At 55.6% G+C, this 54,769-nt stretch carries 65 protein-coding genes and 2 pseudogenes (1 of these 67 cut by a window edge); 11 read left to right on the top strand and 56 right to left on the bottom strand.

Features of this window, described 5'->3' with window-relative positions:
* From traC to MKleb_RS29270, 19 genes are all read right to left on the bottom strand, one after another.
* A protein-coding gene (gene traC, locus MKleb_RS29360; RefSeq protein WP_217077114.1) for a type IV secretion system protein TraC crosses the window boundary here: on the bottom strand, positions 1-1,923 show its 5' portion. It extends 678 nt beyond the left edge of the window; 1,923 of the gene's 2,601 nt are visible here — the first part of the coding sequence; the start codon lies at positions 1,921-1,923; its stop codon lies off the left edge, out of view.
* Positions 1,923-2,411, bottom strand: coding sequence for a type IV conjugative transfer system lipoprotein TraV (gene traV / locus MKleb_RS29355; RefSeq protein ID WP_217077113.1), 489 nt, complete (start codon positions 2,409-2,411; stop codon positions 1,923-1,925). Before traV ends, traC begins: the two co-directional genes overlap by 1 nt.
* 9 nt (positions 2,412-2,420) lie before the next feature.
* Positions 2,421-3,848 carry a TrbI/VirB10 family protein gene (locus tag MKleb_RS29350; protein WP_228740830.1) on the bottom strand — a complete coding sequence of 476 codons (1,428 nt, stop codon included), beginning with the start codon at positions 3,846-3,848 and terminating at the stop codon, positions 2,421-2,423.
* Entirely contained in the window at positions 3,845-4,570 is a 726-nt protein-coding gene (locus MKleb_RS29345; RefSeq protein ID WP_217077112.1) for a TraK domain-containing protein, read from the bottom strand. The genes MKleb_RS29350 and MKleb_RS29345 overlap by 4 nt, the downstream gene beginning before the upstream one ends.
* Positions 4,554-5,129, bottom strand: coding sequence for a type IV conjugative transfer system protein TraE (gene traE / locus MKleb_RS29340; protein ID WP_217077111.1), 576 nt, complete (start codon positions 5,127-5,129; stop codon positions 4,554-4,556). Before traE ends, MKleb_RS29345 begins: the two co-directional genes overlap by 17 nt.
* The gene (traL, locus tag MKleb_RS29335) at positions 5,126-5,428 is read right to left on the bottom strand and encodes a type IV conjugative transfer system protein TraL (RefSeq protein WP_217077109.1); all 303 of its coding nucleotides are present in this window, start codon (positions 5,426-5,428) and stop codon (positions 5,126-5,128) included. The genes traE and traL overlap by 4 nt, the downstream gene beginning before the upstream one ends.
* Before the next feature lie 9 nt (positions 5,429-5,437).
* Positions 5,438-5,782 (bottom strand): type IV conjugative transfer system pilin TraA, encoded by a 345-nt coding sequence (locus MKleb_RS29330; RefSeq protein ID WP_217077108.1) that lies wholly within the window; start codon positions 5,780-5,782, stop codon positions 5,438-5,440.
* Between the two features lie 104 nt (positions 5,783-5,886).
* Entirely contained in the window at positions 5,887-6,330 is a 444-nt protein-coding gene (locus MKleb_RS29325; protein WP_217077106.1) for a hypothetical protein, read from the bottom strand.
* A gap of 14 nt (positions 6,331-6,344) precedes the next feature.
* Positions 6,345-6,803, bottom strand: coding sequence for a transcription termination/antitermination NusG family protein (locus MKleb_RS29320; protein ID WP_217077104.1), 459 nt, complete (start codon positions 6,801-6,803; stop codon positions 6,345-6,347).
* Positions 6,804-7,536: 733 nt separating this feature from the next.
* Positions 7,537-7,917, bottom strand: coding sequence for a relaxosome protein TraM (locus MKleb_RS29315; protein WP_217077103.1), 381 nt, complete (start codon positions 7,915-7,917; stop codon positions 7,537-7,539).
* Positions 7,918-8,520: 603 nt separating this feature from the next.
* A complete protein-coding gene (locus MKleb_RS29310) occupies positions 8,521-8,745 on the bottom strand; it encodes a hypothetical protein (RefSeq protein ID WP_217077102.1) in 225 nt (74 codons plus the stop codon).
* A gap of 352 nt (positions 8,746-9,097) precedes the next feature.
* Entirely contained in the window at positions 9,098-9,325 is a 228-nt protein-coding gene (locus MKleb_RS29305; protein ID WP_217077101.1) for a hypothetical protein, read from the bottom strand.
* Between the two features lie 70 nt (positions 9,326-9,395).
* Entirely contained in the window at positions 9,396-9,935 is a 540-nt protein-coding gene (locus MKleb_RS29300) for a hypothetical protein (protein WP_217077100.1), read from the bottom strand.
* 50 nt (positions 9,936-9,985) lie between these two features.
* Entirely contained in the window at positions 9,986-10,216 is a 231-nt protein-coding gene (locus MKleb_RS29295) for a CCDC81 family HU domain 1-containing protein (RefSeq protein ID WP_217076854.1), read from the bottom strand.
* Between the two features lie 91 nt (positions 10,217-10,307).
* Positions 10,308-10,727 carry a DUF905 family protein gene (locus MKleb_RS30085; RefSeq protein ID WP_228740829.1) on the bottom strand — a complete coding sequence of 140 codons (420 nt, stop codon included), beginning with the start codon at positions 10,725-10,727 and terminating at the stop codon, positions 10,308-10,310.
* A gap of 730 nt (positions 10,728-11,457) precedes the next feature.
* Positions 11,458-12,399 (bottom strand): Rpn family recombination-promoting nuclease/putative transposase, encoded by a 942-nt coding sequence (locus MKleb_RS29285; protein WP_217077099.1) that lies wholly within the window; start codon positions 12,397-12,399, stop codon positions 11,458-11,460.
* A gap of 70 nt (positions 12,400-12,469) precedes the next feature.
* Complete coding sequence (locus MKleb_RS29280) at positions 12,470-13,345, bottom strand: DUF4942 domain-containing protein (RefSeq protein WP_217077098.1); 876 nt, start codon at positions 13,343-13,345, stop codon at positions 12,470-12,472.
* A gap of 51 nt (positions 13,346-13,396) precedes the next feature.
* Positions 13,397-13,627 carry a DUF4496 domain-containing protein gene (locus tag MKleb_RS29275; protein WP_217077096.1) on the bottom strand — a complete coding sequence of 77 codons (231 nt, stop codon included), beginning with the start codon at positions 13,625-13,627 and terminating at the stop codon, positions 13,397-13,399.
* An 89-nt stretch (positions 13,628-13,716) separates the two neighbouring features.
* Complete coding sequence (locus tag MKleb_RS29270) at positions 13,717-13,944, bottom strand: hypothetical protein (RefSeq protein ID WP_217076859.1); 228 nt, start codon at positions 13,942-13,944, stop codon at positions 13,717-13,719.
* 383 nt (positions 13,945-14,327) lie between these two features.
* Here MKleb_RS29270 and MKleb_RS29265 point away from each other — a divergent pair, with 383 nt between their 5' ends.
* Positions 14,328-14,480 (top strand): hypothetical protein, encoded by a 153-nt coding sequence (locus MKleb_RS29265; RefSeq protein ID WP_217077094.1) that lies wholly within the window; start codon positions 14,328-14,330, stop codon positions 14,478-14,480.
* Positions 14,481-14,764: 284 nt separating this feature from the next.
* Here the strand turns inward: MKleb_RS29265 and MKleb_RS29260 are convergent, their stop codons facing one another.
* The 13 genes from MKleb_RS29260 to MKleb_RS29200 form a co-directional block, all read right to left on the bottom strand.
* Positions 14,765-14,944, bottom strand: a complete 180-nt coding sequence (locus MKleb_RS29260; protein WP_217077091.1) for a hypothetical protein — start codon at positions 14,942-14,944, stop codon at positions 14,765-14,767.
* A gap of 42 nt (positions 14,945-14,986) precedes the next feature.
* On the bottom strand, positions 14,987-15,499 hold the full coding sequence (locus MKleb_RS29255; protein ID WP_217077088.1) for an antirestriction protein ArdA: 513 nt from the start codon (positions 15,497-15,499) through the stop codon (positions 14,987-14,989).
* A 380-nt stretch (positions 15,500-15,879) separates the two neighbouring features.
* A complete protein-coding gene (locus MKleb_RS29250; RefSeq protein ID WP_217077179.1) occupies positions 15,880-16,140 on the bottom strand; it encodes a DNA polymerase III subunit theta in 261 nt (86 codons plus the stop codon).
* Complete coding sequence (locus MKleb_RS29245) at positions 16,141-16,368, bottom strand: hypothetical protein (protein ID WP_217077177.1); 228 nt, start codon at positions 16,366-16,368, stop codon at positions 16,141-16,143.
* Between the two features lie 38 nt (positions 16,369-16,406).
* Positions 16,407-16,925: a plasmid SOS inhibition protein A gene (locus MKleb_RS29240; RefSeq protein WP_217077175.1), complete on the bottom strand. Its 519-nt coding sequence runs from the start codon at positions 16,923-16,925 to the stop codon at positions 16,407-16,409.
* On the bottom strand, positions 16,919-17,353 hold the full coding sequence (gene psiB / locus MKleb_RS29235) for a conjugation system SOS inhibitor PsiB (protein WP_217077174.1): 435 nt from the start codon (positions 17,351-17,353) through the stop codon (positions 16,919-16,921). Before psiB ends, MKleb_RS29240 begins: the two co-directional genes overlap by 7 nt.
* A 59-nt stretch (positions 17,354-17,412) precedes the next feature.
* Complete coding sequence (locus tag MKleb_RS29230; protein ID WP_217077173.1) at positions 17,413-19,470, bottom strand: ParB/RepB/Spo0J family partition protein; 2,058 nt, start codon at positions 19,468-19,470, stop codon at positions 17,413-17,415.
* 866 nt (positions 19,471-20,336) lie between these two features.
* Positions 20,337-20,735 (bottom strand): DUF1380 family protein, encoded by a 399-nt coding sequence (locus MKleb_RS29225; RefSeq protein WP_217077172.1) that lies wholly within the window; start codon positions 20,733-20,735, stop codon positions 20,337-20,339.
* Between the two features lie 55 nt (positions 20,736-20,790).
* Positions 20,791-21,222 (bottom strand): antirestriction protein, encoded by a 432-nt coding sequence (locus MKleb_RS29220; RefSeq protein ID WP_217077171.1) that lies wholly within the window; start codon positions 21,220-21,222, stop codon positions 20,791-20,793.
* A 417-nt stretch (positions 21,223-21,639) separates the two neighbouring features.
* Positions 21,640-22,404, bottom strand: coding sequence for a hypothetical protein (locus MKleb_RS29215; protein ID WP_217077170.1), 765 nt, complete (start codon positions 22,402-22,404; stop codon positions 21,640-21,642).
* A gap of 48 nt (positions 22,405-22,452) precedes the next feature.
* Positions 22,453-22,863 carry a DUF1380 family protein gene (locus MKleb_RS29210; protein ID WP_217077169.1) on the bottom strand — a complete coding sequence of 137 codons (411 nt, stop codon included), beginning with the start codon at positions 22,861-22,863 and terminating at the stop codon, positions 22,453-22,455.
* A 45-nt stretch (positions 22,864-22,908) separates the two neighbouring features.
* Positions 22,909-23,130, bottom strand: coding sequence for a hypothetical protein (locus MKleb_RS29205; protein WP_217076874.1), 222 nt, complete (start codon positions 23,128-23,130; stop codon positions 22,909-22,911).
* A complete protein-coding gene (locus MKleb_RS29200) occupies positions 23,130-23,831 on the bottom strand; it encodes a DNA methylase (RefSeq protein WP_217076875.1) in 702 nt (233 codons plus the stop codon). Before MKleb_RS29200 ends, MKleb_RS29205 begins: the two co-directional genes overlap by 1 nt.
* A gap of 488 nt (positions 23,832-24,319) precedes the next feature.
* Between MKleb_RS29200 and MKleb_RS29195 the strand changes: the two genes are divergently transcribed.
* The 5 genes from MKleb_RS29195 to MKleb_RS29175 all read left to right on the top strand — a co-directional run bounded on the left by MKleb_RS29195 (position 24,320) and on the right by MKleb_RS29175 (position 27,897).
* Positions 24,320-24,562: a DinI-like family protein gene (locus MKleb_RS29195; RefSeq protein ID WP_217077168.1), complete on the top strand. Its 243-nt coding sequence runs from the start codon at positions 24,320-24,322 to the stop codon at positions 24,560-24,562.
* 59 nt (positions 24,563-24,621) lie between these two features.
* Positions 24,622-25,005, top strand: a complete 384-nt coding sequence (gene umuD / locus MKleb_RS29190; protein WP_217076967.1) for a translesion error-prone DNA polymerase V autoproteolytic subunit — start codon at positions 24,622-24,624, stop codon at positions 25,003-25,005.
* A 12-nt stretch (positions 25,006-25,017) separates the two neighbouring features.
* The gene (locus MKleb_RS29185; protein WP_217077167.1) at positions 25,018-26,289 is read left to right on the top strand and encodes a Y-family DNA polymerase; all 1,272 of its coding nucleotides are present in this window, start codon (positions 25,018-25,020) and stop codon (positions 26,287-26,289) included.
* A 256-nt stretch (positions 26,290-26,545) separates the two neighbouring features.
* Positions 26,546-27,505 carry a plasmid segregation protein ParM domain-containing protein gene (gene parM / locus MKleb_RS29180; RefSeq protein ID WP_217077165.1) on the top strand — a complete coding sequence of 320 codons (960 nt, stop codon included), beginning with the start codon at positions 26,546-26,548 and terminating at the stop codon, positions 27,503-27,505.
* A 2-nt stretch (positions 27,506-27,507) separates the two neighbouring features.
* Entirely contained in the window at positions 27,508-27,897 is a 390-nt protein-coding gene (locus tag MKleb_RS29175) for a plasmid partitioning/stability family protein (protein WP_217077164.1), read from the top strand.
* Between the two features lie 27 nt (positions 27,898-27,924).
* Here the strand turns inward: MKleb_RS29175 and MKleb_RS29170 are convergent, their stop codons facing one another.
* From MKleb_RS29170 to MKleb_RS29160, 3 genes are all read right to left on the bottom strand, one after another.
* Positions 27,925-28,446 (bottom strand): hypothetical protein, encoded by a 522-nt coding sequence (locus MKleb_RS29170; RefSeq protein ID WP_217077163.1) that lies wholly within the window; start codon positions 28,444-28,446, stop codon positions 27,925-27,927.
* 180 nt (positions 28,447-28,626) lie between these two features.
* Positions 28,627-29,220 carry a DUF2913 family protein gene (locus MKleb_RS29165; protein WP_217077162.1) on the bottom strand — a complete coding sequence of 198 codons (594 nt, stop codon included), beginning with the start codon at positions 29,218-29,220 and terminating at the stop codon, positions 28,627-28,629.
* Entirely contained in the window at positions 29,204-29,479 is a 276-nt protein-coding gene (locus MKleb_RS29160) for a ProQ/FINO family protein (protein ID WP_267460485.1), read from the bottom strand. Before MKleb_RS29160 ends, MKleb_RS29165 begins: the two co-directional genes overlap by 17 nt.
* A 397-nt stretch (positions 29,480-29,876) precedes the next feature.
* Between MKleb_RS29160 and MKleb_RS29155 the strand changes: the two genes are divergently transcribed.
* The 5 genes from MKleb_RS29155 (at position 29,877) to MKleb_RS29135 (ending at position 35,291) form a co-directional block, all read left to right on the top strand.
* Positions 29,877-30,371: a MarR family winged helix-turn-helix transcriptional regulator gene (locus MKleb_RS29155; RefSeq protein WP_217077161.1), complete on the top strand. Its 495-nt coding sequence runs from the start codon at positions 29,877-29,879 to the stop codon at positions 30,369-30,371.
* Entirely contained in the window at positions 30,368-31,138 is a 771-nt protein-coding gene (locus MKleb_RS29150) for a DNA alkylation repair protein (RefSeq protein WP_217077159.1), read from the top strand. The genes MKleb_RS29155 and MKleb_RS29150 overlap by 4 nt, the downstream gene beginning before the upstream one ends.
* Before the next feature lie 12 nt (positions 31,139-31,150).
* Positions 31,151-31,489 (top strand): DUF6616 family protein, encoded by a 339-nt coding sequence (locus MKleb_RS29145; RefSeq protein WP_217077158.1) that lies wholly within the window; start codon positions 31,151-31,153, stop codon positions 31,487-31,489.
* A 158-nt stretch (positions 31,490-31,647) separates the two neighbouring features.
* A complete protein-coding gene (locus MKleb_RS29140; protein ID WP_118284045.1) occupies positions 31,648-32,271 on the top strand; it encodes a recombinase family protein in 624 nt (207 codons plus the stop codon).
* A 29-nt stretch (positions 32,272-32,300) separates the two neighbouring features.
* Complete coding sequence (locus MKleb_RS29135; RefSeq protein ID WP_217077157.1) at positions 32,301-35,291, top strand: Tn3 family transposase; 2,991 nt, start codon at positions 32,301-32,303, stop codon at positions 35,289-35,291.
* A 68-nt stretch (positions 35,292-35,359) separates the two neighbouring features.
* Here the strand turns inward: MKleb_RS29135 and MKleb_RS29130 are convergent, their stop codons facing one another.
* From MKleb_RS29130 to MKleb_RS29025, 21 genes and pseudogenes are all read right to left on the bottom strand, one after another.
* On the bottom strand, positions 35,360-35,536 hold the full coding sequence (locus tag MKleb_RS29130) for a hypothetical protein (RefSeq protein ID WP_217077156.1): 177 nt from the start codon (positions 35,534-35,536) through the stop codon (positions 35,360-35,362).
* Between the two features lie 937 nt (positions 35,537-36,473).
* The gene (gene repA, locus MKleb_RS29125; RefSeq protein ID WP_217077155.1) at positions 36,474-37,331 is read right to left on the bottom strand and encodes an incFII family plasmid replication initiator RepA; all 858 of its coding nucleotides are present in this window, start codon (positions 37,329-37,331) and stop codon (positions 36,474-36,476) included.
* 296 nt (positions 37,332-37,627) lie between these two features.
* The gene (repA, locus tag MKleb_RS29120) at positions 37,628-37,882 is read right to left on the bottom strand and encodes a replication regulatory protein RepA (protein ID WP_217077154.1); all 255 of its coding nucleotides are present in this window, start codon (positions 37,880-37,882) and stop codon (positions 37,628-37,630) included.
* A 232-nt stretch (positions 37,883-38,114) separates the two neighbouring features.
* Entirely contained in the window at positions 38,115-38,744 is a 630-nt protein-coding gene (locus tag MKleb_RS29115) for a PIN domain-containing protein (RefSeq protein WP_217077153.1), read from the bottom strand.
* Complete coding sequence (locus MKleb_RS29110) at positions 38,741-39,130, bottom strand: hypothetical protein (RefSeq protein WP_217077152.1); 390 nt, start codon at positions 39,128-39,130, stop codon at positions 38,741-38,743. Before MKleb_RS29110 ends, MKleb_RS29115 begins: the two co-directional genes overlap by 4 nt.
* A gap of 315 nt (positions 39,131-39,445) precedes the next feature.
* Positions 39,446-39,749, bottom strand: a pseudogene (locus MKleb_RS29105) (hypothetical protein).
* Entirely contained in the window at positions 39,746-40,438 is a 693-nt protein-coding gene (locus MKleb_RS29100) for a hypothetical protein (RefSeq protein WP_217077151.1), read from the bottom strand. The pseudogene MKleb_RS29105 and the gene MKleb_RS29100 overlap by 4 nt, the downstream one beginning before the upstream one ends.
* Positions 40,439-40,579: 141 nt before the next feature.
* Complete coding sequence (locus MKleb_RS29095; RefSeq protein ID WP_217077150.1) at positions 40,580-41,164, bottom strand: DUF2726 domain-containing protein; 585 nt, start codon at positions 41,162-41,164, stop codon at positions 40,580-40,582.
* 344 nt (positions 41,165-41,508) lie between these two features.
* On the bottom strand, positions 41,509-46,677 hold the full coding sequence (gene traI, locus MKleb_RS29090; protein ID WP_217077149.1) for a conjugative transfer relaxase/helicase TraI: 5,169 nt from the start codon (positions 46,675-46,677) through the stop codon (positions 41,509-41,511).
* Between the two features lie 3 nt (positions 46,678-46,680).
* The gene (traD, locus tag MKleb_RS29085; RefSeq protein WP_217077130.1) at positions 46,681-48,936 is read right to left on the bottom strand and encodes a type IV conjugative transfer system coupling protein TraD; all 2,256 of its coding nucleotides are present in this window, start codon (positions 48,934-48,936) and stop codon (positions 46,681-46,683) included.
* Positions 48,933-49,388: a lytic transglycosylase domain-containing protein gene (locus MKleb_RS29080; RefSeq protein WP_217077129.1), complete on the bottom strand. Its 456-nt coding sequence runs from the start codon at positions 49,386-49,388 to the stop codon at positions 48,933-48,935. Before MKleb_RS29080 ends, traD begins: the two co-directional genes overlap by 4 nt.
* A gap of 214 nt (positions 49,389-49,602) precedes the next feature.
* Entirely contained in the window at positions 49,603-49,875 is a 273-nt protein-coding gene (locus MKleb_RS29075; protein WP_217077148.1) for a hypothetical protein, read from the bottom strand.
* Between the two features lie 60 nt (positions 49,876-49,935).
* Complete coding sequence (locus MKleb_RS29070) at positions 49,936-50,244, bottom strand: hypothetical protein (RefSeq protein ID WP_217077147.1); 309 nt, start codon at positions 50,242-50,244, stop codon at positions 49,936-49,938.
* A gap of 28 nt (positions 50,245-50,272) precedes the next feature.
* Positions 50,273-50,785 carry a hypothetical protein gene (locus MKleb_RS29065; protein ID WP_217077145.1) on the bottom strand — a complete coding sequence of 171 codons (513 nt, stop codon included), beginning with the start codon at positions 50,783-50,785 and terminating at the stop codon, positions 50,273-50,275.
* The gene (locus tag MKleb_RS29060; RefSeq protein WP_217077144.1) at positions 50,743-51,042 is read right to left on the bottom strand and encodes a hypothetical protein; all 300 of its coding nucleotides are present in this window, start codon (positions 51,040-51,042) and stop codon (positions 50,743-50,745) included. Before MKleb_RS29060 ends, MKleb_RS29065 begins: the two co-directional genes overlap by 43 nt.
* 278 nt (positions 51,043-51,320) lie before the next feature.
* Positions 51,321-52,768: pseudogene (locus MKleb_RS29050) on the bottom strand (conjugal transfer protein TraG N-terminal domain-containing protein).
* 41 nt (positions 52,769-52,809) lie between these two features.
* A complete protein-coding gene (locus tag MKleb_RS29045) occupies positions 52,810-53,643 on the bottom strand; it encodes a conjugal transfer protein TraH (RefSeq protein WP_217077141.1) in 834 nt (277 codons plus the stop codon).
* Positions 53,597-53,998, bottom strand: a complete 402-nt coding sequence (locus tag MKleb_RS30180) for a conjugal transfer protein TraH (RefSeq protein ID WP_217077140.1) — start codon at positions 53,996-53,998, stop codon at positions 53,597-53,599. The genes MKleb_RS29045 and MKleb_RS30180 overlap by 47 nt, the downstream gene beginning before the upstream one ends.
* The gene (locus MKleb_RS29035; protein WP_217077139.1) at positions 53,944-54,189 is read right to left on the bottom strand and encodes a hypothetical protein; all 246 of its coding nucleotides are present in this window, start codon (positions 54,187-54,189) and stop codon (positions 53,944-53,946) included. The genes MKleb_RS30180 and MKleb_RS29035 overlap by 55 nt, the downstream gene beginning before the upstream one ends.
* Positions 54,186-54,428 (bottom strand): hypothetical protein, encoded by a 243-nt coding sequence (locus MKleb_RS29030; protein WP_217077137.1) that lies wholly within the window; start codon positions 54,426-54,428, stop codon positions 54,186-54,188. The genes MKleb_RS29035 and MKleb_RS29030 overlap by 4 nt, the downstream gene beginning before the upstream one ends.
* On the bottom strand, positions 54,422-54,769 hold the full coding sequence (locus MKleb_RS29025; protein WP_217077135.1) for a hypothetical protein: 348 nt from the start codon (positions 54,767-54,769) through the stop codon (positions 54,422-54,424). The genes MKleb_RS29030 and MKleb_RS29025 overlap by 7 nt, the downstream gene beginning before the upstream one ends.

Raw genomic sequence — 54,769 nt, 5'->3', positions numbered from 1 at the left:
CGTCAGCGACGGTTTTTTGCTGTTGAAGTATTCGCCGTACAGGCCCCAGCTGCAGTATTTCCCCAGCAGGACAATCATCTCGTCCAGCCGGGACGCCAGCGTCATGGCCCCCTCCTGGCGGTAGCGCTCAACGTCCTTCTGCAGTTCGGCCACCACGTCATCAATCAGCGCGTTATTGCCCTTGTTGTGCCAGGCCGTTTCCACCGCCGCCAGCAGCAGCGCATCATGCACTTCGTCGAGGTTGCCGTCCGGGGAGGCGAGCACCCCCATCAGGTCACGGATACGCTCGCCGCTCTCCACAATATTGGTGACATTGGCGAACGGGTTAAACGACACCTGCGAGGCATCGATGTAGGTGCCGCCCATGTTGTCGCAGAACGATTTGTACCCGTCCCCCATGTCGAACACCCACACCAGACCGCCGCTGTCCAGCACGCTTCGGAGCACCGGCTGCACCAGCCCGGTTTTCCCGGCCCCCGAGGTGCCGCTGACCGCCATGTTGGAGTTGGTGTTCCCCATGCCGTCCCCGTACAGGTCGATAAACGCCGCCTGGTTGCGGTAGCTCGGGGCCAGCAGCCCCTTCTGGCACAGGCGGTTATCCGCCACCACCGGCATCAGGTTCACCGCCTGAATGCTCTCGGCCCGCCGGCAGGCCCCGTCAAGACGCAGGTCCTGCCACAGCCCCTCGCCCGCCATAAACGGCAGCGTGGCCATCCAGTTGCGCAGCATCTTGTACTCAGGCTTGACCAGCTCGATGCCGTTTTTCTTGTAGGTATTAATGAGGCGCTGCTCTGCCGCCAGCACCTTACTCTCATCATCTTCCGTGAACAGGGTGACGCTGTAGTGAAAGCGGACCAGCGCACTCTCCCCGCTGAGCAGCCGCCCGCGAATATCGTTCCACTCGTCGCGCTCCCGGGTGACCATCGGCAGGATTTTGGCCATCGTTGAGTTGGCCACCTTGTCCTTGTTCAGGAACTTGCGGGTCGCTTCCCCCTGCGTCGCCGCCTGGTCTTCAGTTTCGATGATGAACGTCACCACAAACGGGTCGGGGATCGTGTTCATCGGCGACAGCAGGTTGCTGATGTTGTCCCCGGCCTGCCAGAGCATGAACTCCTCCGGGTTCTTGTCGAGCATAAAGTTGGTCAGCCGACAGTGCTGGCGTCCCCCAGCCGGGTCCGGCAGGCTGTATTTGATTTCATCCGGATAAATGCCGAAGTCTATCCCCGCCTCCACGCACTGGAAGTTGATGTCCTCCAGCGGGTTGACGGTGAGCGCCTCGCGGAACAGCTCGCCCGGGCGCAGGTTAATCAGTGAATGCACCATGTTCAGCAGGCCGTTGCCGTCCACCGGCTCCACGTTCAGCTCCGCCCCGCGCAGGGAGGCCGACAGCAGCTCCTGAATGTGTTTAAACTTCACTTTGGTTGTGTCCGGGTCGCCTTTTTTCGGCTCCGTGTAGCTGATGTACAGCTCATAGTTACGCAGCGTCAGCGGCTGATTTGATGGCGACTTAAACCCTTTCACCGCCGCGTTCTGAAAATACGCCCGCGTGATGCGGTTGAATTTTTCCGCCTCCTTCCCCGTCCACTGGAAGTCCTGCAGACCGTAATCCAGAATGTCCCCAACCACCGGGGAAGACTTCAGGTGTACCGTCAGCGTGCTGTTGCGCGGCAGTTTGGTTTTGACCAGGTCGTTCAGCGCGTCAACGATGGTTTCGTTCGCCCCGATGAGCGGCGGGGCTTTCAGCAGAAAGCCGATGGTCTTCTTGTTGATGAAAATCCCGAACTCTTCATCGTACAGCCGGTACGGCAGCAGGCTGGCCAGCTGCGGGTAGTCCATCTGGGCCAGCGCATCGTTTGCTGCGTTGACGCCGCCCGGCGCGGTCAGGGACTTCAGGGCTTTGAGGGTGGTTTCAACAATCGACATCAGCGCCACTCCCCCGGTCGGGTGACGACCGATATCACGTTATCGCCGTGATACGCCCCGTCGTTGTCCACCCATGCCGCCACCCATATTTTCCCGGTGCCTTCCGCCAGACGCAGCGGCTTCACCACCGGGCGCAGCGGCGTGCTGTAACCTGGGGTCGCCGCAGCAGTGTCTGTGCGAAACGGCGAGGCCGGACCGGTCGTCGTCGCAGGCGGCACAACAACGCCTGCCGTTTTACCTGCCGGATTGCCCGTCATCGCGCCTGGTGTCGCCTGCGTGTTTTTTGCGGAAGGCTCAGCCAGAACGGGCAGTTGCTGCGCACCCCCTACCCGCTTTGACTGCGTTTTCATCGCCGCCTTTTCATTAGCCTGCAGCATGGTCATACACTGGTCTTCCGCCGTGGCCCCGCACTCAAACGTCGATTTTCCTCCGGCGCAGCCAGTCAGCAGCGCCACGCCCGCCAGAACGGGCAGCCATATCAGTTTCATGTGTGTTCCTTAATTATCGGAAGGGAGGTGTTTTATCACTTCACGGAAGTCCTCTTTCGTGAGAGTGTCGCCCAGCTTGTATTTCGCCATTTCTGCCGCGTTCTGCGCCTCGGCGCGGGTCTGGTACACAACGTCGCTCGCTCCGTCCTTCAGCCTGTCGGCGTAGTCTTTCCCGTTTTTCTCCAGCGCCTTATCCCGCGCCAGCTCCGCCAGCGTCTTCGGCTGGAAGCCGTCATTGAAGACCAGCTCCACCTCATTCCCGGCCCCAATCGGGATAATCGGGTGATACTGCTCGGCGCGTTTGATGTAATACTCGCTGAGGGTGTTTGCCGCTTTCGACGCCCCGCCGCCCATGCCGCCTTTCAGCACGTCACCGATGCCCGGTGAAGCCGTGGCCCCGACGCCGACCTGTGTCTGCGACAGCTGCTGCATCCCGCCCCCGAGTCCGTCCACAAAGCCGGCTGTCCACGCCCAGCCAAGGACTTCCCCGTTGCGCATCACCACTTCCCCTTTGATGCCGTTCTTGCCTTTAAAGGAGACATGGCCCTTTATCTCCTGGTCGATGGTTTCCCCGTCGATGATGCAGCTCAGGGAGCGGGTCCGCACTTCGGCTCGCTCGCTGGACACGTCCCCGTAGGCCGCGAGCGTGACAAAGCAGCCGGTCAAATCCACTGTCTGGTCGTTCGGCATCCGGGTGACGCCGGTGATACGCAACTGCATCGGCGCGGTGTCGTTCGCCCCGGTGACGCTGGCGTTGGCATCCGCCCCTTCTATCGTCACAGACGGGGAGAAGCTGCCGGACGGAATGTAGGGGAACTTATAACGCGGCTTCTCCGCATCCTCGTCGCGGGGGTACGCAAACTCGCTGCGCCGCAGACCGCGCGACCGGTCGTCACGGATAATCACGCGGTCAGCGCCCGGTCGCATACCCGGCTGCTGCACGCCGAACGCATCCGGGCGCATATCCGGGGTCTGCACGTCCTGACCGCCGGGCGTTGTCCCGCCCGCCGATGCGCCATCCGAAGCCGCCCCTTCCGTCACGGGCAGGTTCGGACGGGGGATACCGTCATCCCCGGTCTGCCCTGCCCCTGAATCCCCGGCACCCTGCTGGCCCAGCCGGGTCAGCTTCTCCTTCAGCTCGGCGTTTTCCCGCCCCAGGTCGTCCAGGCGGTTCGAGATGGCCTTCATCTGCTTCACCGTCTCTTTGTTCAGCTTCTGCGCCTCCTCGATGGCGGCGGTCTGCACCTTGCCTGTCAGGTTTTCATCCACCACTCCGGTCATGTTCGGCGCCGGGGCCGCAGCCTGCGCGGGGGCATTATCCTGGTTCAGGTGGTCCATATACAGCCAGCCGCCCCCGCCCAGCACGACCAGCCCGGCGAGAATGGCCAGAAATTTGGTGTTCTGCTGGCGACGCGTTTCCTGATTGATGTTTTTCACTGTACGCTCCCCGCATCCCGGATAACGACCGCCTCCATACGTCCGCCGGCGATAAGGCTCGCGGACTGAGGAATGAACATCACGCTGCGCACACCGCGTCCGGCAAAGTCGCTTTCACGCAGCGCCACACCGTAATGCAGCGGGTTGGTCAGCGTGTAGCGCTCGATGGCCAGATTGCCCCCGCTGTACAGCGCCACCCGCGTCAGCCCCAGCGGAATACCCGGCCAGGTGACCGCCGTGGGTTCGGTGTTAATCAGCGTATAGCCTCCGGGCGTTTTCCCCGCCGCGATGGCCTGGTGAATATCGACCAGCACCGACTCATACGGCGTTTTCTCCTCCCAGCGGCGCGTGGCTTTTGACGCCACCGGCTCGGTACCGTGAATAATGTACGAGGCCCCCATGCCCGCCCGGGGCGTCACGTTAACCAGATAGCTGTTGCCCGACAGGGTCTCCAGCACCAGGGTAAACGGCTTGTCATCCCCGGCCAGCACGGTGACCGCACCATTGCCGGTTTTCTTCTGGTCAGTCAGGGACCCGTTCGGATCGGTGATAGCGGTGATCGGGTCACCTTTCACGCTGATGAGGTTCGGATTCTCTTTACTGAGCGTCATCCGGAACGTGGCTCCGGATTTGCCCGTCAGCCCGTCAGCCAGGGTCGTGAACGACACGACCCCGGTGAGCGCGGCCGCCAGCAACCAGTGAGCATTACGGCGCGTTTGCATTGGCTTTTTTCACCTCTTTAAAGGATTTGAGGTAGAGCACCCCGTCTTCCGGCTCCAGCTCCAGCCGGTATGTTTTCGATTCCGGTATTGGCTTGCTGTCGCCAATCCAGGTGGTGAGTTCCCCGCTGATGTCCACGGTCAGGTCATCGGGGTACACGCGAAACGACTCCGGTGAGAACGACGAGGACACGGCGTTGTTGATGATCTGGTCGGCTTCCCTATCCAGAATGACCTTCATCTCAGGCCGGGAGGCAGGCCGTACCCACTGCAGCAGGAACTCATGCTTACGTTTCACGCTTTCCGGCGACACGTTCAGGCGCATCGGCAGGAAGCTCATCGCAATCTGCTGCTGGTAAGTCGAACTCATATTTTCTTCAGAGATAATGAAGGGCGAGTTGAAGGCCATCGGCACGACAATTTTTTCCTTCCTGTTCTGAATTTTGCTGTTGGTGACCGCCAGCTGCACCGTGGCAATCAGCGAGACCATCAGGAACACAAGCAGGCCGGTGATAATCAGCGCATACACTTTGCCTTCGTTATGCGCGGCTTTGACTTTCATAACCATTTCCTCAGACTGGAACGGGGCACTACCCGGTAAAAGGAGAACAAAATGCCAGGCAGATGCCAGTACAGCCAGCTGTAAAGCCAGCGGCTGTCTTTGCCTTTTTTGAGGTATTTAATTCCCGCGAACAGGAGAGCGCCCAGAATGAACCCCACCAGAAGGTCATTTAAAAAATAAAATGTCAGCGCCGGTGGGGTCATCGCCAGAATGAATTCATCCAGAGAAAAAAAGATGATTTTCATTTCAGCATCCAGGGTCTTCGGAAAACGATAACGCTTCGATTTATCGTCTTCCATGTCCGTCCCTTATTTGCCGATGATGGAGTAGCAGATATTGATGAAGATAGACAGGGCAACAATGCCGCCCAGCACTTTCAGGTTACGGGTCGCGATATAACCAAAAATCGCCGACAACACTTCCAGCATTAAGAGCCACTGCATAACGGAGGAGTCTTTCCCCACCGTATCGTTCACCGCGGCTTTCCCGGCTTTGAGCAGGTCGTCCGCATAACTGGCATTCCCCATCACCAGAAACAGCGCCGCCGTAAGAAACGCCATGACGCCAAAATAGACCACCGCAGGACGGCGCATGACGCGCTGCCAGACAGTCGGTTTATTCAGTGACGCTTCGGTGTTTAAAACCATAGACATGATTATTTCCTCAAAATAAAAAACATTGCTCTGGCATGACCCATTCATACCAGACTCATGGTTTTTATCGGCGGCACGCCGCTATTAACGTGCCGCCGTAGGCATTACGGTTTGATTGGGCGGAATGTATTCGGGTGATACTTTGCAAATAACAGGCCGCGTAATTCACGGGAGCAACGGCGAACCAGCAATTCCAGAATAACGTCGCCGGTAATTTCCCGGGATAACCCCATGACCTGATTCAGCCTGACGGTAATATTGTTCAGTATCCGGGAAGATTCCGCGTCAAGGTCGACATTCATTTTGACGGTGGCAGGATTTTCATTCTCGCTTTGCTGAACTTTATAATGCATCTGGTCAAGGCTATATAACCCGCCAAGGCAATGCGTCAGTAAAACAGAAAAAGCATCGCTGACCGTCAGTCCCGTTCCGTTAACCGGACCGCAGCGATAATTCACTTCAGAGACAATAGAGAAAATCTTTTCATAAATAACCAGCCCGATACGGGCTGTCCTCCCGACCTCCGGGGGAAGCAGGTTTACGTTCATTATATGTCCTTAATTCAGGATGCGAGTTGCACATTACGGGAAGCGAGATAATTAAGCAGCGCATAATTTCGCTTTAACGGGTCGTCCAGCAGGAGTACTTCAGCAAATTCGTGTGGGATGGAATGAATACCATCCGGTAATTCATATTCTTTTTGTTCAACAGTTCGTATCTGACAAATAATGTCTTCCGATATCGCCTGCGGCTCATTGCCGAAAGAAACAAACCGTCGGGTATGCTGGAAGCGAGTTATCTGCGTTGTATGCAGGATATTAAAATCCAGACGAATAAAAAGATAACCCGGAAACAGTGGTGATATACGCCGGTTATAGCTTTTTACCCGTCCTGCACGCTGATGTAATGTGAGCTGCATCGGGCAGTACCATTCAGCCTGCAAACTGTCGAGATAGCGAAAAACTGTTTTATACCGTACCGCACAGAACTCAAGCACATACCACTGCGCGGTGGTACTCATTATTGTTCCTGTCACCCTGTCACCTCAATACTCTTTCTCTTGCCGTAATATCAGGTCGCCGGGAGGCCCCATGCGATAACATGCGTTTATAAGTAATGCCATGGGAATTGCTTATTTTCTCCGCGCGGGGAGGTTGCGCGAAAATTTTCAAAAAAAACGCTTTAATTGATAAAAATCAGTTTTTGGCGTGCTGCAAAAGGTTGGTTTTTTAGCGCCACCCGCACTCTCACCTCAAATGATCCAATTTTTTGGAAAATTCGATGAATTGCCGTGCTTTTGCCAGTTTTTATAAAACTACCAGACTAAAGAGTACCAGCACAGACGACTGGCTTCAACACGACAGGCAGATCTTTCGATCGTATTTCAAAAAAAAATCCGTGGTTTAAACTGGTTTAAGCGCCTCAATCAACCCTAAAACGCTATTTAACACTAAAAAAGGCAATACATATGATCGAGGGAGGGGGATTGGGTAGATCTTTCTTCCAAAAATCACAAAAAAAATGCACTCAGGAATGCAATAAAGCATCTGCGTTGATAAAAACGATCGGAATCAATGAGTTAGGAAACCAGCTAAGGAAATAGACAGTCAGAGTGAACGAAACTGGACTGCAGGCTCGAGAGAATGCCGAGAGGGAAATACTAACTAAGGTATGAAAATATAGAGAAAGCGTAATAAATATTTATATATTGAGAACCGTTAAGGAAGGAATTCCTCCCTTAACGAATGAATACTTTAGCCTATATCGGAGTCTGCATTCCTTTGTATCTGCTCCTTGATAGCATAGTAGTTAACTTTAGAAGTGAGTTTCGATGGGTCTATCACAAACTGAAGCAGTGTTTGCGCAAAAGCCTCCGTACGATGTATCCCTTTGCGTATTTCTATTAATGATTCACGCTCGTCATTGTTGTTACCATTTTCAACGCCACTGTCTTCATCGCCTGAAGATTTCTTATTCTGCGCCTCCCACAAGATAAGCCCCATATCGATTAATTTCGCTGCAACAGATGAAATGTTAGCTTCACTGCGTGTTGCACCATCTTGCACAAGGTCATTAACGATATCTTCGATTTTTTTGTAATTCCCTGAAGGGACAAAACTCTGGATTCTTGGCATTTTTCTTTACCCTTTCCGTAGTAGGATTGTACTATGAAAATACACACAACCCACACTTTCAGCCTTGCTTGTTTTTTAAGCAGTGAATGTATCGGCAGCAATAGAGTATAGTTATACTATATTGGAAGAATATAGCGCACAAGTAGAGTATAAACATACTCTAACCACCCAAAAACACTCACTAACCCATTGTTATTAAAGGCATAGTATAACCAGAGTATAGGTATACTCTAATTAGAGTATACCTATTGATTGGAAATTATACATATTTCACAACATCAGCATGTATCTCATTGTTTTAAAACACATCTTGCAGGATTTTCAATCCTGCGTAAGGTGTCTTGATAGAGCAACCAAAAGACGGCAAAGAACACAGCCCACTCTGCTGCCCGTTTTTATATATACAAGCCATGCGTTGTACCGCGATAAAATAGCCAGCCATCGGCGTCTGAGGTCGTTTTAATCACAAACCGATGACATCCTTCAAAATACAGAAATAACGCCACAGTTCTTCACACGGGCGAAATAGAAACATTAGGTAAGACACATACAGCAACACCCTGGTTGCGACGAAAAAAAAACCGCCCCCGAAGGGGCGGCTTTTTAGAGTATTTCTGATTTAAGCCACTGAGAATATTGTCGATAGCGCAAACGCACCTTTATATCTGGTCGCACCATGCTAAATCTGCACAGCTCCGTATTACAGATAAAACCCTGTGCATTAGTCCAACGGAGCAGGATCTCTCTCCCACAATAAATAATTTGAAACCTGACGCCGCCGTTCGCCAGCTCCTGAGCAACAAGCCGTTTAAAATCTTTACGCTTCATCTATGCCTCCCGAAAGGCAAAACATTTGTTTCTTTTTTTCCGGCTCCGAACCGAGGGACATAAACGATGCCAGGAGAGCGTTATTTACAGCGGTGTCGTTAAAACATAGAATCGTGATGGCTGGCATATGAGTTTCCTGAATTAAAGTGTGTCAGCGGGGCGGGACTGTTGGCGCAGTTCCGTCCGTTTATTAAATATCGCGCGGCGTTTAATTACCGTGCGCATTGAGAAAAGCGTCAGCGGGGAAACTAACCAAGCGGGATAAGTGGCAACATAAAACCGCGCCACTCATGTCAGATTGATTAAATTCATGCGCACAACAATCTGCACGCATAAGGTAACAGTGACGAAACTATTTTTTACCAAACATTCCGTGTTTACTGATTAGCAGGAAACCAACGGTTATCATTCCACCGGAGTAAACAATAATTTTCCCTGCCAGTGGCAACGGGAAAATCCGGGCAAACGGGATAATATAAGATGCAATATCCAGCACCGCCCCTGCAAACAGAAGACCCATTACCCACGCCAGAGATAAAAGCATCATCTTTTGTGCCGTCCTCACTATTTTTCTTTTCACTCACCCCCCTCGTTTGATTCATTACCGGGCGGCATCCTGTGTTATTAACATGCCGCCCGGTAATCTTACATCATAGATCAGTATCTGCCTGGCAATACCTCAAAGGATAATGCCCGTTCTCCCATAAATTTTGCGCCGTCCTTTTTAACCACATCAGCATATCGTCACCATAAAAAGCGCGACGATTCTCCTGATAATAAAAAGGCTGCCAGCTTGCCAGTCGCTGATATTCTGTCATGCCGTCATATTCGCAGCGACTGATGTGCTCGCGCTCTACAATCAGGCTGTCTATTTCTGCATTCAGAATATTTGCAAAGGTATGCAGGTCATTTTCCAGTGCGGCATCAATTGTCAGACCGGAAAACATTTCTGCCGCATAAAGTAACTGATACACATCATTGATGGTTTTGCTTAACGGGCAGGTTATTGCGCCGGGATAGTCCGGGCTGTCAAAGACCAGGCTGACCGCTGCAATCATTTGTTTGGTTTCGCTGACCAGTATTTCTTTATCCGCTCCGGTCTGGTAGCGAAAAATAACCTGGCTAATTTTCGTTTTCAGCGCCTCGGCTTTTTCCTGCGCCGCCTGCTCCGATATTGTATTGTGAACCATATATTCTGCCTCGCTGTTATTGCCGCCCCTTTACAGAGCGGCTCACCTTGTTAGTTAAATGCGCGTTTCAGTTCCAGCGTGCGGAGCACCTGACCAAAATCAGCGTTTTTCATGGCGGGAATATGCACCCCGTTTCCCTTGCGAATACGCCGGGCAATGTGTCGCCCGAACGCTTTTAACGAGGGGTCAATCTGCGGGGCGGGAATATCATCGCGAGGGATGCGGGTATGACGGCGGGGCTTTACAGCCTCATCCGAAGGTGCAAGAATAATCGGTGTCATTTCTATGACTCCTTTATGGTGGTTAGTAGTCGTAAAAACCGTTGCCATCGGCTTTTACGGCGTGGATTAAGCAGGGTTTACCCTGCTTTTTTCATCTCTGCGGTTTACGTTCTGTGTCGTTTACCTCCTGCTTTGCCGGAATCCCTTTCTGCTCCAGATAGCGGTTAATTTTTTCACCGCCACCCGCTTCAAAGTTCCATGCTCTGTCCATCAGCATTCCATCGGGATAACGAACCGCCACCCTGAAATGCGTTGTCTGGTCGTCCTCGATAAAGGCGTTTTCCCACGCATCTGCGACAGCTTCTGCTTCCCTGCGACTGAAATTGCTGGCTGACAAAAAGGGCATGGGCCTGACTGGGTCACGCATCGCTTTCTCCTGGTTTTTAAAGAACATCACCCGTTGAGTTTCTTTCGCTGCGGTGTTGACGTTTTGGGGGTGACTGGCGGTCTGTTCCGGGTTGTGAACCTCACCCGTTTGAGAACCTTCGCCGCAAAGGGAAAGAACGGACACGGCCCGGTGCAGGTGTCCGGTACGGCGGCGACATTATTTGCCGGGTTTTCGGCAAAAAATGTTGACGGCGAGCTTTAGCGGTACTGGACAGCCAGGCGGGTTGTGGCGGGATATTCCCGGGCGAAGGGGCTTAAACGGTGAAAGGGCGCACGGAACAGCAGGGCAGGCACCCCGGCAACGACGAGACGCGGCGAGCGAAACGGCGTTGCGCCTTACATCCCGGCGCTTTTTCCGGGATGCGACAAGCGCAGGTTACGGCGCGTAAAGGGGCGGCGACTCCGCTGGCGGAGTCTGCAAGCCTGCCGTTGACGTCAGACATCAGACACTAGCCGACAGGCCCGAAACCGTGAGCGGGTTCGGCGGAGCTTACCGCGTCATTTCGCGGTTAGCGGAGTGTGGCTTGACGACCGGACGCCTCGCGGCCGGGAGCCGAAGGTGTCCCCGGGTTGGTGTTGTTTGTCAGTACAGGTAACAGAAGAACGACAGCAGGAAGAAGAACAGCAAGCACAACAGCAGGAATAAGCATCAACGCATCAGTACAGGGTGACTCTTTGCCTGAGATAAGCAGCATGACAGAGGTAAGGGTGACAGTGGCGGCGCGTCAGCGCAGCAACGTCACCGCGCCGCAGGCGGTTTTGGGGCAGTGTTATCGGAACGTGAGGGCAATGCCAGGGCGGCATAGTCCGGGGGATAAAAGAAAACCGCACCATTGCTGGCGCGGTCTGTGGGGTTAGTGCTTCAGAGATTCGATTTTTTCAATCGGCAATCCGGTAATGCGCGAGACTGCATCAGGCGAAAAATTCTCTTGCAGCATAGTCCGCGCGATATTCTCGGCGGCTTCCTGGCTGCCCTTCTGGATGCCCTTCTGGATGCCCTTCTGGATGCCCTTCTGCTCGCCCTGCTCAATCAGTTGTTCGGCCCACGTCATCAGTTCCCCCTCGCGCTGTGGCGCTTTGTGTCTGAGTTCTTCAATAAACAGGCGAACATCTGTTTTATCCTGCCCGTTCCAGAAAATATAGTGCATTATTGCGTTGAATTGCTCCCCTGTCAGCAGGGGTTTCAGTATCAGCCGCGCGATTTCGTCGATAAGCTCCATCATGTCACGGCTTCGGATATGCTTCATCACCAGTGACAGCAGCGCCACGCTCCTGTGCTGCATCAGCTCTTCATCCGGTATCACCGTCACATCGGCCAGCGGAAAATCACGGCTGTAGACTTCCCCCGCCAGTTCCGGCTGGTCAAAACAGGCCAGCCAGTTCATCGGGTACGGATGCGGCGACGGTTGCCCCGCGTAGAATAACAGCGGTATCACTACCGGCACCGTTTTACTCTTGTGCTGCGTGATATGCTGCTGCATCGCGGCGATAGCATACCTCATCAACCGGAAGGCGATGAGGGGGTCTGCGCTGCTCTGGTGCTCCACGGTCACGTATATGTAGCCGCTTTCGCCGCCGTCGATGTTCACCCGGTACAGAATATCGCTGTAGTACGCTTTCAGGTCTGGCTCGATGAACGAACCGGGCTGTAGTTGCAGCGTGTTCAGGTCGCAGCGCTCGCGCCACTGTGCCGGAAGATGGGCTTCCAGCAGGTCGCGTATCGCGGCAGGGTCGCTCATCACGGCCTTGAATACCCGGTCATGATGGCTGATTTTGTGTTGCTTCTTCTCTGGCATGGTTCGCCTCTCTCTGCGTTCTGCCGTCAGGGTAACAGAAAGCGGGGTTTCCCGCTTTCTGCCCGTACTGTCAGACAACCGGCGGCAGCGCCCCCGGATAATGCCGCGCGATGATGTCGTTCACCTTTTCCACCAGGTCGGGGCGCGTAAACGTGATATGCGCGGAGCCTTTTTTGTAGGCGCGGATCGAGAAATACTCGCATGTAAACACCGCGCCCACGCTCGCCGCGCCCCCCTGACTGATAAACGCGCTAAAATTCGCCCCCTCGGAGATCCGGTTATCCGGCACGTTTTTTCCGTCCAGAATCCAGAACGGACGCGCCAGATCGTCGATCCGGTTCTGTGCATACGTGCGCACGGAAAAATACAGCCCGCGATGATTGTCGAGAACGCCGTCAATGATGATGCGCTTACCGAGCAAACATGGGTTATGCGTTTTGTAGTCCCATGACAGATTGCGGAAGACGTCGATCACGCCTTGTTCAAACGTGTCTCCCTTGCTGGCGTTAAGCTGGCGAAACGTGGCGATCACATTGTCCAGGGTGATTTCCGGGCAGTCGTTGCTGTATAACTGCGCATCCCATTCCTTGCGCTGCGCCTCGCTCATGAGCGTAAACATGCCCGTGTCATTCATCAGTCGCGTCCAGATATCACGGTCGGCATAGAGATGTACGCTCCGCTTTAAAGCCGCCTCCCGCGTGGCGCTGCGGTCGGCTGACAGGCTGCGCTCGATGATTTCTGTCATGCCGGAGATCCACCCTCTCCCCGATGCTTCAAAGAACATTTTCTGCGCCTCGCGTAGCCGTTCGATAGCCTCCAGAAACATCGTCACGCCGCTGTTACGCTGCGCGACAATGCGCTCTACCGGAAGGGAAGGGATAACCTCCCCTGCGCTGTTGTGGGGCTGTAAATCAACGGTAATCGCCTCTGCTGTGGCCTGTGTCATGTGCTTTTCCCTCCTGCTGTTGCCGCCCCTTTTTCGGAGCGGCTCACCCTGTTAGTTAAATGCGCGTTTCAGTTCCAGCGTGCGGAGTACCTGACCAAAATCGGCGTTTTTCATGGCGGGAATATGCACCCCGTTCCCCTTGCGAATGCGTTTTGCGATGTGTCGCCCGAACGCCTTTAATGACGGGTCAATCAGCGGTGCGGGAATATCATCCCGAGGGATGCGGGTCTGACGGCGGGGCTTTACAGCCTCATCGGAAGGTGTAAGAATATTATCAATCATGAGTGACCTCTTTTGATTGTTGGATAGCCGCAAAAACCGTTCCTAGCGATTTTTACGGCGTGATTTAAGCAGGGTTTACCCTGCTTTTTTCATTTCTGCGCGTTGTGTTCTGCTTCTTCTGCCTCCTTTTGCACTTTGTCGGTAATGTCTTCGGGGTCGCCTAAAAACCAGCCGCGAACGGGGTTGTAACGTTCAGTGAATGCCTTTATCGCCCCCTTTCCGGTCATGGCCTTTACGCGGGTAAACATCGGTAAAACGCCCTTTGCATCGCATCCGGTAAACGCAATCTGATAAACACGCATCGCCTGTGTCTGCATTTCGCTTTCTCCTGTTTTTTAAAGAACATCACCCGTTGAGTTTCTTTCGCTGCGGTGTTGACGTTTTGGGGGTGACTGGCGGTCTGTTTCGGGTTGTGAACCTCACCCGTTTGAGAACCTTCGCCGCAAAGGGAAAGAACGGACACGGCCCGGTGCAGGTGTCCGGTACGGCGACGACATTATTTGCCGGGTTTTCGGCAAAAAATGTGGGCGGCGAGTGTCAGCGGTACTGGACAGCCAGGCGGGTTGTGGCGGGATATTCCCGGGCGAAGGGGCTTAAACGGTGAAAGGGCGCACGGAACAGCAGGGCAGGCACCCCGGCAACGACGAGACGCGGCGAGCGAAACGGCGTTGCGCCTTACGTCCCGGCGATTTTTGCCGGGATGCGTCAAGCGCAGGCCACGGCGCGTAAAGGGGCGGCGACGCCGCTGGCGGCGTCTGCAAGCCTGCCCTTGCGTCAGGATGGAAACCCGCTGCCCGGCGGTTTACCGCAGGGCCGGGCGGAGACAGCGAAGCTGGCTCAGTGCGAAGCATGACAGCCGACAGGACGCCCGACTGTGGCTTTTTGCAGAGTGGAGGAAGCAAAACATCCATAGACAGAACAGTATCTACACCATCAGCATCAGCATCAGCAGTATGAATACTCTCACCAGGAACAAACTCTCCCACCCGCCACTCTGAACAATGCCCTTTTCCACTACCACACCTCCTCCATGCGTGAGCGGTGCGACAGCACCGCCCTCGCGGTGCCGCAGGCACCCCGGGGTTTTCGGCGGGCTGACAGGCGGCCTCCACCGCCCGTGTCGTTACCGGCTCCGCTTCAGCACTGCCGGATATACTGGCCCCCGATATACAGCGCGGGCTGATGTTTCAGGTACTCGCAGATATCATCCAGCACCTGTGCGGTTGTGAGGGGGGAAAGTCCGGCCTCTTTACGCGCCGCATTAATCATCTGCCGGTAGTGACGCAAAATCTCGCGGCTGTAGGGTGTGAGTGTCATATGTCCTCCGGTATCTGGCGGGGCTGCGCCCCGCCCTGTGGGTTAAGCACCAAACACGTAGCCATCAACCAGTGTCAGGTCACCCAGGAACAGGTCACGCCCGTAGGCGGAATAATCAAAATAGTCGCGCATGTCCTCCGGCATCCCGTCCAGCAGACCGTGCTCCTCGACGTAGTTCATCGCGTACGCTTCCTCGCAGGTGGTTTCCCCGCGGTATGCGTCGTCAAATTCGTCAAAGTCAGTGCATCCGGTCAGTTTCGTCCAGACCACATAGGCCCCCGCCTTTCCGGCCTCGCTGGCCTCCCTGAAGCCCTCAACAAAAGACCAGTCAACAGAACATTCCGACGCGAACGCATCAGGGATACCCTCGATATCCTGAAACATCAGCTCGGGGTCGGGTTCGTTTGCATGAAGGGCGCGACAGGCGGCGTAAAAACTGGCCTCGTCGTCGTAATCGGTGAGCGTAAGCCATGCACCGGCAATGCTCCCGCAGTTGTATTTGTGGTACGTGCCGACATACACGGCTGGCTGTGTCACGGTGGTGGTGGTGTTCATCGCGGTATCCTCGCTGTCAGAGTGAACGGAACCGGCTTTCGCCGTGCCGACACAACAACCCGACGAACAGCGAAAAATACCAGGGCGCACCCGCAGGCCGTCAGCCGGAAAACACGGAGACTGGCCGCACGGTTATCCTGCGAAAACTGAGCGGGATAACGACGGCAGGACAGGCGAGGAACATCAAAAAAAATCACGGCGGACGGGCGAGGACGGCGGCGACAGCGTACCCTTGTAATTTTTGCGGTCGGGTTAGCGTGAAGGCACGGCGAATGCCGCAGGCGCACGGAGCGGGCAGGCTGAAGAGGGTAAAGGGGCGACACGCCCCGGGAGAAAGCGGAGCCGCTGCGGGACGCAGGCGACATCCGTATTGTGCGGATTTACTGCCCGGTGTCGGGCTTTTCGTCCGGCTTCAGGTACACCAGGTCACTGCCCCGTGGCAGCGTGGTGCTGATGTTGCGGTAGTGTGCGAGCCGCTCCTGAAACAAAGGCCACTGACTCGGCGGGAACTGGCGCATCTCCATTTCCACCGCCACGGGCTTGCCCATACGCTCCAGATACGCCACGGCGGCTACCGCTTTGTCCATATCCACCTGCTTTCGTTCCTCGTCCGGCAGTTGCGCCAGATTCCATTTCGACATTCAGTCTTCCCCCTTCCGCTGCCTTGCCGGGACGGTGAACAACACCGAACCCTCAAGATAATGCACCACCCTGACAACCCTGCGCAGCCCTTCACCCGCCCGGCGGGGCTTTATCTGGTCGCCCACGGACACCGGGTTATGAAAACGTGCGGTGTGTTCTTCATCCCACACCGGAGCCAGCCCTTCCTCTGCCACCACGTAGCGATACCGCCTGCAAAAAATCCCCATCGCCACCTCCCCTGAAATCTATCTGAATCCTGTCATTATCATGCCACATCACGCAGCCGCTGCGGCGGCGCGGGCGGGGTATATTTCACCCAGCGCATCGCGGCAACGCCAGCCGCATCGGGCTGGCCCTCCTGCCACTGCGCGAGCATCTCTGCAAGGTCATCCGGGCTGACCCGGTGCAGCCAGTGCTTCACCTCACCCCGCAGGGTGTGCGGTGAAGCAGAGCAGATGGCAACAGCCGCACGGGCAGCTTCCTCCTGACGATACAGTCGCGCCACCACACTGCGTTTTTCCGGTCGGTGTGCGCAGGTGTGGTACGGCAGCCGGTTATGCGTCACCGGTCTTTCCGGCAGCAGCACCCCGGGAAACAGCATCAGGCGCTCCGCATCCGTCAGCGGACTGAGACAGAGCTTCCCCTGGCTGGCGAAGGCCACGGAGAGAGCATATTTCCACGCCACAACGGGGTTTTCCTGTCGCCCCCGGCGAACGGGCGGCGCGGTTTTTCCGCCTGACCGCCCCGCAAGGCGGCGGACGCAGGCCGCGAGCCACATCACCATGTCACCACCTCCCCGAGTTCATCGGCTATCGCGTGCGCACTGCGCCCGTCACGCAGCATCGCGTCCACCTGCTCCAGCAGGTCAGACAGCGAATCGGGGTAAAATTCGGCGGCGGCGTGCAGCACCCGCACCCGCTGCGCCGGATGCGCCTGTATCACGAGTACCCATAGCGGGCTGACGTCCCCCGGACTGCATAAACTGAGCGTCAGCGGTTTATCGAGGTCAGGCGTCAGGCGGCAATGAACCGGAAAAATTCCGCCAAACTCGCTTTGCCACTCTCCGGCAATATGCCAGTTAAAGGGGATGTTCAGGTCAGCTATCACGCAGTCGGTCATGCGCTGGCGCTCCGGCAGACCACGGTCGCGCAGGGCTTCCAGTTCATCGGGAGTCATCTGGTTGAGGGCTTCGGTGGAAAACAGAATATTCATGGCAGATTCCTTACTGCCAGCCCCGCAGGGCTGGCGTGTGGGTTTATTATTATTCGCCGTCAGGCGGCCTGTTCCGCGTTCGGGGCGGCATCATTTGCTGCATCATTTGCGGCTTCGTCTGTCGCTGAGGTGTTTTCCGCTGTCGCCGTGCCCCCTTCGCGGCGCACCATCCAGTCAGGCAGCCAGTTCAGGGCGGCGGCTTCCCGTTCGGTACGGGCGGCGGCGGTGTCTTTCTTCATATCCAGCACCTCCCGCGCCGCTGTTTCATTCCCCATCTCTGCCAGTGTCGCAGAAAGCTGTTTTTTGTTCAGCTTGCGGAAATAACTGTCGGCGGTCGGTGTCCACCATTCGCGCAGGTCAAAGTCCATCGCCGCTTCCACGCGGTCGAGACTGTGGCCTCGGGCGCTGATTTTTTCCTCCAGCCCGTCGAGCGCGTGAGCCGTGCAGTATGCCAGCAGGGCATGAATCTCCGCATCGCTGCGCGCCAGCAGCCAGGTGAAGTCGGTTTTCCAGTTCTCCGGCAGGGTCGCCGCCAGCGCCGCCCGTTGCGCCATGAGCGCCTGATACGCTTTCCCGTCCTCGCCGCTGAGGGCGTGGTCGGTGAGCAGGTAATGACGGGCATCAGTGTGAACCCGTACCGGACTGTTGCTGCTGTAGCAGGAGAACACGCCGAGGCAGAGCGTCCACGTCATAAGCGCCAGCGCCACCCGTGGCTGCTGTACCAGCGCCGCCTGTGCGGCAAAGGTACGCTCACTGGTCATGCTGCGAATGAGCGAGGCCGGAAGCGTATCGTTCAGGCAGACGCTTTCCGCACCCTCCGCGCTGCCAGCGTTTTCGCCCGTTTCAGGCGTACCGTCTGCATTATCTTCATCCTGCGCGGTTTCCGGCAGGTCGCTGTTACGCACCACCCCGCGCCGGATATTGACGCCGCCGCGCCCGAAGGACACCACCACGCCAGCCAGCACCCGTGCATCGTCTGACCAGCCCCGCGCCGTGGCAATCGCCTGAATCTGCGCGATTTCATCGCTGATTTTTGCCGCTTCCTCGCCATCATCGACGGAAAGCGCATCCAGAGCCTCTGCCAGTTCGTCCAGTCGGGCGCTTTCCTCGTCGGTGTAATCTTCCTCCGGAACGGGCAGCAGGGTGTATTCTGCACCGTCCTCGCCATAAAGTCCGACAGGCGTCAGTCGCCCCATACTCCAGTGCCAGCCTTCGTCCTGCGCCACCTGCACGGCGATACCGTCCAGCTTCTGCACCAGTACCTGCTCCAGCAGGACTTTATCGACGAAACCGCCCTCGTTCTGGCTGAACAGGTCGCGGCGTACCTCGCCTCCGGCAGCAAGATAATCAGCCTCCCCGACAATATCCCACATACGGTTATTCTGCGTGGACACCTCGCTTTCGGTGATAAGGCGGCGCAGCTTCTCCGCGCTCACGCCTGAGCCGAAGTTCTCACGGGCGCTCTGCCAGACCACCACCTGCCGCTGCGGGTCGATTTCCAGCGCCAGCGCCTGACACTGCTCAAGGGTAAGTTCATCCTTTGCCAGTCCGTCCAGCAGTTCAGGGGCAAGCGAGGCCAGACGTAATCCGCGCTGGACGTGGCGCGAGGTGTAGCCGAGCAAATCCCCGATTTGCTCCGGCGTTTTCCCCTCGCTGGCAAGGGTGCGGAAGGCGATAATCTGCTCTGCGGGGTGCATGGCGCGGCGCTGCTCGTTCTCGATAATCGAGGCCACCACCGCCAGCTCGTCGTCCACCACCTTCACCGCCACCGGATAGTCGGCGTGAATATGCCCTTCCTCAACCAGCAGTTGCAGGGCGGTCATGCGGCGTCCCCCTGCGGCCACGCCGAGCTTTCCGTCCGGCATCGCGTGAACAATCAGGTTCTGCAACAGCCCCACTTTCAGCAGCGAGTCGGCCAGTTCGCGCACACTCTCTTTTGTGTACGGCAGGGTGCGGACGTTTTTCGGGGTCCTCACCAGTTGCGACAGCGGCGGGTATTGCACCTGCACGGCATCGAGGGCGGCTTTCAGCATCGCTTCGGCGGCGCTGGCTTTTTTGCGGGTTTTCTGAGACTGGCGGGTTTTCGCGGTATCACTGTTTTTCGCTGTGGTGTTCATAGGGACTTCTCCTGTTTTAAAAAATCATCACCCGTTGAGTTACGGTCGTCGCGGTGTTGACGTTCTGCGGGAAAGCACCGGACCGGCTGGCCCGTGAAATCTTCACCCGCTTGAGAACTGCCGCCGCAGGGGCGGTCACACCACGGCACGGGGCGGGCGTCCGGGCCTGGCGGAACAGTTTTTGTCGGCCTTTCGGCAAAAAGTTTTTCGCCAGCGCCTGCGTTGCCTGGATGCCCGGAACGGGTTGTGGTGGACTTTGTCCCCGGTGGAAGGGCTTAAACGGGGAAAGACACGAAGGCAGAAGGGAAGACTTCCCGCTGCCACGGCGAGGCGCGGCGAGCGTAACGGCGGGGCGCCTTACAGCCCGGCGCCGTCTGCCGGGGTGCAGTAAGCGCAGGCCACGGCGCGGAAAGGGGCGGCGATGCCGCTTGCGGCGTCTGCAAGCCTGCCCTTGCGTCAGGGATGGACACCCGCTGCCCGGCGGTTTACCGCAGGGCCGGGCCGTGACAGCGAAGCTGGCCCGGTGCGCAGCATGACAGCCCGCCCGGACGCCAGCTGTCATATTCCGTTGCCCGTTCATCTCAACAGGCAAAAGAAGAACAGCAGGAGCAGGAACAGGAACAGGAACAGGAAGACGAATAATGACAGCATCAGCATCAGCATCAGCATGAATATCTCTACAAAACACCAGACAGACCCGATACCGAATCGACGCTTCCGATGACACCTCCCCCGGACACACCGGACGGCCGCCAGCGGCGCGTCAGCGCAGCCGCTGGCGGCAGGCCCGTGGCCTGCGGCATGGTTTTTTCGCGCACGAACAGACGGCAACGGGATAACACCGCCCACGCGGGGCGGCGCTCCGGTCAGGCAGACGGCGAATCCAGCACAAGTTGCAGCGTGTCCAGCGCCGCTTTTGCGGCTCCGCTTTCGTCGTCGATATAGTCCAGTCCGGTGCGGATAGCCGGAAGCAGGGCGCGGAGTTCGTTTTCGGGGATGCCTATGTGACGTGGTGCGCGTTCGGCGGCAATCTGGCGCAGTTCCCCTGTCACAAACTCCTGACTGATACCGTAGCGATACAGAATATCGCAGTCGGCTTCCCCGATAGCCTGAAGCACACGCTCTGCCTCGGCGGCGGTGGGGTTGTACTCCGCGCCTGCCTCGAGCACGTCCTCCTCCGTCCAGGTGATGATGGCCATTTTTTCGTGGTTTTCATGCTGTTTCAGCAGTTCAATGCAGATTTCGCTGACGGTTCCGTACATCATTTTTTGCTCCGGTTGTGTTTTCGTTAGGCGGGGCGCGTCGCGCCCCGTGCGGGTATCAGTCAAGGGCGCGGTAAATGGCGCTGGCCTCGCGGTGGGTGGCAGCAAAGGCCATGAGTTGCTCGTAGCGGTTCACATAGTGGCGGCTGGCCTCCTGCTGGTCGTGGTGGCTGTGCATCCATGCGCGATGGTTAAGCACCATTGCGGTGATGAAAATGCCTGCCGCATCGCCGGACATTTCCCCCTCAAACCAGTTGTCGGGGTTGTTGACAACAACGCGCTCGTCTTCCAGCGCAAGGTAGCCCGCCCCCTCTGGTAACTGGTTAAATGTCCATTCACCGCCGCAATAGTCGCGCAGGTACTTTTGGGCATAGGCATAAATGCAGGCTTCGGCCTTCACGTAGTCCGCGCCAAACAGCACGGGGAGAAAATCGAACAGCGCAGACGGGCGAACAGGCGTTGCGGTGGTAGCAGACTGAGCATGTAACATAATGAGCCTCCGGCTTAACATGAGAAGCGACACCGGGCGGTGCCGTGACTCCAGACAAGACGGGCGGTCAGTCACGAATGCAGGGGCGCAAGGGAAGCCGCAGCCTGACGCGCACGGCGGACGGGAGTTGCAGGGGGAGTCCGCGCCCGCGCGGGCGAGCAACCGGAAAATCACGGCGGACGGGAAGGAGGGACCGGGTGACTGCCGCGTTCATTTCACCCTTGCATTCTTGACAGCCCGGCTACGATGGAGTCACGGCAACGGCCGCACACGCACGGGGCAGGCAAAGGGCGTTTATCACCACAAGGCCCGGCGACCGGCGGGCCGGGTAATGCGGAGCCGCCCGGCGACGTCCTTATTGCCTGTTCTCATCCCGGACCGGTAAAGTCTGGGAAGGGGCTTCCCTTCCCCGTGCGTTTATTCTTCCAGCGCCAGTCCGTTGCGCACGCCGATAATCATGTTTTTCAGCGCGGCGCGGTCGAACCAGCGACGGGCCGGATCGCCCGGAATAATCAGCGTATGCGCCAGGAACCCCTCGGCCTCGATCTCCTCCTCGCGCTCGTTAACCAGCGTCAGCAATACCGGGCAATAGCGGGCGCCGCGCACCAGTACCGCATCCAGCACGGCATCCAGACGATCCGTGTCAGTGACGGGCGGCCAGTCGTCGTCGTACTCATCAGCGAGGAGTCGCCAGTCACCCAACCAGCGTTCCATCAGTCGCGGCGTGGCGGACGGTTTCAGGGCCGCTGCAAGGCGGTGCGCGTCCTGTCTGGCAATGCTGCAAATCGTGTCAATGCTGCTTCTGAGGAAGGCCAGCAGATCGTCGCACTCCGCACGGGTCAGCCATTCTTCGGCAAACGGCAGATGCAGGGTCATCGCGTCAGCCAGACGCTCCGGGGGCGCATCGCGTTTCGCGGGGTACAGATGCAGCCGGGCAGGGGTTCCCGCCAGTCGCCGGGCGCTGGCAGTCAGCAGTTCCGCCTTGCCGAACGTCAGCGGCTGGCAAAGGTGCGTGACCAGCGTCAGAATTTGCGCGGCATCGAGCGAGCCGCAGGCAACGAGCCAGCCGGGCATGTTTTCGGGCGCGATCTGCATCATGCTGATTTTTTGCGGCCAGCCCGCATCCTGTAGCATCCGGTCGCCGTGGCGCAGGATCAGCGCGTTCAGTGTGTCGTTTCTCATGGTGATTTTCCTTCGGTGAGTGCCCCGCCGTTCAGCGGGGCGGTTGGGTTAAGCGGCGATTTCGTTTTCCAGCCAGGCAATATCTTTCTGAGCGTCCGCAACGCTCGGGTAGTGCTTTTGCACAAGGGGCCACGCCTGCGTGTCTTCCCCGCTGACAGCCCTTGCGGCAATATCCGTGATACGCGCCAGCGTATCGGCGGGGACGCTCACGCGCGGGGTATCGCCCTGAATCCCGGCATACAGCGCCTGAACGGTGCGGAATGACACACCTTCTTCGGTATGTTCCCCCGTTCCCGTGCGTCCGATAAGCGCCAGCAGGGTGTCCGCTTCGGCTTCCGTCATACATTCCACTTGCGCCATCACGTCCTCTCTCGTCCAGACCAGCAGGGCATAGCGTTCGTCATTGCCAAACATGCGTTTGAGCTTTTTGTTCAGTTCTTTACGGGTTCCGTACAGCATGATTTTTTCTCCGTTTTTCGGTGGGGCGGGGTCGCCGCCCGGGGTTCAGTCTCTGAATGATTCGTCGAGTAACAGGGCGATATTGAATGCCTCGTCCATCAGGACGCTGATACGGCGAAGGCTCACGCCAGCCAGCCGCTCCGGCAGCCCGTCATGCTGGTAGTGGTACGTGTCTTCCAGCACTTTCAGAGTCGTTTTCAGGTCGCACATGTTGTTGGCCAGTCCGGCCATGTCGCGGCGCAATGCCTCGTGTCCGTCGTAGTTCATCACGCGGCCTCCGGCAGATATTCGTCGTTCGCCGCCGGGGTGTTCACGGCGCGGCGCATCGCGGCCAGGCGTTCGGCACCTTTTCGGTGGTACTGCTCCAGCATTTCAATGCCGATGTAGCGGCGTCCGGCACGGAAGGCGGCGACGCAGGTCGAACCGCTCCCGGCAAACGGGTCGAGCACAATCGCGTTCGGCGCACTGAATGACTCAATCAGCGGCTGTAACGCCTCCACGGGTTTCTGGGTGGGGTGAAGCGGGTTGCCGGTATACGGGAACGGCATCACATCCGGCAGCGGGTTAAGCGGCGGGGTCGGGCGGCCTTTCGCCATCAGATACGCCCCTTCATGGCAGTAGTTCACGAATCCCCGGCGTCCGTTGGCGCTGCGGCGGTTCGAGCTGTAGTCTTTGGTGAACACAATCTGGCCCACCGCATAGAAGCCCGCCGCTTTCCACGCCGCCATAAAGCGGTCAACGCGGTTCCAGCCGTAGAAGCTGACCATCAGGGCATCTTTTTTGAGGACGCGGTACATCTCCTGCGTGGCAGGCTCCAGCCACTCGTCGGTGACGTCCCCGGCAATCTGGCGGCCTGAGCGGTCTTTAAAGCCCACAAGGTACGGCGGGTCGGTGACGATAAGGTCCACGGCGCGGTCGGGGAATCCACGCATCACGTCAATACAATTTCCTAGAATGAATCTGGACATAGCAGCACTCCTGTAGTCTGAGGGGAGCAGGAGGCATCACCGCGATACCGTTCCCTGCCGCACGCTGCCTGTTCATCGCGGCCGGTCGCGGGTCAGGCCGACCGTGGAATACCGAGTCGTCGGCCTTATGACGGCGAGGATATGCCGCGAAAGCGGCTTGAAGGGCGTTCCTTAAAGGGCGAGGGGCTGACGTACACTCTCAACGACGCCGGGCCTGAGCAGAAAATACCGCCCGCCCCGTACAGGGCCGGACGCGAGATACTGGCAGCGGGTGGCAGGCAGACATATCCACAAAATGCGGGGAAAAAACGGCGACAACCCTGTGGACAACCTCCATTGATCGGATCGAGGACGGGCCTGACAAGTGCCGCAGGCCTGCGGGATCGGCATGGTTATTTCCTGACCAGACGAAAGATCCGGCAGATTGACAGCGGGAAGCGCTATGCGTATCTTCGCTGTATATCCATACAGTTATTTGCGGAGTGCTTATGTTACAGATTTCTGTCCGTTTCTCCCCGGCCCAGGTCAAAGCCATGCCCACCGGCACCTTTGCTGCTCTGCAGCAGGAAATTGAGCGCCGCCTGACGCCACAACACCCGAAGCTGTGGCTGAATATCGGCAAAGGCTCCGACAGCAGCCTGAACGTCAGCGGCGCACGCAATGACCGCGAGAAGGCGGATGTGATGGAAACGCTCGAAGCTATCTGGCAGGAAGACAGCTGGTTGCCATGAAAAACGAACCCGTTTTCCCCCGGTCACAGCTGCAGGCCTGTTCCGCATCACCCACGCCGATGGCCATCCCGTTTTTTGCTGACACCTGCCCGGCCGGATTCCCGAGTCCGGCCGGGGATTACGTCGAGCAGGAGCTGGATTTGAACAGCCTGTGCATCCGGCATCCGTCAGCCACCTACTTCCTCCGCGCCAGCGGGGAAAGCATGCGCGACCTCGGCCTGTATGACGGCGACATTCTGATTGTGGACCGGGCGGAAACAGCAGAGGAAGGCGATGTCGTCATCGCCGAAATGGACGGCGGGTTTACGGTGAAGCGCCTGCGGCTACGTCCGCGACCGGCGCTGGAGCCGATGAACCCGGCCTTTCCGACGCTGTACCCGGACACGCTCACGCTGTTCGGCGTGGTGACGCATTTCCTTCATCGCACCCGGTCACGCCTGTAGTCCGGAGAAAACATGTTTGCCCTTGCTGACGTCAACAGTTTCTATGCCTCCTGCGAGAAGGTGTTTCGCCCCGACCTGCGGGACAGGCCGGTCATCGTCCTCAGCAACAATGACGGCTGCGTGATTGCCCGCAGCGCGGAGGCGAAGGCCCTCGGCATTCCGATGGGCGAACCGTGGTTCAGGCTGAAGGCGACGGCAGAACGCCTGGGGATTGTGGTCTTCTCCAGCAACTATTCGCTGTACCATTCGATGTCTGAGCGCGTCATGCGCTGCCTGGAAGCGCTCTCCCCCCGCGTTGAGCAGTACAGTATTGACGAAATGTTTCTGGACGTCGCAGGCATCGACAACTGTATTTCCTTCGAGGACTTCGGGCGCCAGCTGCGGGAGCACATTCAACGGCATACTGCTCTGACTATCGGTGTCGGAATGGGTCCCACCAAAACCCTGGCGAAAAGCGCACAATGGGCCTCGAAGCAGTGGAAACAGTTCGGCGGCGTGCTGGCGCTGACCACCGGCAATCCCCGGCGAACGCAAAAGCTGCTCTCGCTGCAGCCGGTGGAAGAAATCTGGGGCGTCGGCCGGAAGTTATCTAAAAAGCTGCACACGATGGGTATCATCACCGCCCTGCAGCTGGCGCAGACGCATCCGGCGTTTGTCCGCAAGAATTTCAGCGTGGTTCTCGAGCGCACGGTACGCGAGCTTAACGGGGAAAGCTGCATCAGCCTGGAAGAAGCACCGCCGGCAAAGCAGCAAATCGTCTGCAGCCGGAGTTTTGGTGAACGCATCACAGAGTATGATGCGATGCGACAAGCGGTCTGCCTGTACGCAGAGCGTGCGGCGGAGAAGCTGCGGGGCGAACGGCAGCACTGCCGGCATATCGGTGTGTTTGTGAAAACGTCGCCGTTCGCCGCGAATGAACCTTACTACGGCAACATAGCCAGCGAAGGTCTGCCGGTGCCGACGAAAGATACGCGGGATATTATTGCCGCCGCCGTCCGCTCACTGAACCGCATCTGGGTCCCCGGTCATCGCTACGCCAAAGCGGGCGTGATGCTGAACGACTTCACGCCAACGGGGGTATCGCAACTGAGCCTGTTTGACGATGTGCAGCCCCGCGCTAACTGCGAAGCGCTGATGAGAGCCGTCGACGGCATCAATCACTCGGGTCTGGGGAAGGTCTGGTTTGCGGGCCGGGGCATTACCCCGGAGTGGCAGATGAAGCGGGAGATGCTTTCGCCTGCCTATACGACGAACTGGAAATGCCTTCCTTCGGCAAGGTTTTAATTATTTCTGACCGTTCCGAACCAAGAATTACTACAATTTCAGAGATAGTCGCACAAAGTGCCTTGCCATCAAAGGGCGCCCCCAAAAGAGAACAAACACAGCTCAATATGAGTCATGGGCGCGCAAAAGCTTGCGAGATACCTCATTTTGCTCCATAATATCACTCCATGTTGAGCACAAAAAGCCCCCTAAACGGATCATCTGCGTTAAGATACTCATTTAGGTTTTGTTTATTTCCCAATTTGAGGCGCTATTAATGTTAAAAATTTCCTGTGATGATGGTTCTACCAACGTGAAACTGGCGTGGGAAGTGAGTGGTGAGATTAAAACATTCATTTCCGGGAACAGTTTTAAAGAAGGGTGGAGCGCTGGGATTCTCGGCAGTTCTCCGGTTTATAATTATATAGTAGATGGCAAAAAATACTCTTATGACAAAGGAAGCATTGCTACGTTAGGAACCACACATGTCAGCTATCAGTACAGCACTACCAACCTGCTCGCCATCCATCATGCGCTGCTAACTTCTGGTTTAGCCCCTCAAGATATCGAGATCACGGTTACCCTACCTATTACTGAATTTTTCGACCAGGACAATCAACCTAACGAAAAAAAGATTGAGGCTAAGAAGAAAAATGTTCTTAGAACAATATCACTCAATAAAGGTGATGTATTCAGCATCAAAAAAGTAAATGTAATGCCTGAATCTATACCTGCTGTGTATACCTCCTTAATGAATGATGGGGTAACACATCTGGAACGGAGCCTTATCATTGATCTGGGTGGCACTACCGCAGACTTTGGACTAATCATCGGTGCATTTGATTCAATATCTGAAGTTAAGGGAAATGCTGAGATAGGAACATCCAGAATCACAAAATCCGTAATGCAGGAACTTGCAAACGCATCAACACCAAGCAATTACTATGTGGCAGATGAGTTAATTAAAAATAGAGATAATCACGATTTTTTAAATGCGTTAATTAATGATGAAGCAGGGATTGAGAGAGTACTAGGCGCCATCCAGCGTGAGTCGAAATCACTTGCAGAAAGCATCCAGAATGAAATAATGACTTTTGCTAGTATCAACAGAATTTATCTTGCCGGAGGTGGTGCTGAGTTAATATATCCCTTCATCAAAGAAATGAATCCGCAATATAAGGTACAGAAAATAGAGGACCCTCAATTTGCATTAGCTAAAGCAATGGTTAAGGCTTAACTATGGATAATAAAAGAAAGAAGATTATTGCTTACTTGCATCCGGATTTATATCCACAAGATGCTTTATCTCAAGAATATATTCAAAGTTTACCTACCCAAACAAGGGGGGAATTCTATAGGCAGGCAATAATATGCGGGGCCGTCTTGAGCACTATAGATACCAGATTACCTAGCTTGCTCAGTTCCTTATATAGCAAGAATATTAAAGCCGAAGATTTAGTTAAAATCATTGAGCAGGTCACAGGGTATAAGTCACAATCTGTTGATTTGTCGAAACTTGAAGCGTTATTGAATGCAATAACGTCGAACACTGAAAACAATACAATTGCAGCTATTGAAAGCTCACCGCAAGAGCAACCAGCATCCAAACTTACAGCCTTCAAACGCTGACTATAGAGCCTCTACAAAGAGGCTTTATCATAATGGAAATTCGAACATTTTCTCTATAGATTTAATGCATTGTATGTTATATCTTTCGATATTTTTTTTACAACTTGTTAGTCTGCATTTATGCTCATTTATCACACCACTAAAAAAATCTGGATTTTTTAAGTAAGTTAAAATCATCGCCGAAATTTCACAAAACTTTCTCATCTCGTTAAAATATAAGGTGACTTCTGTCCCACTGTTTATATTCCATCTTTCGCAGGCTAAGAGTTTTCGTTTTAAGGTGAGAGTTTTCAATGAATACAATCTGACTGATGATTCAATGTAAGCTAAATCTTCACCTCTACATACATCTATATATAAGCGAATTAAGGCCGCAAACACGTCATCACTTTCAACCATCAAAGCTACAACGTAATTATACCCATCCTCATTTTTCTTTTGCTGAAACCAGTTACTCGTTTTCTTGTATGCACGATAAGCAATAAACAATGTCCCTGCCGCTGCTATTGCGCTTGTCAATGCAGCCAGAGCAGTAATAAACTCGTACACCTTAGACTCACGAAAAACCACCCATAAGAAAGTTAGTGTTGCGATGACAAAAAGAATAAAGATAGTACTAACCAATAATATATTGACACGCCTGCACTTTTCGCTGGGACTTTTGCACATATTCACGTTATTCCTAATATAAAACTAAACTTTTGTGTTAATGCGGCTTCATTTAAGATATTAAATATAAGCCACAGCTAAAATGTAAGTGCTCAAAAAATATTTCTCATCTTCAGATTTTACTGTCCAGCCACAGGATTCAAATAACTCATTGATACCGTCGACATTTCCGGTAATGCGTACCTTCAGTGGCGCGAGGAGCTTTCCGTTAGTGTCAAAACCGTTATCAATGCTACTGCGCAGGGCGTAAATGCCGTTAATGCCGGCATTCAGCTTCACCGCATAGCGACCCGTCCACTCGCGGTCGGTCAGCAGGTTATAAACCCAGCCAGCATCTTTGGCGAGCTCGAAGGCATACGTCAGGCGGAACAGGTCATTCTGTTCCGCAATATCGCCATGGCAGGAGCGCCAGAGATAATCCAGCTTCTCCGGCAGCCGGGCTTTCATGCCGAGAGTTCGGCCCTGTCCGAGCAACCATTCGATATCCGGGGTGACGCTGCGGGGAAAGCGGCGCTGTTTCAGCGCGGTGGACAGCCAGCGGACCAGAAACAGATTTTCCTGCGAGACGGACTGTACAATGCCGTCCCGCTTAGCCAGCGCCAGGGCGACGAGGCCACACCATGCCAGGTCTCCGGCTTTATTCAGCTGTGACATTATTCTGCTTCTCCCTTGCATCCAGTCTGGCTTTGATGCGCTTCACCTGGAGGCGGGCATATGCCGCTTCCTTTGCCGTGACGACACCTGCTGGTTCACCGTAGATATCGTAGCGGGTTTCCCCTTCTCTCACGCAGCGCTGATACCGGAGTCCCCGGACTACCCGTATGACGGCCTGTATCCACTGTCCGAACGTCATTCCGCAGTCCGGGTTGGCTTCGATGTACGCCTTCGCCTGCTCTTTGATACCCACCTTCATGGGACGGAGATTCCCTTTATCAAATTCAGGCCACAGGGCGGGGAATGTTCTGACAAAAAGGGCTATCTGGGGTTTGAGGAGCAACGGAACAGTAAACGCCGTTAAGCGGTCAATTTAAATGGTTATTAATTTATTAATCAATAAATTATGCCTCTTCATTGAAAGCTCTCAGCTCCCCTTTACTGACGGACTCCAGCACCGTAAAAGAATACCCCCTGCATATTGATATGCCTGCATTGTAACGTTGATAGTTTTCAAAAACTTCATCCTGAACCGAACAACTCGGTCAGCGTGTGTGTCCTTACCGTGCTTTATTCCGTTTTCTTAGGTGACCCTTATTGCCAAATAGGTTGTAATAAGTATATAGTAAGCCGCCATACTATATGGCGACATCACAATGAAGATTGAACAAAAATATCATTCACTCATCCAGGAAGCACAACGCCGAAATCTACCCGATGTAGAAGGTATTCTTTTGTGCTTTAAGACTCTTTCTCTGGCTGCCGGAATTGACAGAAGTTGCGCTGCGTTACTGGCGTTGCACGGTTTATCTGAAGGACGCTTTATCCTTCTTTTCCTGCTTGATGCAGCATCTGATGGAGTGGCTCCCAACACGCTGTCAAAACAAGCAGGTGTTACACGTGCCACCATAACAGGACTGCTGGATGGTCTGGAACGAGACAAATTGATTGAACGGCATCAGGATGTCAGTGACCGACGAGCGTTGTGCGTAAGACTTACACGTAAAGGAAAAAATGTAGCCAGGACGGTGTTTGAGCAGCATAGTCGTTGGATTGCCAGCCTTTACAGCAATCTTTCTGCACGAGAACGTAAACAACTGGTAACGCTGTTAGAGAAAGTATCCGGTAACATTGGAGATTCAGCATCATGACTTCTGTACGTAAAGGTGTAACTCGTGTAGCTGATGTTACTGTGGACATACAACAATCCTTGTCTCGTGGCAAAATACAAAGCGCGACCCTAGCCGAATGCCTGGCTATTAACCAGGCCCAGTTGGTACGTGCGGTCTTTCCCGAGTTGCCGACAGATGCTATGAAAGAAATCGATGCTGCTTGCGAGTCAGGTATTCTCAAACGCATGGACACAATCGGTGCTGTTTTACTGGATGCGTTGGGGTCTGAAGGGATAGAAAAATGCCGGGTGCACAGAGCGGACTCGGTACGTGGCTGGGCTTGCTTTATGATTCGCAATCAACCTGGATTACATCTGTCTGAACGGTTGACTGCCATCCGTTCGTTGGCCGACGATGGTCACTTTGCTGTACGTGAGTGGGCCTGGATGGCTATTCGCCCGCATATAGCAGACCAACTTGATGTGTCTATTGGTTATTTGGTCCAATGGACTGTATCACCTTCCGAATATTTACGTCGCTTCGCCTGTGAAGTCCTGCGCCCACGCGGTGTATGGTGTACGCATATCAGTGCTCTTAAACACGAACCTGAACTTGCAATCTCTATACTTATGCCGCTCCGCGCAGATCCTTCCGTTTATGTGCAGGACTCTGTGTCCAACTGGTTAAACGATGCAGCTAAGGATCAGCCTAATTGGGTTCGTAATGTCTGTTCTCAATGGCTACATACAACCCCCACCGATGCAACCCGTCGCATTTGTCAACGTGCGTTGCGTAACCTTAAATAAAGGAGAAGCCTTATGTCCTGCTATCTTGTTGAACTCTATACGCCCAACGCCGAATGGAAGTCTCTAACTATCGGACTACGCCGGCAGTTTTTGGAAGACATCAACAACTCTATGAGCAGTTTATCCAGTATGGGAGTTGAAATTCTTACGCTTACCGAAATTCAACCAGGTATAGACAGAAGCACAGAACATCGCTTTCTCGGTATTTGGCGTTTTCCTGATGCTCAGACACGCGATGCATTGCTGGCTGGAATTAAGGCCAGTGGATGGTATGAATATTTTGAGCATGTGAACGTGACAGGTACGGATGGTGATTTCGCCCAACACCTTCGAATGTTGGAAAATGCATGAGTGTAATCAGTGGTTGGAAAGCTCTCGAAGGGCGAACGCTATTAAGCAGCCATTTTAAATAGCTAAAAAACAACCAGCCAATTTACATCGCAGATTTGCATTTTTAGCCATATCTTTTACGATAGCCAAATTACCTATACTCATTTTGGCTACCGTAAATGAAAATTGCTCGCATCTATGAAAGAGTCAGTACATCAGAGCAGGATCTGACACGCCAGGCTGACATCGAAAAAACGGCCATTGCCAGTGGTTTTTATATCGCCGGTATTTATCGGGAAAAAGCATCGGGTGCCAGAGCTGACAGACCTGAGCTTCTCCGCATGATCGCCGACCTTCAACCTGGTGATGTAGTGATAGCCGAAAAAATTGACCGTATCAGTCGCCTTCCTCTTCCTGAAGCAGAAAAACTGATTGCTTCTATCAGAGACAAAGGTGCCAGGCTGGCTATTCCAGGCATAGTGGATTTGTCAGAAGTGGTAGCAGAAAATGATGGTGTCTCCCGCATTGTCCTCGAATCTGTTCAGGAGTTGTTGCTGAAACTTGCCCTTCAGACCGCCCGGGATGACTACGAAGTACGACGGGAAAGACAGCGACAGGGGGTTCAGCTCGCCAAAGTTGCAGGCAAGTACGCAGGCAGGAAGGCCGATCTCGTGACCCATGAGCGCATCATTACCCTCCGGCAGTCCGGGTTAACCATTGAGCGCACAGCCACGCTGGCCGGATGCAGCATCAGCCAGGTCAAACGCGTCTGGGCAATCCATCAGTCGCAAAAAAATTCGTGAAATCCCCCCTGAACTAAGGATGGTTTACGATGCCCGTTAATTTTCTTTCCGAAGACCAAAAAGCAGGTTATGGTAACTATCATGGCGAACTGACAAAGGAAACACTGGCGCGTTATTTTCATCTTGATGATTTTGACCGGATGAACATTTCAGAAAAACGGGGAGAGCATAACCGGCTGGGCTATGCCGTATTATTATGTACAGTCCGTTACCTCGGACGTTTCCCAGATTTAACTACAATAATTCCGGTTGCTGCTATTGATTTTCTGGCAGAGCAGCTGCATATTGAGAGTGGTAGTGAACAGGTTAGTATATATAACTCAGGAAAGCAGCGCCGACAGCATATAGATGAAATCACAAAAATATATGGTTACACGGAATTCACCGACACCCGTGTGGCGTTTTCACTGACCCGCTGGTTATATTCTTTATGCTGGACCGGAACAAGTCGTCCGGGTATTCTTTTTGAAAGATGTACAGGATGGCTTTTATCACACAAAGTCTTATTACCCGGATATTCGTTGCTCGAACGTTATATAGCCCGATTACGCAGCAGGGTTGAAAACCGGCTCTGGCAGTCGTTGGCGACCTGTATTGATGACGCTCAGGCACAACGGCTTCTGGAGCTGCTTTCGGTTCCGGCCGGGAGCCGCTATTCGTTACTCGATCAGTTACGTACCGGCCCCACTAAAGTGAATGCCACATCTCTGGTACAGGCCACGGGCCGTCTTCAGACCATACGTAACCTGGGCGTGACATTACCAGCAATTACACCAGTTTCGGATACCCGTATTGCTGCCCTGGCACGTTATGCCTCAACGGCTAAAACAACAGCGCTTCAGCGCTTACCAGAAAAAAGAAAACTGGCTACGCTTGTTGCATTCTCCTGTTGTATGGAGGCGACGGCTCAGGATGATGTACTTGAATTACTTGAAGCACTACTCCGGGATCTGTTCAATGAAGCGGTTCAGGCAGATAAACGGAACCGCCAGCGAACACTTAAAGATCTGGATCGTGCAGCAGAAATACTGGCAAAAGCATGCCGGATGATCCTTGACGAAAAGTTACCCAATACCGATGTTCGTGATAATATCTTCAATATTATCCCCGAAGATGTACTGAAGCATGCAGTCAATAATGTGACATCAATTATTCGTCCGGCTAATAACGTTTATTTCAATGAACTTGATGCGAAATTCAAAACAGTACGGCGATTTTTACCTGATTTACTGTCCGGAATACATTTTGAAGGTAATGCCTCAGCGGAGGCATTAATTAATGCACTTAGCTGGATTGAAGTTAATTTAAAAAAGAAAAAGACAGATAACGATGCACCACGTGAAATAATCAATAAACCGTGGCAGCAACATGTGATGAGAAAAGACGGCAGCATTGATTTTCACGCCTATACGTTTTGCGCACTCAAGGAACTTCAGCTTACACTGAAAAAACGGGATATTTATGTTACCCCCAGTTGGCGTTATGCAGATCCCCGGGCTGGACTTATCGAAGGTAAGGAATGGGAAGCTCTGCGCCCGGTAATCTGCCGCTCTCTGGGATTATCATCAGCACCAGGTGCCACCCTGTCGGCCATCGCAACAGAACTGGATTCAACATATCGTGATGTGCTGGACCGACTACCGGAAAACCCGGCAGTCAGATTTGCGGAGAATGGCGATAAAACGGAGCTGATCCTGAGTCCTCTGGATGCCATTGAAGAAACGCCATCGCTGATCGCATTGCGGCAGCGGGTGGCCGACATGCTGCCACGAGTTGATTTGCCTGAACTGATACTGGAAATCGATGCCCGGACACATTTCACCGGTGCCTTTACCCATTCATCAGAGCAAAGCTCCCGCGTCTCGGACCTGCATATCAGCATCTGCGCCATGCTGATGGCAGAAGCCTGTAACACCGGTCCGGAGCCCTTTATACGTAATGATGTCGCGGCACTGAAGCGTGACCGTCTGACCTGGACAGACAGCAACTACATCAGGGATGAAACGATTCGGGCAGCTAACGCCATTCTGGTCGCAGCACAAAGTGGCGTTCCCCTGGCGAACATCTGGGGTGGTGGTGAGGTGGCGTCAGCCGATGGTATGCGATTTGTTGTTCCTGTGCGCACGGTGCATGCCGGCCCCAACCCAAAATACTTCAAAGAAGGACGAGGGGTTACATGGTACAACCTGATATCTGACCAGTATTCGGGGATAAACGACATCATTGTTCCTGGAACCCTCAGGGATAGCCTGGTCATTCTGGCTGTCGTTCTGGAGCAACAAACGGATCAAATGCCATACCAGATAATGACCGATACTGGTGCATACAGCGATGTTATTTTTGGGCTTTTCCGCCTGCTGGGATATCGTTTTTGTCCAAGGATCGCGGACACGGGGGGAGCCAGATTCTGGCGCACCGACCCTAAAGCAGATTACGGTCCGTTTAACGCGATATCTTCGCATCGCCTTAATTTTGGGAAAAAAACAGAGCCACACTGGGATGATATTCTGCGGCTGATTGCGTCCCTCAAACTTGGACGACTGAACGTCATGTCCATCATGAAAACACTGCAAACGGGCGACAGGCCAACCAGCCTGGCACAGGCAATAGCCGAAATAGGCCGCGCCGATAAAACTATCCATATGCTGACTTACCTCGACGATGAAAACAAACGGCGAAGAACGTTGCAGCAACTCAACCGTGGAGAGGGTCGCCACGCAGTGGCCAGAAATGTCTTTCATGGTAAACGGGGAGAACTGAGACAGGCTTACCGTGAAGGCCAGGAAGATCAGCTTGGATCGTTAGGTCTGGTGCTCAATATTATTGTTCTGTGGAACACGATTTACATAGATGCCGCGATTCAGCAGCTCAGGCATGAAGGTTATCCGGTTCAGGATGAAGATGTTGAAAAACTGTCCCCATTGCAGTGCGGACATATCAATATGCAGGGGCGTTATTCCTTTACGGTGCCGGAATCCGTCAGTAAGGGTGAGCTGAGAGCTTTCAATGAAGAGGCATAATTTATTGATTAATAAATTAATAACCATTTAAATTGACCGCTTAACGGCGTTTACTGTTCCGTTGCTCCTCAAACCCCTATCTGGTCCCGGCTTTTCCGGGCCTTTTTGTTGAGCGGCCTTGCCTCACGTGGAGCAGGCTCTGCCGCCACGGCTTCCGTGCTGATTTGTGCAGGCACGGCATCAGGTTCTGTCACTTTCAGTCGTGATTTTTTAACCACAATCACAGGGGCTTTTTTCTCAGGCATCAACGGCTCCGGGTGCAGGGGAATGACGCCATTATTTTACCATAACTTAATGATTCATATAGTAAAGTAAGGTAATAATTCAGTTTCAGCTATTGTTTTTAAGATGCGCGTCAGCGCATGGGAGGCGCCCTGCGCCGGAGACCCCCGCAGCGTAGCGAGGACGAAAAAAGCATTACGGCTTCAGCCGTAATAACCCCCCACCCTGCAAAGCCCAGCCAACCCATATCAAAACCGCACCAGAGCTTCTGTGCGCTGTCGGAGTGGTCACGACAAGGCGTAGCCGCAGTCGGGGCGTATCTCCGCGTTAGCGGGCCATCAGGGCCGCTTACGGGCGTGTACACCGAAACCCACAGCAACACCTCCCACAGCCACTCAAATCTATAGTTACAACATCCATCATTAAAAGCGACTTCATCCCGGGCTACGCCCGGGGCGGGGGCGCTTTTCAGTGGTGGGTTCTGGCGCTGTTGCGGCCGCTGTGCACGTTTTGGGTTTGCGCTGGTTTGTGATGAAAGGTGTTTTGCGACGGTCTGCGCGAACGGGGCCCGCCGCGTGCGGTGGGAGGCACTTCATGGGTTGTTCCCTGTCCACAGGGCCGGGAACGGACAGGTTTTCCCCTTAGACGAAGATATTTAAGTTCTTTATATGAACTACAGAGCAGGGGTTTAAAGGGAATCACGCAGTTTGTAAGCCTCTCGTCTGGCAGTTACTGAGGCTCTCGGTTTGTGGTTAGTGAGAAACTCCCTTGCAGTTATGAGTGGATAACGGAAATTGACGGCGATGCTGTGTGAAATCTGCGGGTTTTGGTGGGGTGTGGAGGCCGGGATTTTGACGTCAGGGCGTGTGGATGAGCGTTTGAGTGGCTGATTTTTGTGCGGTGATGAGGTTCAGGTGTGGGGCGGCCTCCGGCGTCAGCCGGATAATTCGGGGAATGGGGTTATGTTGTGGCCAGTCGGGTGTAGTGGCCGTTCCGTGACATCAGCATGCGCTCTTTGACGCGTCGTGCCACTTCCCGTTTCAGGGAGTCCAGATTCCACTCCAGCTTCCCTGCGGCCATCTCACGCGTTACCTGCTGCCGGACCAGTGCCTCAATATCTTTCCGGCTGCGGTCCTGGTCACGACGTGCCTGACGGCGTTTCAGGCCGTGCTCGCGGCGCTCCCCGCACCAGGTACGGAAGCGCTCCCTGACGTAGCGCCAGGCTTTTGCTATCAGCTGGTCGGTTTCCAGTGCTTCAAGGCCCTGCTGCTTACGCTGTTTGTTCTCCCACTCCACACGGCTGCGTCGCGCAGCCAGTACAGCGCTCTCGGAAACGTCCAGCGCGTCAAACAGCGTCCGGGTGAAGGTGATGTCAGTCGGCAGGTTGCAGCCGGTCTGTGCGTCATACTCTGTCTGGTACGTGATAAGGCCCAGCTCTGCCATAAAATGCAGCGCCCGGGTCGCCCGGGTGATGGACAGATTGCCGGAGTCCGACTCTGTCGCCAGACCGCACTCGATGGCCAGCGTGGTGATGGAGCACTGGACGCGGTTGGCCAGCGGGTCGTAGTGGAAGCACAAGCCCTGCAGCAGCGCATCGATGGCACGACGACGCAGTACCGGCGGCTTACGCTTACGCTCGCCCAGCGAGCGCGCGAACGCCACGTGTATCGAAAAATCAAAACGGGAGGTGAAGCCTTCGGCCTTCGTCATCAGCTTCTGACAGAACGGCAGCGTCTTCCGGTTTTCACGCGACGTGAACACCGGATGCGGATTTTTTACCTGGCTGTAATGTGGGCTAAATACCTGATTATGCGGCACGCCTTTCTGCGCTTATGTTGCACAGAAGGAGTAAATCGGTAGACAGTATTTGATTTCTGTTTTCCATATTCATATACTCCCCGCATAGAGCAACAGCTTCTATGCAGTATTTGAAGGGCCCACATAATCTACGAAGCCGCCAAGTTTCAACAGATTAGTGGGTTTTTCGCTTTCTGGAGCCAGGTAAATTCACCGGCATCCGTCCCTTGCCACCTTACGGCGTGGCCCGCCCGTTAATTCATTTCACGAACAGCAATCTATCACTCGAACAAAACTTTAGCAACAACGTGAAGTCTTTACAGATCATAACCTAGCGACTTCAACTTTTCCTCAAGAAGTGCTTCTAAAAACTGAGCCTGAGTGATTTTGTTCGCCGTGCAAAAAGAAACCATACAATCCTTCAAGGGGCTCTTCACGAACACCTTAATCTCTTTGTGATTTTCTCTTTTTCTGGCAATCGCCGCTAACTGCCTCTCAGAGTCAGTCATCGGCCGGCCTTTTCTGTAAGCACGTTTTGATGAAGTTGCTGCTGCATTTTCTGCCTGCGACATCTCAGCTTCCCCATGTAATTAATAGATATAATGTCCAGAGGGTACACCAGATTTCAGCCACGGGCTATCGCGTGAAATGTGTTGGCGCACACTTCACCGCTTTTTTGTTCGTGAAAATGAAGGTTCTGCGTTTCAGGTCACTGGCGAAATGACCTTTACTGCTAACGCCGGCGACGTGCAGAACTTGCTTCTGTGCGACGCCGGGGTTGGACAACACCGCTCTGCGGTGGCGTCAGTTTTTGGTGCGGTTGTTTTGCTTGCTGCTGCGGAGCCATGTCACCGTTTTTTCATACACGGATACCACGCCCCGCCTGGTGAGTTCCTCTTTCAGTTGCATGACTGCGGCTTCGTTCCTGCCTTGCCCGCTCTGGGCGCGGAGAAAATTATCCAGTGACTTTTGCGTACCCGGCATCGCCTTTGGTGTGCGATTCATCTGCGACACTATGCGGTCCGCGATTCGGGCTACTTCCGCCATGCTGGCCTCATGAGGCTTCCTGTTCCGTGGCGTTGCTGCTGCGGGCAATATCGGTTTCGTCGCAACCCTTGCGCACTGACGCCCGCTCTCACACAACCGGCTGATTACCCCGTCATAACCTTTGTCGTCAGAAATGACGTGCAGCACAACATCAGGTTTTTCCAGAATACTCAGGCGCCCCAGCTCAAAGACCAGATGGAAGTCCACGTTGTTCTTTGACACGGTGGGCACCTGTACGACCTGCACTGAGATATCCCCCGTCAGCGTGGTGGCCGGGAAGCGGATAAACTCCTGCTTCGGTCCAGTGAAAAGGACCACCTTTTTGTACCGGGCCAGCGGGACGCACTCCAGAGAACCGACGTTCTCGTAATCGACCAGCGCTATCATTTGTCGGAACGCGAGGCGCGGCGGTTTCTGATTCTGAGGAGAAGAAGTCTGGCCCCACCCTCACACCATGCCAAAACATCGTTAAGCGCTGCCATCAGGAAGGTCGCAGCAGAAAATGACAGGAACACTAAGGGCAAAACATAGACTGCGACACTCATCATGTCTTTCACCCTCGTCGCTTCCGGGTTACCCACCCAGGCGTCCAAGTTATTGTCAAACAAAGCCCTTAGTGCAAGCCACAGGAACAAACCCGTCAGAACCGAGATTGCTGACATTTCTGCATACTTCCAGCCTTTTCTGCACTGATGCGTTATTCCCGCTCTTATTTGTTTGGCCTGAATATCCTCTGACTTTTTAATCATTTTGTTGGTTTGTTCTTTATACATAATCGCCTCTTTTTTGATGCTGGATTATTTGATTTCGTGGCATTGCACGGCAGTAATCGCAGAACAGGCTTTCTTAAGCCTCTCCGGGGTTTTTTTGATGTTGTGTGGTCTGGATTTCCGCTTTATTGCCAGGCGTGTTCGGTGCTCACTGCGTTGTGCTCCGCCTCATGCCTGACAAGAAAGCGTTTCCGGTGAAAAATCGAGTGAGTCTGGCAAGTGATTCCAGCAGGCATCCCATTTAAGTACCCGCAAAGAATCTGTCGCATCAGGGTTATTGCATTACGCTGGATGGTTTGTTAGCTGGGTGCATCGCTTTTATTCGCGCTGCCTGAACCAGTAGCACTCAGGCCCGTCCTCGCGTGGATGAACTGAACCCAGAAACCAGCCCTCTCCGGGCGGGGGGAACCAGCTCCCACGTCGACGCATCCGGCGGGCCGTCCTGTCATGCCTCGCAAAAAGCATCAGTCGCCTCGTCACGCATTGTCATGACAAAGCACTCCAGCTTCTGCACGCGCAGCCAGTACATCAGGTGTGCTGTCGTCTGGCAGCAGCTGCGGACTAACGCCGGGTGAGTCCAGTAGCCCTGCCCGTCGCGGTCTTCCTTCACCGGCACTATCATTCGTCGGCCTCCAGGGGGGATACGCTTTGGGCGTTTTCAGTCTCATCCGAGCTCTGCTGTGCACGGGCAAACTCGCGCACCTGCGCCTGATATTCCGGCGCGAAACAAAATAAATCACCTTCCTGTTTCTTGAACATCTCGCATATTCCGAACACACCGCCTGCAACAATGTAAACGATGAAGAGGATATTGCCGGCAGCGTACACCAGGCACGTCGCCGCACCAGTCTGAATATCAGCGACCAGCGCAACCACTTCATCTGGTGAGAACCAGAGCACCAGGCAGACTGCAGGCAGCAACACCGCAGGTGCCCGGACGAAGGCTTTTCTGAGCATGAACCCCACAGCCCGCCACCACATTCGCGTCTGTTTTTTGAACAACACATCGCTCTGCAATATCTGCCAGATGATGTCGGCTTTCTCGTTTACCTTCATACTGACACTGGTATTGCCGCAGCTCACATACGTCCGCACGGCGTCAGGCAGTTGCCGCTTGCGGTCAATATCCCGCGTATACAGCGCCAGTCCGCCCCACATCACGGCTGTGCTGCCGGCGAGCAGGGTCCAGAATTGCCACGCATCGAAGCCCCCCTCTGCAGAAAGATGAAATGAAAACAAAAGCGCAAATGGCAACGTGAATGACAGAATGAGCATGACCTGCGCAACGCGCAGGCGAAAATAACGGAACATGGTGCTTTCCTTTTGATTTGGGTTTTCGGATTGCAGCCACACGACAACCGCGCGGGCAGTTCACATGCCGGCGTCTGGCAGAGCGTGGTTTGATTTATTGCCCGATGACGAACGTCACCGGCACCGCAGTCCGGGCGGTATTCAGTGCGGCTTTTGGGTTGTACTTTCTGTCAGCGTGTTCAGAAAGTCGCTGACCGTTTTCAGGAGCGCCCTGCTGTCCCGGTTTCGCAGCAAAGGCACATTCGCCTGGCGCATCACTTCATTGAGCAGAATATCGCGCTTAACACGGCTCTTTTTCAGGTGCGAGGCGTCATCCAGCTCTATTGCGGCAACTACCGCAAAGGTGTGCCGGTCGACAATCACCACGTCACAGTGCCATTGCGCCGCCATGTTGAATAACCGCCACCACATTTTGGACCGGGGCCGGATATGCGGCGACAGCTCCACGATATCGGCTACGCGCACCTGCGGGCACAGATACCAGCGCTGCATATCCACGTGCCTGAACAGGTCGTGCATGAAATACACCTCCCTGTCGGTCATCAGCGTCCGCTGCGCCCGCCAGTGATGCCCGCTGCCCAGCAGCTTTTCATTCTCTCCGGGGGTAACGCCCGCCGCAGCCAGTTCCCTGACCAGCGCGGAGTCTGGCCCTCTGCCTGTCCGGGTAAAATGCCAGAGGAGGAACAGAAACGCCCCCACCACTAAAACGCACATCAACAACCGCATTTCACCTCCTTTTTGTCAGGTTCATGGATAAATATGAGTACATCGTTAACTTTCTGACCCGGTTCGGTTATCCTGATTAACGAATCAGTCTGACTGATCACCTCCAATAAATACTCATAGAGCTACATCTTTTGCCTGCCTCCATCGACGTGGAGGCATTTTTTTGCTCAGGCGACAATGACCCCCTCCCGCGCTGATTAATCCCTGTTTTGTGGTATAGTAAAGAACTGTCAGCCATCCCTGGAAGACAGTACCTCCTTATAGATTTAATCTCTTTTGAAAGTTACGCCTCAGCGGATTGCTGAGGCTTTTTTTTGCCCGCTGATGCCGCTGCCCGGAATCACTTAATCCTCAAACGATTTGATAATCTCGCGCTCGATGTTGCGCAGTTCAGTGGTGGTGGTTTTTTCAGGTTTTCCGGTGTCCTGCACCGGCGTGTTTTCCCGCTCATCCCGGTTCAGCTTGTCCAGCGCGTCCGCCTTCGTCTGGTCATCCGGCTGAGTGTCTTTCTCCGGCAGCATCTCCTCCGCCCGCTTCATGATGTCCGGCAGTGCATCGACCGGCAGCACCCGGTCCGGTTTCTTCTCGTCCTGAAGCTGCTGCTCTGCGGCCTTAAGGGTCTCCTCTGTCGGTTTACCCGCCTCCGTCAGCGAGGCGGCCAGTTCCGGCAGCTCCGGTATCACCGGCCTGTCTCCGCCCGTCAGCCTGCCGATATTGTGCGGCTCACCGTCCCCGCTGAAGCGCAGCACAACACCGGTGTCCGGGTTTTCTGCCGCCAGTCTGAAGGCATCCGGCAGGGTTTCCGCCATCATCACATCGCCGTTGCTGCTCTGCTGGACCGCCACAAACCGTGCATCCTCTGCCCCGACAATTTCTGGTTTGCCGTGCGCATCCCCGCGCCCGTCCAGCGGCAGCATCAGGATGCCCGTGCGGTGTCCGTGTTCGTTCCACGCCGGAAAGGCCATCGCCGCATCCGGATGCCGCGTCGTCCCCGGCACAAACCGCCCCAGCGTTTTCTCCCCGTCCAGCTCAAGGCTGTTCAGCAGCTGACGTCCGTAAGCCACGCTGTCCGCCGGGCGCGATATCGACAGGATGGCGTCAGCCCGCCGGCTCATCCGGTCATCCTTCTCATGCAGCACATCGTGCGCCGTATCGGCTTCCTGATGTTGCTGCACCGCACTTATCCAGCCCTCGAGGTTGTCGGTGTACACCTGCACATGCTCCTTGTGACGCGACATGGCCACGTAGCCCGCGTCAGGTGACGCCATAACCTTACGTCCGGCCTCAACCCCTTCCAGCGTGATAGCGAACCGCTCACTGGCCCCCTGAGCACCGTAGGCGGTCACCGCGTACCCGAGGTCCAGATGCCGGTCTTCCGGCCGTGAGAGATCCAGCGTTCGTCCCGGGCCACCGTCCAGGCTGGCGAGCTGCACCCGGTCACCGGTTATCTTCTCCACCCGCATCCGTTCGTTGTTCACGTAGCCGCGCTCGGTGTCCGTGCGCGTGAAGCGCATCCGGTCACCTTCGGCAATCTCCATCTCCTTTTCCCGGTAGAACTGCGGCGCCTGCGTGCTGTTGTCGAAAGGCGATATCACCATCTCCTTTCCGTCAGCGTTCTGCAGCGTGGCCACACCCGCTTTGACGTCTGTGCCGGTGATGGTCCAGTAGTCGCGGTTCAGCATCACCAGATTGCCGGTGTTCTCGCTCCAGGCGTTCAGCGTTCGCGCCCGGGAGTCGGTCATCCTGACCGGCTCCAGTACCGTTACCGTGGCCGGGTTCGTGACAGCCTCCTTCGCCAGAAGCAGGTCGTGAATCGCCGCGTTAATGTCCTTCCTGTCCCGGTTCAGGTGCGCAACGACAAGGGTGTTATCCCGCGCATCAGCGGTGCGCCCCGCAAAGTCCCGGGCGATGGCCTCCGTGACGTTAACCGGTTGCCCCGCATCTGCCAGTGCCTGGCGTTCCTCATCGTTCTTCGGCGCAATCTCCGTCACCGAACTGGCAGGAAAATACGCATCCCCGTGCCGGGGCACATAGTCCGGCAACGTTTTCGCCGTCCTCGCCAGCGCAGAGCGCACATCCCCGTCAATCAGGTCATACACCGCCGCCCGCAGTTCCGGCGTCTGGCGCACAATCTCCTTCATAATCGCCACGTCCATTGCCGAGCGCTGCTGCGCCAGGCGGAACGGCTGACCGGTATCAATGGCTTTCAGCTGCGCATCGTCCCCGCTGGTTATCGCCCGGCCACCACCCTGCGCTATCACCCGGTAGGTTTCACTCATCTTCCGGTTGCCGACCATCGAGGCCTCATCCACCAGGAAGAGAGTGTTCCGGTAGTCCGGGGTTTCGCCGCTTCGCACCCGCTCCTGATGCTCAAAGATGAACGAATCCAGCGTCTGCGCCCGGACGCCAACGCTCTGCATCTCCCCCACCGCCCGGTGCGTGGGGGCCAGCCCGATAACGTCCGGTTTCTGCCCCTCCGGCAGCGTGCTGAGCGCACTCAGCACCGCCTTAAACTGCGTGGTCTTCCCCACCCCTGCGTAGCCCTGAATCCCGGTGAAGCGGTCCCGGCTTTCCAGTATCAGGCGCGTGGCGTTCTGCTGCCCGGCCGTCAGCCCGGCCAGCACCGACGCCGGCGTGTTCGCCATCAGAGGCTCCACGGCGTTTTTGCCCTCCGCGATATCCCGCAGGATACTTTTCTCCATCTCGTACATGACGCGGGGGACAACCAGCCCGCCCCGGCCTTCCACGCGTATCAGGTCCCCGGCTTTCATCTGGCGGGTAATCTCTTTCTGCAGCGCCACCGGCGAGACCTGCGGGTTCACCTTCACCGCCGCCGTCAGGATTTCTGCTGACTGAAACGCCACCTTCTGGTTCTGCACGTCGTTCAGCGCGATATGCACCGCCCGCTGCGCGTCCGTCAGGGTCTGGTCCTTCGCCGTCCGGACAGCGTCGCCCGCCTCCCCTTCGCCGGTGACGGCTTTCAGCTGGTCAGAGACCAGACTCACCCCGGTCATTTTTGACAGCCGGGTTTCGGCCCGGTCACGGTCCATCGCCGAGTACAGCGTGATGTTTTGTCCGCTGTTGGCCAGACGGTTCACGGTTTCTTCCCGCAACTCCCGCGTGGTCAGCGCGGCCAGCACCCGGGCATTGTCCTGCACGGAGGCACCGAAGGATTCCACGTACCCGTGCGTGAGCTTCAGCGGCTGTGAGATATCCACCGCCACCGGGCCTCCTGCCCGTCCGGCGTCCACCGCGCCGGCGTGCGACAGCACCAGACGCCCCTTGTCGTCCATCCCCCCGACCGTCACCGTGTCGCCCCCTTTCAGCTGACCCCGCGCCTCCCGCGCCAGCACCCGCAGCGTGTCGCCGGCAGCCACCTCAATCTGCCCCGGGCGGTAGAGGTTCCACTCTGACGTGATATCCCGCATCGCCAGCGCCTGACGGTTGCCGTCCCCGTCCACAATGCGCAGCGTATTTTTCGTCTCACTCACCCGGTCGATGGTGTAGCGCTCCATACGCTTTTCTTCTGCGTTAAAGCGCTCCATCACCATCCCCGCCCGGTACGTGTCCCGGTTCATCCGGTCATGACGGCTCAGGAACACCGGCGTCAGCGTCGGCACCTGATGCGTGGCCCCCGTAAGTAATCCCTGCTCGCGCATCACGTCCCGCACCGTCCCGGTCAGCAGCGCCTGCTCTTTCGCCCCGGTCACCTGCACCCGTACCGATTCCCCCGCCTGACGCGCCGCCACGCTGTCTTCGGCTATCTGGCGGTAACGCTGCGTTTTGTCCGGTTGCGACACCACCTGCACGGCAGGCCGTACCCGGTCAGCAAACGCGTGCCGCGCCACACCTGCGGCTTCCAGTACACCCAGCGCATGACCGTTGCCTTTCCCCATGCCGCTGTCCATAAACACAATCTGCGCCCCCGCCGTTCGCGCCTGCTCAACCAGAAACAGCGTGTCTTTCACCCCCAGCGTTTCCGCCTGCGGCACGATGACCGTGGAATGCGGCGTCAGCCCCATATCACTGCGCAGCGCATCCCGCCCCATCGCGGGCGCGGTCAGCCCGCCGGTATCCTGCAGGTACTGACGAAACTTCGCGGTCGGGGCCACCACCAGGGGGGAGCGGCCCTGTTTTTCACTGAGTGCCGACAGGTGCGCGATACGCCCACTCTGCACCGCCGCGCCGCCCTTGCCTTCCACAATCATCATCGGGGCGCGGGCCGCCGCCACGGTCCGGTAACCCCCTTTTTCTCCGGCTTCAGCCGCCCCTTCGGCCAGCACCTTTCCGCCCGCCATATGCTCCGCCGCCAGCTGCTTCACGCTGAGCTCGTCCAGCACATGAATATGTGAGGTGAACACCCCTTTTTCTTTGTCCATCGGTATCAGTTGCCCGGCATCGATGGCCTGCGCGATACCCGCCCGCAGCAGCGGCAGCATCTCCCGGTCAGGCGGCAGCATTTTGGCCGCCATGCTCATCACCTGTGAGTGGGAGAACTGCACCGACCTGTCCGACAGCGCCGCCACGGTCTGCGTGATAACCGACTGCACGGCCTGCTGGCGTTCGTCTGCAGACAGCCCCTGTTCACCGCCCGTCTTCTGTGCGCCGTCGTTCAGGCGACCATCCTGCGCGGCCTCCACCACCTGCTTCGGGTCAAAAGCATGCCCCTCCAGCGTCTTCCACCATTCGCTCTGCCGGGTTTCCCCGTCCACGAAGGTTTTCTGCTCACGGGTTTTCAGCGCAGCCAGCTGCCGTGAACGGGCGCTGGCGCCCGGCTCCACGGCCCGGTCAATTTCCGCCGCACGGGAGGAATACAGTTCCACCACGTCGCGGGGAACTTCCGCGATTTCAAACAGGCCATTTTTTCCGGTGTTCACCGTGCTGTAGCCCAGTGCCTCGATTTTGGGCCGCAGGATTTCCCGCTGCATCTGCCCCCAGGCCACCTGCAGGTCATACACCTGTTCACGGATGCCGTTGCGGTGGTGAATATCGCTGCCCAGCGCCCGCCATTTTTCACCGTCATGCGTGGCGTTCAGCAGCAGGGCGTGGGTGTGCAGGTGCATCTCGCCGTTCCGGTTGATGTCGTGGGTGAACAGCGCCATCACCGCGCTGTTGGTTTCCTTCAGGCTGACCTCACCGTTTTCCGTCACCCGGCAGTTGACGCTTTTCTCCAGCTGTGTGAGCGTTTCGGTGACCGACTCCTTAAACGCCTCAACCAGACGTTTGTCCCCGCCCATCAGGCCGAGGATGGAGAGGCTTTTGGGCGCACCAAACGTCAGGTCAATCCCCGGTCGGTTGCTCTCCACCCCGTCCACCTGCCGCGTGATGCGCGAGCCGTCCGGCAGATGGCCCCGCAGCACCGCATCCAGCACGGGCAGTGAGACATCCCCGCGCAGTCCGAGCTGCTCCGCGCCGTTCCCGAACCATTTCCCCTGGTCGTCATGAATGACTTCGTAGTTTTCCGCGCCACCGTAATACCCGGCGTCGCCGTTAATCGTGCTTAACGACATCATGGTTTACATCTCCGGTTCGTGCCCGCTGACCGGGATAAAGTCGCGCTCCTCCCGGGACATGGCCGCCTGAGCGGTCGACTGCGCGTACTGCTCATAATCAGCCAGCGCATCCTGTGCCTCCTGTACCGGTGACGTTGTCACCGGCCCCCGCGTGATGGGGATTGTTTTCTCACGCCCGCCGCCCGTGGCAGCGGCTGTGCCTGCTGGTTTACTTTTCTTTTCTGCCGATGAGGCATCACCCTCCGCTGGCCGCGACGCAGTACCGCGGGCAACGTTAAGGTCGATCCCCGGGGGCACCGCCTTGCGCGACACCACCACCCCGGTGTCCCTGTCGATCACCTCGCCCGGGGGCGTCGTTGCCGGTGCCGCCCCGCGGCTGTCTGCGGCAGGCGTCACCGGCGCGGGGGCCGGTTTCTGCGGCGGGACAGCCACCGGTGCGGCCTCAAACAGCGCCTGCACGGCTTTGCGCTCCTCGCTTTCCACGGCAACCAGCTGCATCTCGATTTCCGGGTCCAGCGACGTCCTGATGTCCCGCTCAATCAGCGCGTCAGCCACCACCGGGCGTTTACGGAACTTCAGTTTCAGCTTCGTCACCGGATAATCCCCCGGTAGCGTGACGAAGCATTCCAGGTCATTCAGCATCTGGATGTCGGAGTAGCTTTTGATCAGCACGCGCTCCTCGTCCTTGCCGTAGCTGATCCCGTCCCTGACCTGCTCACTCCCGAACGAGGTCTGCTCGCTGAACCGGCGGCGGATGGTTTCCCCGAGGTCGGTGGCCACATGCTTCGCCACGTCCGCACTGGGACTGCGGAAAAAGAATTTGGTGTTCAACAGGTCATAAATGGCACGGGCAAAATCCTTGCCATAGGCTTCTTCCATCTGCGCATAGTTCTGAAAGCCCAGCACAAAGCAGCCGCCGAATTTGCGGCCCTCCGCGAGGACGCGGGGCAGACTCGGCAGCTTGTGCAGTGACGGAATCTCGTCATAGAGGAACCAGATACGGCGAAGGCGGTTCGGCTCCAGCGACAGCAGGTTGGTGGCGGCCATCCCCAGCCACATGGAAATCAGCGGCTTCAGTGATTCGTGATAACGCTCATTTGAGGTAATGAAAAGCCACGCGGGGCGTGGCTTGTCGGCGTTTTCCTGCATCCATTCCCGGATGGTGAACCGGGGCCTGTCGGGGCCTTCCGTTCCCTGCAGATAGCGCATTGCCTTGACGTAGTTGGTCAGCACGCTTCGGATGGAGATCGCCGTTTTTTCGATGCTGCCGTCGACCAGCGTGGCGGCAGGCGTGCCTTCCAGAAAGGCCCGCAGCTTGTCGAGCCCCACGCTCAGCATGGTGCGCAGAAATTTGTTGTAGTTGCGTTCCGGGTCGTCACGCATACGCTCCGCGCCTTCGGCAAAGATGGTGCGGGCAGACCCCTGCCAGAACGGGTCGGCGGCGTTTCCCATCGGGATCAGCGTTTCGGTCATGGACTCGAAGTCGGGCAGATTGAGGCACTCGCCCCACATGTCCCAGTTCGGGCAGCGCCTGTCCAGCGGATTGAGAATGACGTCGCCCCGAGACGGGTCGTAAAACTTCTCCACTACCGTGCAGCCTTTGTCGTAGATGATCGCCGGCTGCTTCCTGCGGGCGATATGGTCCAGCTGCTTTTCCAGCAGGGTACTTTTCCCGGTACCGACCGTGCCGTGCAGGGCGAAGTTCTGGATCTCCGCATCCTTCTTCATCGGCAGGCCGTCAATGACCATGTCGGAGGCTTCATCGCGGCGGCGCAGCATTTTCGCCACCACCCGGACGGGTTCAAACGTCCGGCCACCCAGCACCTCGTCCCCGCTCTGCCCCCGTCCGAGCCTGCCGAGACAGAAGAAGATGAGAGCATACGCCGTCCCCATGACCACGGAGGTGATGAGCAGGCAGTTCAGTATCTCGTCGCGCAGCTTTATCCCGCACCAGACGGCGTAGGGATCGGTGAGCATCTTGTCCCAGGTGAACGTGTAGGCATGGCCCTGATACCAGAGTTCAAAAACGGGCGGGCTGCGCATGATTTGGGTAAAGGAGACCAGCGACCGCGCCCACCAGTATTGCACCCCATTATGAAATATTTCGGTATTCATGCGGAAATAGATCACGGCCACGCTGACCACCAACCAGAGAATAACCAGGTAATAGAACATGGCGTTATTCACCTGCATGAACATGCGAAAGCGGAGCAGCGCTAATTGTCCGCCACGGGTAATGTCATCAGTTTTTAACGTCACAACTGCGCTCCTAATTCTCTCATCCGTTTTTTAATTTCCCCGGCATACCATAATCGGCGGGCGCGGGAACCTGGTTTAAATCCGGCGTTATAGCTGCCAATGCACTCCCATGTATAACCACAGGTGGCGAGATGCTTCGATAATATCCAGGCACCAATTTGCACGTTCAGGCAGGGTTTGAATAAATCTTCCTGACCACTAATAATGCCGCGTTTAATTAAATCCGGGGTATGGCGACTATTAATCTGCATGAGACCATAGTCCGTACCGAGATCTCCTTTATTGACGTTTGTGGCTTTGGGATTAAAGCCGGATTCGTGTTTAGAAATAGCCATAACCAGTACGACCGGAAGATGGTACTTACTGGCGGCCTCCCGATAGCAGAAGGCATGTGCAGAGCTGCAAACGCCTGCCGCCATCAGCAAAAGCAGGGCGTTGAGCAGGGTTTTCATTGGTGACTCGCAGAAGAAAACCGCCCGGAGTGGGCGGTTCTGGTTATTAACAGTTTAAAGCTGTAATTACTTTACTATCTTATTCATCTATATCACGTAACAAACTATGAAGGCTAACAATGCGGCAACACTGAACCCCATGGCATTAGATATGAATATCGTTATCAATAAACCTGATTCAAAAAAACCATCAGGCGAAAACTGGAGAAAAGAATTATACACAACAAACAAAACCAGAATGGATACCACAATCACCAATACACCAAACATTGGGCTTTACTTCTATATCTCTAATTTTCTTAGCCCCGCAAGCCTCCATCATTCCGCCAAGCCTTGAATAGAAAAACAAAGGCATGAACGCAATAATCTGAGGCGCTAACAGTGACATTAACAATACACCAAGACCACTAACACCACTTAACAAGTGGTAAGCAAACGCAAAGAAAAGGAAGAAAACATTCACAATGTACATATCTTTAATTTTCATACGCCCCCCCACACACATTTAAGAACATTATGGAATAAATGCATTCTCAAATAAATGTTTTTATTCTTTCTTCTTAATATGTAGTGCATCAAGAACGTCATCCACTTTATCTCCTACAGGATCTTTTATTTCTCTAGCTCGTTGTGAGTGTTCCCACTGAACGCTCATTTTTTGTTTAGAAATATCTTCCTTGATATCACTTGCTGTACTTTCGATCCCCTTTTTCCCAGAATCTATATTATCAGCCGCCCCCTCAACAGTTGATTGGCTTTCCCTTTGCTGTCTCATCACCCGTGTACGGAAATCATCTCCCTCTTTTTCCAGCGCCGACCTCTCATCTTCATAGCGTTTCTGGTTATCTGACTTCACTGGAGCCCCTTCAGGTCGTGCGCTGCCATCATTTCTGCGTCCGAGACACATCACCACTGGCTGCGTTGTGTGCTGGTTTTGCTGTTCCCGTTCTCGCAGCTGCTCCCGACGAATCAGCCTGTGCGGTGTTAGCGTCCAGCACATCGACGCCAAAGCCCGTTTTGCCCCCCGACGCCGCAGTCTGATGATGCTGCTCAATACGCCCTTTCACGCGCTCAGCCACAAAGGCATTCGCATACTCCGCCACCTGTTCGCGGTTTTCTGCAGAGTCTGTGTTGGTCAGCAACTGACGGGCTTCTGCCGGGTTTTTCTCCTGCATCCACGCCACAAACTCCTGATTCAGATTGCTGGTGACGGTTGCGCTCTCGCTGTCACTCATGCTGGCCATCCGGCTGAGTTCTTTCGTCCGGGACTTCGACCGGCTGTAATCGCTGTAATGATTGTCCGTTTCCTGTATCGAGTTCTGCACCTGTTTCAGGTCGTCACGACCATCGGATTCTATACTTCCTGCAGTAGAGTCAATGGACGCGCTTCGAACCATATTGAGTCCTTCGTTGAAAGAACGAGCCAAACGAGCATCGCGGTTTTCCCGACTACTACTATCACTATTTCTCCTTTTGAGACAGTGTCGTCTTCACCTGAGTAAATTCTCCCACCTGTTGAGACGCCATTGCCGAGGATTTTTGCACTCACCGAGGCGTCTGCAAAGCCTTCATGCCCCATTTTCTCCAGGGTGTTATAGGCTTCCGTTTCCGAAACACCTTTCGATTTAGCATATGAACGCACCGCATCCATCACCTGCTGCGCCCCTGCGTGGCCTGGCTGCTCATGCCGCTGCGGCTGTCGGTGCCCATACTGAAATTGTCACCGTGACGCTTCGCAAACGACTTCATACGCTGGAAGGTGTCAGACGAATCATGCCGCCAGCCCTCAAGGCTGGACTGCGTTTCCGCTTCACTGTGACGCAGCTGCTGCTGCGCCCGTTGACTGCATCATCTTCCCGAAGTTGATGTGTGAGGCCAGATTCGACATGCCCCCGGCGGTATTGACCACCATGCCGCCACCGGCGGTCTGCATCACCGTGGTCCCGTTCGCCAGCTGCTCCGTGTTCTGCCCGGAAGCATGACTGCGGTTAGTGTCCCACTTGTACCCCTGGACGTTCTGCATCTGCATATTTTCGAAGGCGAAGTTCCCCTCGGCCACACGACCGGCACTCTGTGCTGCCGCCCCGGTATCCGATGCGCAAACACGCTCGCCGCATTCGCCATCAGCCCGCCAATCCCGCTCATCAGCGCCCAGCAAATCACCGGAATGGAGGTCATCATCCACCCGGCTATGCTGCCCGCCATCGCGTGCTGCTGCTGTACCCGTGATACGGTCGACAGCGTGATGGCTGCCGGAGAGTCGGCTTTCAGGAACCAGACCATCGCCCCGTTACAGATGGCAAACGCTATCGGCCACAGCTGCAGGCTGGTCAGTGCCAGGACGTAGTATTTCAGCACCCGCATCGACATGGTGTTAATGCAGGCCAGAAAAATAATAAACGGGAACATGCCCACAAGGATGCCAGCATGATGGTGTGCATCAGCGGCAGGTACTGTGTGGCAATCTGCGCCCCGGTCGAGTTCTGTATCATCTGGCGCTGGGTCGCCATGTCCGCCGACAGCGTGACCATCCCGGCCACCGCGTTGTTTGCCGAGCCGTAGGCCAGCAGGCCGCTGCGGATACCGTTCATCGTGACGTTCTGGCGCATGATTTCGCTCGCCGTGCTGCCCGCTTTGATGAAGTAGTTGTAGCTGTCACCCAGCATCTGCCCGAACAGCGGGGCCGCGTCACTGCGGTGCGGGAACATCTTCCGCGCATAATACGAGAAGGTGGTTCCGTTGGTGCTCACCTCATTATTCAGCAGCGTCTTCAGCTTTCCGGCTGCGGCACGACAGGTGTGGAACGTCCCGTCGATAAAGATGCCGCGCAGCGGACTCGGATTCTCAAATATCATCCCGTAAGGGTCGGCGCTGTTCATCAGGTCCTGCAGGGAGTATTTGTGCACCAGGTTGATATCCGGTATCACGCAACTGCGGACGTAGTCGTTGAACATCGCCACGGCGGTCGGGTTCAGCATCTCAAAGCCGGTGCTGTTCGACACGATTTTCGAGCCAAACATCAGCCCGGTTTTTGAGAACTGCATCGCGTCCGCAGGCTGGGCCACCACCACCTCATAGCCCCGCGCCAGCGCGTAGCCGATACTGGTCAGCATGCCCACCGGCAGGACGATACCCAGCGGCACGTTGTCGACCTTGTGCACCGCCGACACGTTGCTGACGTCAATCACCTGCACGTTGCGCTTCACCCCGACCAGCAGGGTGGGCACGAACAGGAAGATGAGGAAAAAGTTAAACAGCATTCGCAGGTCGCGCTTCTGCGTCCAGATATAGATTGAAACCAGAACCGACAGCATCAGCCCCCAGCGCACCAGGGTGCGGAACGTGTCGCTGTTGCAGTAGGCGGCGACGCCGTTGAGCATCTGCACCATCCAGCCCCCGGCACTGTATACGTAGATTTCTGTCACTGGCCCCCCTCAAAACGGTAGTTAGACTGGTAGGTACTGAGCATCCGGCTGGATAACTGCTGGCGCATGTAGGACATGTCGGTCATCACGCTCTGCAGGGTGCTCTGCTGTATCTGGATGTCGTTCTGCAGCTGCGTCAGCCGCGTGTACGCGATACTGATGTTGTCGTTAATCACGCTCATCGCCTCTTTGTTCAGTGGTTTCCCGTTAATCGCCCCGCGCGTTTCGTCGATGATTTCCCGCATGTACTTAATCAGCATGTCGTGGGCGATATAGGTGCTCATGCGCATTGCCACGCTCTCGTTCATGCCCAGCGACAGCGGGTCCATGATGTAGCTCAAAATCGGAATACTGGTTGAGTTGATAAAGGCTTTTTCCTTTTCCGACAGCCCCTCTTTGTCGCTTTTGGCTTTCGCGGATATGCCCGATATCAGGCTGGCCACGCGGCGGTTCAGGCCGTTTTCGGCCCGGATGGAGACGGTCTTCACGGTCATCTTCAGGCATTCACTGGTATCTGAGCAGCGGTATATCTCCGCATCCCCGCCGTCCATAATCGCCTTCACCAGTTTCGTGTCCCCGGCCCGTGACGGGACGGTAATGGGGTGCGACTGCGCGTCAAATATCACCGTGCCGGTCAGCGTGATGGCCATCTCCTTGAGTTCACGGTCGCCTTTAAACAGGGCGTTACGCTCCAGCATGTCCCACACCACGTTCTTGCTGGTCAGAATGAGGTCCTTGTACTCCGGTTTGTCTTTCACCTTGCTCTCGGCTTTGCTGGCCTGATTACCGACGCCGCATCCCTGTCTGGCTGCTGCCCAGTCCGTGAACATATTGCCCGGTGCCGATGGTTTTGCACAGGTCGTCTTTGTTCTCCTGGGTGGCAGGCCACAGCCCGCCAACAATACCCCTCGCCGCCTGACAGCTGCTCATGTTCATGCTGTTGACGTCGCTCGCCAGCTGCTGCAGATAGTCCTTTGCTGACGCCAGCATCGGCGTCACCGTTTTCAGGCCGAGGTCAAAGAACAGCCCCGGCGCGGCGCTGATGATGTTTTTGGCAAACGCCACAAACTCATCCTTGCTGATAAATGAGAACGAGCCGAGGAAGGCATCTATCCCGCCACAACCGGCATTCAGGCTGGGCAGCGTGATGGACGCCAGCTGGATGGTTTTGTTGGCGCTGCGCACGTAAATACCGCCCCCGGTGACATACGTTGCGCCTGCCCCTGCCACGCCTGGGGCGAAGTGACGTTGTTGCCCGCCGCCCCCATGCTGTTAAAGAAGCCGCCCAGCTCGCTGTTTAAGTCCGCCTGCGCGGGCGGTATCGTGGCGCAGACGATGGCGGCCGCACTGAGCGCCGTCAGCGTAAGTTTTTTCATGATGACTTTCTCCTGAACAGACTGCGCCAGAGCAGCGAAACCGGATTGAGCACCACCCAGATACCGAGCCCGATAAAGGAGGCCATCAGATACAGCCAGCGGATGGTGTAATCGGCGTCGTGCTGCCATACCCGGTCATTTCGGCACATCGTGACAGCGGGGCCGGTAAGCCTCCGCCAGTGCTTTAGCTTCATCAGCGGGCAGTGCAGTAGGGGTTCGCAGACCGTGGCGTTCACCATCCCGGCAGGTGCGCCATCGACAAGTTCGTGTGCCGCCTGCAGAAAAGCCCGGAAAGCGAGGCGTTAAACGACAGGCCGACAAAACAAATAAACAGCGCCAGAGCAGGCGCGGTCACCAGAGAGAAACTCGTCGCTTCCGGGTTACCCACCCAGGCGTCCAAGTTATTGTCAAACAAAGCCCTTAGTGCAAGCCACAGGAACAAACCCGTCAGAACCGAGATTGCTGACATTTCTGCATACTTCCAGCCTTTTCTGCACTGATGCGTTATTCCCGCTCTTATTTGTTTGGCCTGAATATCCTCTGACTTTTTAATCATTTTGTTGGTTTGTTCTTTATACAT

Source organism: Klebsiella sp. PL-2018 (assembly GCF_019048985.1).
Lineage (GTDB): Bacteria > Pseudomonadota > Gammaproteobacteria > Enterobacterales > Enterobacteriaceae > Klebsiella > Klebsiella michiganensis.
This window is presented reverse-complemented; position numbering and strand designations above follow the sequence as displayed.

What these genes read in the sequence shown, in the direction of transcription:
- traV (WP_217077113.1), bottom strand. Translation starts at nt 2,411, where the DNA reads ATGAAACTGATATGGCTGCCCGTTCTGGCGGGCGTGGCGCTGCTGACT.
- MKleb_RS29345 (WP_217077112.1), bottom strand. Translation starts at nt 4,570, where the DNA reads ATGCAAACGCGCCGTAATGCTCACTGGTTGCTGGCGGCCGCGCTCACC.
- traE (WP_217077111.1), bottom strand. Translation starts at nt 5,129, where the DNA reads ATGAAAGTCAAAGCCGCGCATAACGAAGGCAAAGTGTATGCGCTGATT.
- traL (WP_217077109.1), bottom strand. Translation starts at nt 5,428, where the DNA reads ATGGAAGACGATAAATCGAAGCGTTATCGTTTTCCGAAGACCCTGGAT.
- MKleb_RS29330 (WP_217077108.1), bottom strand. Translation starts at nt 5,782, where the DNA reads ATGTCTATGGTTTTAAACACCGAAGCGTCACTGAATAAACCGACTGTC.
- MKleb_RS29325 (WP_217077106.1), bottom strand. Translation starts at nt 6,330, where the DNA reads ATGAACGTAAACCTGCTTCCCCCGGAGGTCGGGAGGACAGCCCGTATC.
- MKleb_RS29320 (WP_217077104.1), bottom strand. Translation starts at nt 6,803, where the DNA reads ATGAGTACCACCGCGCAGTGGTATGTGCTTGAGTTCTGTGCGGTACGG.
- MKleb_RS29315 (WP_217077103.1), bottom strand. Translation starts at nt 7,917, where the DNA reads ATGCCAAGAATCCAGAGTTTTGTCCCTTCAGGGAATTACAAAAAAATC.
- MKleb_RS29310 (WP_217077102.1), bottom strand. Translation starts at nt 8,745, where the DNA reads ATGAAGCGTAAAGATTTTAAACGGCTTGTTGCTCAGGAGCTGGCGAAC.
- MKleb_RS29300 (WP_217077100.1), bottom strand. Translation starts at nt 9,935, where the DNA reads ATGGTTCACAATACAATATCGGAGCAGGCGGCGCAGGAAAAAGCCGAG.
- MKleb_RS29295 (WP_217076854.1), bottom strand. Translation starts at nt 10,216, where the DNA reads ATGACACCGATTATTCTTGCACCTTCGGATGAGGCTGTAAAGCCCCGC.
- MKleb_RS29285 (WP_217077099.1), bottom strand. Translation starts at nt 12,399, where the DNA reads ATGCCAGAGAAGAAGCAACACAAAATCAGCCATCATGACCGGGTATTC.
- MKleb_RS29280 (WP_217077098.1), bottom strand. Translation starts at nt 13,345, where the DNA reads ATGACACAGGCCACAGCAGAGGCGATTACCGTTGATTTACAGCCCCAC.
- MKleb_RS29275 (WP_217077096.1), bottom strand. Translation starts at nt 13,627, where the DNA reads ATGATTGATAATATTCTTACACCTTCCGATGAGGCTGTAAAGCCCCGC.
- MKleb_RS29270 (WP_217076859.1), bottom strand. Translation starts at nt 13,944, where the DNA reads ATGCAGACACAGGCGATGCGTGTTTATCAGATTGCGTTTACCGGATGC.
- MKleb_RS29265 (WP_217077094.1), top strand. Translation starts at nt 14,328, where the DNA reads ATGCGTCAAGCGCAGGCCACGGCGCGTAAAGGGGCGGCGACGCCGCTG.
- MKleb_RS29260 (WP_217077091.1), bottom strand. Translation starts at nt 14,944, where the DNA reads ATGACACTCACACCCTACAGCCGCGAGATTTTGCGTCACTACCGGCAG.
- MKleb_RS29255 (WP_217077088.1), bottom strand. Translation starts at nt 15,499, where the DNA reads ATGAACACCACCACCACCGTGACACAGCCAGCCGTGTATGTCGGCACG.
- MKleb_RS29250 (WP_217077179.1), bottom strand. Translation starts at nt 16,140, where the DNA reads ATGTCGAAATGGAATCTGGCGCAACTGCCGGACGAGGAACGAAAGCAG.
- MKleb_RS29245 (WP_217077177.1), bottom strand. Translation starts at nt 16,368, where the DNA reads ATGGGGATTTTTTGCAGGCGGTATCGCTACGTGGTGGCAGAGGAAGGG.
- MKleb_RS29240 (WP_217077175.1), bottom strand. Translation starts at nt 16,925, where the DNA reads ATGGTGATGTGGCTCGCGGCCTGCGTCCGCCGCCTTGCGGGGCGGTCA.
- psiB (WP_217077174.1), bottom strand. Translation starts at nt 17,353, where the DNA reads ATGAATATTCTGTTTTCCACCGAAGCCCTCAACCAGATGACTCCCGAT.
- MKleb_RS29230 (WP_217077173.1), bottom strand. Translation starts at nt 19,470, where the DNA reads ATGAACACCACAGCGAAAAACAGTGATACCGCGAAAACCCGCCAGTCT.
- MKleb_RS29225 (WP_217077172.1), bottom strand. Translation starts at nt 20,735, where the DNA reads ATGATGTACGGAACCGTCAGCGAAATCTGCATTGAACTGCTGAAACAG.
- MKleb_RS29220 (WP_217077171.1), bottom strand. Translation starts at nt 21,222, where the DNA reads ATGTTACATGCTCAGTCTGCTACCACCGCAACGCCTGTTCGCCCGTCT.
- MKleb_RS29215 (WP_217077170.1), bottom strand. Translation starts at nt 22,404, where the DNA reads ATGAGAAACGACACACTGAACGCGCTGATCCTGCGCCACGGCGACCGG.
- MKleb_RS29210 (WP_217077169.1), bottom strand. Translation starts at nt 22,863, where the DNA reads ATGCTGTACGGAACCCGTAAAGAACTGAACAAAAAGCTCAAACGCATG.
- MKleb_RS29205 (WP_217076874.1), bottom strand. Translation starts at nt 23,130, where the DNA reads ATGAACTACGACGGACACGAGGCATTGCGCCGCGACATGGCCGGACTG.
- MKleb_RS29200 (WP_217076875.1), bottom strand. Translation starts at nt 23,831, where the DNA reads ATGTCCAGATTCATTCTAGGAAATTGTATTGACGTGATGCGTGGATTC.
- MKleb_RS29195 (WP_217077168.1), top strand. Translation starts at nt 24,320, where the DNA reads ATGTTACAGATTTCTGTCCGTTTCTCCCCGGCCCAGGTCAAAGCCATG.
- umuD (WP_217076967.1), top strand. Translation starts at nt 24,622, where the DNA reads ATGGCCATCCCGTTTTTTGCTGACACCTGCCCGGCCGGATTCCCGAGT.
- MKleb_RS29185 (WP_217077167.1), top strand. Translation starts at nt 25,018, where the DNA reads ATGTTTGCCCTTGCTGACGTCAACAGTTTCTATGCCTCCTGCGAGAAG.
- parM (WP_217077165.1), top strand. Translation starts at nt 26,546, where the DNA reads ATGTTAAAAATTTCCTGTGATGATGGTTCTACCAACGTGAAACTGGCG.
- MKleb_RS29175 (WP_217077164.1), top strand. Translation starts at nt 27,508, where the DNA reads ATGGATAATAAAAGAAAGAAGATTATTGCTTACTTGCATCCGGATTTA.
- MKleb_RS29165 (WP_217077162.1), bottom strand. Translation starts at nt 29,220, where the DNA reads ATGTCACAGCTGAATAAAGCCGGAGACCTGGCATGGTGTGGCCTCGTC.
- MKleb_RS29160 (WP_267460485.1), bottom strand. Translation starts at nt 29,479, where the DNA reads ATGAAGGTGGGTATCAAAGAGCAGGCGAAGGCGTACATCGAAGCCAAC.
- MKleb_RS29155 (WP_217077161.1), top strand. Translation starts at nt 29,877, where the DNA reads ATGAAGATTGAACAAAAATATCATTCACTCATCCAGGAAGCACAACGC.
- MKleb_RS29150 (WP_217077159.1), top strand. Translation starts at nt 30,368, where the DNA reads ATGACTTCTGTACGTAAAGGTGTAACTCGTGTAGCTGATGTTACTGTG.
- MKleb_RS29145 (WP_217077158.1), top strand. Translation starts at nt 31,151, where the DNA reads ATGTCCTGCTATCTTGTTGAACTCTATACGCCCAACGCCGAATGGAAG.
- MKleb_RS29140 (WP_118284045.1), top strand. Translation starts at nt 31,648, where the DNA reads ATGAAAATTGCTCGCATCTATGAAAGAGTCAGTACATCAGAGCAGGAT.
- MKleb_RS29135 (WP_217077157.1), top strand. Translation starts at nt 32,301, where the DNA reads ATGCCCGTTAATTTTCTTTCCGAAGACCAAAAAGCAGGTTATGGTAAC.
- MKleb_RS29130 (WP_217077156.1), bottom strand. Translation starts at nt 35,536, where the DNA reads ATGCCTGAGAAAAAAGCCCCTGTGATTGTGGTTAAAAAATCACGACTG.
- repA (WP_217077154.1), bottom strand. Translation starts at nt 37,882, where the DNA reads ATGTCGCAGGCAGAAAATGCAGCAGCAACTTCATCAAAACGTGCTTAC.
- MKleb_RS29115 (WP_217077153.1), bottom strand. Translation starts at nt 38,744, where the DNA reads ATGATAGCGCTGGTCGATTACGAGAACGTCGGTTCTCTGGAGTGCGTC.
- MKleb_RS29110 (WP_217077152.1), bottom strand. Translation starts at nt 39,130, where the DNA reads ATGTATAAAGAACAAACCAACAAAATGATTAAAAAGTCAGAGGATATT.
- MKleb_RS29100 (WP_217077151.1), bottom strand. Translation starts at nt 40,438, where the DNA reads ATGTTCCGTTATTTTCGCCTGCGCGTTGCGCAGGTCATGCTCATTCTG.
- MKleb_RS29095 (WP_217077150.1), bottom strand. Translation starts at nt 41,164, where the DNA reads ATGCGGTTGTTGATGTGCGTTTTAGTGGTGGGGGCGTTTCTGTTCCTC.
- traI (WP_217077149.1), bottom strand. Translation starts at nt 46,677, where the DNA reads ATGATGTCGTTAAGCACGATTAACGGCGACGCCGGGTATTACGGTGGC.
- MKleb_RS29080 (WP_217077129.1), bottom strand. Translation starts at nt 49,388, where the DNA reads ATGAAAACCCTGCTCAACGCCCTGCTTTTGCTGATGGCGGCAGGCGTT.
- MKleb_RS29075 (WP_217077148.1), bottom strand. Translation starts at nt 49,875, where the DNA reads ATGAAAATTAAAGATATGTACATTGTGAATGTTTTCTTCCTTTTCTTT.
- MKleb_RS29065 (WP_217077145.1), bottom strand. Translation starts at nt 50,785, where the DNA reads ATGGTTCGAAGCGCGTCCATTGACTCTACTGCAGGAAGTATAGAATCC.
- MKleb_RS29045 (WP_217077141.1), bottom strand. Translation starts at nt 53,643, where the DNA reads ATGTTCACGGACTGGGCAGCAGCCAGACAGGGATGCGGCGTCGGTAAT.
- MKleb_RS29035 (WP_217077139.1), bottom strand. Translation starts at nt 54,189, where the DNA reads ATGAAAAAACTTACGCTGACGGCGCTCAGTGCGGCCGCCATCGTCTGC.
- MKleb_RS29030 (WP_217077137.1), bottom strand. Translation starts at nt 54,428, where the DNA reads ATGGTGAACGCCACGGTCTGCGAACCCCTACTGCACTGCCCGCTGATG.
- MKleb_RS29025 (WP_217077135.1), bottom strand. Translation starts at nt 54,769, where the DNA reads ATGTATAAAGAACAAACCAACAAAATGATTAAAAAGTCAGAGGATATT.